This window comes from Anoxybacillus tengchongensis, from assembly GCF_014201585.1.
Classification (GTDB): Bacteria; Bacillota; Bacilli; order Bacillales; family Anoxybacillaceae; genus Anoxybacillus; species Anoxybacillus tengchongensis.
The window spans coordinates 57,672-115,342 of sequence record NZ_JACHES010000003.1 but is presented as its reverse complement, the minus strand read 5'-3'; the positions used below and the strand labels follow the sequence as shown (position 1 = coordinate 115,342).

The following is a 57,671-nucleotide window of genomic DNA, read 5'->3' as shown; positions in this document are numbered from 1 at the left end:
ATCAGGAACAGAGCCGAAAGCGAAATTTTATTTTGGTGTGAAAGGCAAGTCACAACAAGAAAGCGATATGTTATTAATGCAACTTGAACAAGCCGTTATGTCGCTTGTGGAAGATGCTTTATATCAAATGAAGTGATGGGGATCTCTTCCCCATCTATCCCCTTTCATACAACTCAATCGGTAATTGATCGGGATCTTGAAAGAATGTGAACTTTTTCCCTGTTATCGGATCGATGCGAATTGGTTCTACCTCAATATGATGCGCTTGTAAATAAGCGATCGTTTCCTCAATACAATCTACTGCGAATGCTAGATGACGTAAGCCACATGCTTCAGGATAGCTTTGTCTTTTTGGTGGATGTTCGAAAGAAAAAAGTTCTAGTTGTAAATCCCCAATTTGCAAATCTAACTTATATGATCGTTTATCAGCGCGATATTGTTCGTGAATGATTGGTAGTTGTAAAACATGTGTGTAAAAATGTTTGGATCGTTCATAATTCGAACAGATAATTGCTATGTGATGTAGTTGTGTGAACATTTGTCTTCTCCCCCTTGCACGGTAATGATTTGTATTTTACCACAATTTACGGTAAAAATTTGTGACAATGTTGGTCGGATTGTCCGTTATGATAACAGTGTAACAAATAAAGCGCTTACAGAAGGGGGAGAGATGGATGAAATTTGTAGCGATTACGTCTTGTCCAAATGGAATTGCCCATACGTACATGGCAGCAGAGAAGCTAGCGAAAGCAGCTGAACGGATGGGACATGAAATGAAGGTGGAAACTCAGGGATCTATTGGTGTTGAAAATGAATTGACGCCAGAGGATATCGAACATGCAGATGGTGTCATCATTGCGGCGGATAAGCAAGTGGATAAAAGTCGCTTTCGAGGGAAACGGGTGCTTGAAGTGTCGGTTACGGATGGAATTCGTCGTCCGGAAGAGTTGATTGCGCGCTTTGAGCAAAATGAAGTGCCAGTATATGAAGGAGTAGAGAAGCTGAAGAGTGTAGCGGAAGCGAAAAAAGAGCGAAATGAAAAGCAAAACCCTATATATCGAAATTTGATGAATGGTGTTTCATATATGATTCCGTTTGTTGTGATCGGCGGATTGCTTATTGCACTCTCGCTTGCGATTGGTGGGGAGCCAACGGCAAAAGGATTAGTCATTCCCGAAGGTTCGATTTGGAATCGTATTTTAAGTGTGGGTGTCGCTAGCTTTACATTTATGGTACCGATTTTGTCAGGTTTTATTGCGGTTAGTATTGCGGATCGGCCGGGGCTTGCGCCAGGGATGGTTGGCGGTTACATCGCGGCGAACGGTAGTTTTTATGGCAGTGATGCGGGAGCTGGATTTATTGGCGGTATTATTGCAGGATTTTTAGCAGGGTATATCGTAAAAGCTATTAAGCAAATTCGTGTTCCACAAATGATTCAGCCGATTATGCCGATTTTAGTCATTCCTATTGTATCTTCACTGCTTGTAGCGGCTTCATTCATTTTTGTTATTGGTCAACCGATTGCGGGAGTCATGGAAGGATTAACGTCATGGTTAAATAGTATGCAAGGGGCAAGTAAAGTTGTTTTGGCGATGATTTTAGGCGCGATGATTGCCTTTGATATGGGCGGTCCGGTAAATAAAGTAGCATTTTTATTCGGCTCTGCGATGATTGCGGAAGGGCATGCGAATATTATGGGGCCCATTGCGGTAGCCATTTGTATTCCACCACTCGGTTTAGGCTTGGCAACGTTATTAGGCAAAACGAAATATACAGACGAAGAACGCGAGGCAGGAAAAGCGGCGCTTGCCATGGGACTTGTTGGGATTACAGAAGGAGCAATTCCGTTTGCGGCTCGAGATCCGTTGCGGGTTATTCCGAGCATTATGATTGGTTCTATGGTCGGAGCGGTCATTGCGATGTTAAGTAATGTCGCTGATCATGTGCCGCACGGAGGGCCAATTGTTGCTGTGTTTCGTGCGGTAGATAATGTGCCGATGTTTTTCGTTTCAATTGTTATTGGGGTGATCGTGACAGCATTGCTTGTCAATGCGGTGAAAAAGCCAGTGGATGTAGAAAAGTGACAGAGGAAAGGGTGGAATCTTTTTCATGAGGATTCCTCCTTTTATTTATGAATTTTAAGTAACGGTGGTGACAGAGATGATTGCTCGGCATAAAAAAATGATAAAAGCGTTATTAGATGCGAATCATTATGTATCTGTCACTTCACTTGCGGACGATTTGCATTGTTCAGAGAAAACTGTTCGTAACGATTTAAAGGTGTTAGATCAATGGCTTGAGCGGTATCCGACATTAAAAATTGAGCGAAAGCCGAGTGTAGGGGTGCGGTTGAAGGGGGATGACGCAGCGAAAGAGGCGTTGCGTCGTGACCTTGTGCATGCCAGGGATGATGAAGAACGTCAACTTCAGTTGTTGAAAAGGTTGTTGATGGCGGACAAGCCCATTACGATGCAACAGTTGGCGGATCAGTTGTATACGAGCAAGTCTACCATTCAATATGATTTAGAGGACATTGATCATTGGCTACGTCCGTTTCATTTAAAGCTCGTTCGTAAGCCGAATTTAGGATTGAAAATCGAAGGGGAAGAGAAAAATTGGCGAGTGGCTTTATCGAAGCTAATAGAGTCATTAGTCGATCATGCTCACTATATGTTAAATGAACAACAGTTGAAGATGGTCGCTGATGTATTACAACCATATGAAGTGGCTTTCATTGAAAAGGAAGTTCAGGAGATTGAAACGGCGTTGCCGTTTCCGTTAACTGATGAAGCGATAATAAGTTTGACGATTCATATCGCCATTGCGGTAAAGCGCATGAAACAAGGTTACCGCATTCAAATGAATACGACTCAGTTGAATGAATTGAAGCAAAAGAAAGAGTACAAGTTAGCAGAACAGCTAGCACGAAAAATTGAAATGTGGCTAGCCATTAAAATTCCTCCTACAGAAGTAGGGTACATTGCTTTGCATTTGTTAGGTGCACGAGTTCGTTATGATCGCGTACATTTAAACGAAGGGGTAGAGAAGTTTTTTAGTAAAGTCGATGAGGAAGCATTACGAGTAACGCGCTTGCTTGTAGAGCACGTTTCTAATCATATAGATAATCGATTAATTCATGACCAAGAACTATTATTAGGATTGACTATTCATCTCCATTCCACAATGAATCGTTTGCGCAACGGTTTGTCGATTACAAATCCGATGTTGCGCGAAATTAAACGAATGTATCCATATTTATTTGAAATGGTGCTTTCTTTTATAAAGCAAATGGAAATAGAGTTGCAGCTAACTATTCCAGAAGATGAGATTGCGTATATTGTTTTGCACATTCAGGCAGCGTTTGAACGCATACAACATAAGCAACATGGACGCAAGAAAGTGCTTATTGTTTGTACGACTGGCTCTGGAACATCGCGCTTTGTTGAAGCGAAATTTGCGACAGCTTTTCCTGAAGTTGATGTGGTTGGCATTGCTTCCATTTCTAAGTTGCATGAAGTGATTGAAGAAAAAAAGCCAGATCTTTTGATTAGTACAGTACCATTGTCGACTCATGCGATTGTACCAACGATTACAGTAAGTCCATTACTTCGTGAACATGAATTAGAAATGATTAAAGATCGGTTGTTTCATTGGCGAAAACAACAAGCGGAAAGAAAATTGTACAAAGCGATTAAATCATTATTGGATGAACAACTTATTTTTCTTGATCTTCCATTTACAAATCGCGAGCATGTCATTGGTTATTTAGCAGAACAACTGCATGCACATGGATACGTATATGAAGGTTATAAACAAAGTGCCAATGATCGAGAAAGCATATCTTCTACGTATATTGGTAACGAAATGGCCATTCCGCATGGAGAAGTACAGTTTATTCGTAAATCGGTCATTGCGGTTGGGAGATTGCATGCACCGGTTGATTGGGACGGAGATCGAGTGCGGCTCGTTTTTATGATTGCTAATGGAATGCAAGAAAAAGAGCGGATTCAAAAATTATTCCAAGAGTTAGTCGATTTATCAGAAGACGAAGAAACGATAAAACAATTGAAACAAGCGAGGACAGTAAATCAATTTTATCAATGTTTATAAAGGAGTCGAAAACGATGACAATTACACAATTGATGACAAAACAATTAGTAAAGTTACATTTAGAAGGAACAACAAAAGATGAAATTATGGAAGAAATGATTAGGCTAATTGATGAAGCAGGGGGATTAAATGATCGAGAAAAATATAAACAAGCGTTATATGATCGTGAAAGAGGAGGAAGTACCGGAATTGGTTTTGGGATTGCGATTCCTCATGGAAAAAGCGGTGCAGTTAAGCATCCTTGTTTAGCATTTGGCGTGAAGCAAGAGGGAGTAGATTGGGATAGCTTAGATGGCGAAAAAGTGAAGCTTATTTTTATGATTGCTGTGCCTGAACAATATGCAGGAAATGAGCACTTAAAAATTTTGCAGTTGTTAGCGAGGAAACTAGTGGATGATTCGTTTAGAGAACAGCTATTAACTATACGAAAAGAGGAAGATGTTTTACAATTATTTGATACGTTTCAAGCTTAATGTGTGAGGAGGAATCGATGATGAACAACACGCCACTTTTTTTCGCACCAGTATTTCAAGAGCGTATTTGGGGTGGGAATCGCCTCAGAGAGCAGTTTGGTTACGACATCCCTTCGGAACGGACCGGAGAATGTTGGGCGATCTCTGCACACCCAAACGGACAGACGACAGTCATTAACGGACCGTTTCAAGGAAAGATGTTAGGTGAGTTATGGAACGATCATCCAGAACTATTTGGTCATTTTCCAGCGGACCGTTTTCCACTGTTAACGAAAATTTTAGATGCAAATGCCGATTTATCGGTGCAAGTGCATCCAAGTGATGAATATGCTCGTACATATGAACATGGGGAATTAGGAAAAACAGAGTGCTGGTACATTATTGATTGTAAAGAAGGAGCAGAGTTGATATATGGACATCACGCAAAAACAAAAGAAGAATTACGACAAATGATGGAAGAAGGTCAGTGGCACGAGCTGCTTCGAAAAATACCGATTCGTCCTGGAGATTTTTTTTATGTCCCGAGTGGCACGGTACATGCGCTTTGTGAAGGAACGCTTGTTCTTGAAACTCAACAAAGCTCAGACACAACGTATCGCATGTATGACTACGATCGTGTCGATGAGGAAGGGAATAAACGGGAATTACATTTGGATAAAGCGCTCGATGTTGTTACTGTTCCACATGTCGATGTATACTATGAACCACGTGTGATACAAACAACAGGAGCGAAGATTACAACATTTGTTCAAAACGAGTATTTTACTGTACAAAAATGGGATATTGAACACGAATGGGTTGTAGAACAAACGGATCGTTTTTTATTAGTCAGCGTCCTTGAAGGAAAGGGGGATCTTTGTACGGCACAAGAGACATATCCGTTAAAAAAAGGAGACCATTTTCTTATCCCTTACTCGTTTGATTGTTTTACTATACAAGGACAATTGCAATGTATCGTTTCTTCACCACCACGGGAAAATAATGTTTTTTCAATTCATATGACAACGAAAGTCAGGTGAAAAGGAAAATGTATTTAGGAGCAATTGAAGCAGGGGGTACGAAATTTGTTTGTGCGGTTGGTGACGAAGAAGGGAACATTTATGAACGTGTTCAGTTTCCAAATACTGTACCAGAAGAAACAATGCAACGAGTCGTTGACTTTTTTCAAAGTTATCATTTAGAGGCGATTGGAATTGGAACGTTTGGTCCGGTCGATTTGAATAAAAAAAGCCCAACTTATGGCTACATTACAAATACACCCAAACCACATTGGTCTAATTTTAACTTTGTTGGCACGATTCAAAAATATTTTCACGTCCCTATCGGATTTGATACGGATGTAAATGCAGCAACGTTAGGAGAATTATTTTGGGGAAGAGCAAAAGGGAAAAATAGTTGTATTTATATGACGGTGGGTACAGGTATTGGTGTCGGCGCTATCGTCGAGGGACGTCTCGTTCATGGATTACTGCATCCGGAGATGGGGCATATTCTTGTTCGGCGCCATCCAGACGACACGTTTGCTGGTAGCTGTCCGTTTCACGGTGACTGTTTAGAGGGGCTAGCTTCTGGTCCTTCGATCGAAAAAAGATGGGGGAAACGAGGCGCTGACCTTTCTGAACAAAATGAAGTGTGGGAGCTAGAAGCTTTTTATTTAGGGCAAGCGATCGCGCAGTACATTTTAATTTTATCTCCTGAACAAGTGATTATTGGAGGCGGGGTAGCCAAACAATCAACATTGTTACCTCTTATTCACCACCATGTCTTAAATCATTTAAACGGATATGTACAACACGAGGTGATTTTAAAACATATTGATGATTACATCACACGACCTGGCTTAGGGGATAACGCGGGCATATGTGGAGCTTTAGCACTTGCGAAACAGGCGTTGAGGGGATAAATAACAAGCTATTCAAAAGATGTCCTATACAAAGGGCATCTTTTGTTTGAAATATATCTTTATTTAGAGGCATATATTTTTTAAATAAAATAAACTGAATATTAATTATTTTTTATAAATAGTAAAATCATACAAATAAGTATCATATTAAAAAGTAATTTATCCAGAAGGAATAGGGAGAAGAGTTATCTAAATGATAAAAAAATTTTGAAGATAGGATGGTGAAAAAAGTGAAGGCACCTCATTGGACAAGAGAAGAAAATTTGTGCATTTATTACTACCTCGATCGTTTTCCAGAAAAAAGTGATAAAGAAATAGCACAGTTCATTAAAAAACATGAACAGTCTAGCACAATTGCTCGTCGCAGTGAAGATGCTATTTATCAACATGTTGCTCAGTTAAGAAATCGTCAATCGGATTTAAATGTGCCTGATCCTGTGCATAATCCGAATCGTCGTTTTAATCATTATTAAGTACCAAATTGGCGTTCGGGACAAAGGGGATTGGTGAACAGATTTGCCAGTGGAGAGGGGCATGATTATCAGTTGAGGAAATTTGATCTTTGCCCCTCCAAAAAATGAAAATATTAGGAGGGAAAAGCATGCTCGATCGAATCAAAGGCGGATTGTTTGGGGTGGCGGTTGGCGATGCGCTAGGGGCGACGACAGAGTTTATGAGTGCAGAGGAGGTTCGGGAGCGATACGGAAAAGTGACAGATATCATGGGCTGTGGGTATTTTGATTTGTTGCCTGGGGAAGTGACAGATGATACAGCGATGACGATCGCCGTAGCAAAAGGGATTATTCAAAGTCCCGATAACCCGATTCCCGCCATCGGTGAGGAGTTTTTGCGCTGGTATGATACGAAACCGAAGGATGTCGGAACGATTATTCGTACCGTGTTTTCCATATACAATGGTGATTGGTTTGACGCAGCGATAAAAGCTTGCGAGAAACTGAAAGGCCGTTGTGCAGGCAACGGGTCACTCATGCGTTGTTTGCCGATTGCGCTTGCATATGCAGACAAAGAAAAGATGGAAGAAATCACGATATGGCATTCTCGTATGACGCATGCGGATGATAAAGCGACCGAGGCTTGTCTCATTTATAACCGCATCGCGTTTCGTTTGCTTCAAGGGGAGAGTTTATCAGATGCGATTTTTCAAGAAATCGCCCATACTCGCTATGAACCGATGTTGACTGAAGCTCCTTCTTGCTTGCCTGATGGCTATGTCGTACATACGATGAGTTGGGTGCTTCACTGGTTGCTTCGTTGTGAATCGTTTGAAGATGTTGTCATTTCTGCAACGAATATGGGGGAGGATAGCGATACAGTCGCTGCAATTGCAGGTGGATTGAAAGGGTTAGAGGCTGGATATGAACAACTACCGAGACGTTTTGTAGAAAAGATTAGATGTGGAGGGGAGTTGGAGAATTTAGCAACGCAGCTTATGCATGTTCGAAATGAATGAGGCGAAAGCATGATCTCAAAGATGTCGTAAAGGGCATCTTTAATTTTTTAAAAGGGAGTAAGAGGTTAACTAGGTATGATAATACCATCTTTCAAAAAAATATATTTATGTATATAATACTATTAAATATGTAATTATTTTATAAAACATAGTATAAATGGTGGAGTTCACAAGATGGGTAATTTAGAACGGTTTGATCAAACTTCTATGCGACTTCGTTACAATACACTCTTATATGTTCCTGTTTTTTTAGTACCAGCTGTGGTGAATGTGTTGATGTTGATGTGGTTTACACGTTTATTTGCTCCACATATTTATGGAAATTATACGCTCGTTGTAAATACGACAATTATTATCTCCTCCTTGCTTTCGCAATGGATTTCACTATCTGTTCATCGCTTTCGCCCTGAATATAAGAGAGACGGCTTGATTTGGAGGTTAGATAGCCATTTAAGCCGCTTGCTTTGGCTTATGATTGTCGGTGTCATATTGTTTTCTATATGGGGCTATGTTTTTTTAAAGCATGTGATTGGTCCATACAGGATGTACTATTGGTCTGCAGTGTTGAGTATCATTAGTGCAATTGTGTTTACGATATGTGGATCTGTTTACCAAATTGATTTAAAAACAAAGGAATACCGTAACTTGTATGTTTGGCAATCATTTTTAAAGCTTCCGCTTATTTTTGTTTGGTTTATGGTTGCCCCAGTAAACCCAATCGCGTTTATTGTTGTACCCGCAATATTGCAACTTATCTTTTCTATTCCGATGATGAACTATATTAAGTTTATCGAATCGTTTTGCACGATCTTTAAAGATTGGCGCTTGTTTTTTGATTTTGTTCTTGGCTGGGTTCGTTACGGGTTTCCGTTGATCGGTTGGTATATAGGTACAACAGTATTAAACTTGACGGATCGATACATGATGGAATATTTCCGAACATCACGTGAGGTTGGAATTTATTCTGCCAATTTTACGATTGCAGTTCAGTCGCTTGCCCTTGTTTGTAATCCGTTATTTTTTGCCATTCAATCATTAACGATGAATGAAGCTACCCACGTACGTCAGGATGAAATAGAACGTAGAATTCGGGAGTATACACGTTTATACGTGATGATAGTAGTGCCGTTCGGGGGATATTTTTCTGTATTTCGAACAGAAGTGAGTACAATTTTGTTAGGTAAAGAATTTTCGCAAGGTGCTTCAGCTATTCCAATTCTAATTATCGGTTTTTTCTTTTGGAATTTAGCACTATATGGGCAGTTATGTTATCAAATTGTGCAGAAAACAAATGTTATGTTTTATTTTGTCGCTATTGCGGCTTTCGTTAATTTTACTGCAAATGTATATCTCATTCCGACTCTCGGAACCAATGGTGCAGCATTAGCAACAAGTTTTAGTTTTTTGCTTTATGCATGTCTTCTTTATTTTGCTTCTTTTCGTTACATGAGATGGCGAGTCCCGTGGGCTAGCCTATGGAAATGCGGAGGGATAGCTATTGGTTTAGGACTGTTATTAGAAAAATGGAGAATCGTGATTAGTCATACAGCTTCAGGGTTTGTAGGTATGGGAACAGGTATCTTTTATTTCTTTTTTTATATGTTATTTTTATTCGTTTTGAAAGAGTGGCATGTGCCTTCATTTATTAGTGGGCAGCGATTCATTAGCAGAGGGGGTTAAGAGGTGAACCAGTGGTCGATGAAGAGCGGTGCCTTTAGTGCTGTTACCGGCATCGGGATAGGTTTATTAAGTTCTAGCGCTGGAGTTATTCTTGACCTCCGATTTGAATATGTATGGTTGATCCTCATGTTTTTTATTGTTTTTATCAATCTATTCATAAGATATCGTTTAGCATTTATATGGTTTGTTCTTTTTTCATTGTTTGGAATAATGAACCTCCCTATAAAGCCATTCGATGTGTTTTTTGTATGTGTAGCGAGCGTGCTGTTTTTAACAAGAAAAGTAGAAAAAGCTCTATTTCGTTCATCGGTGCTTATTCATGCAAGTATGGGAATGTTTTTATTAATATCATGTATATCTATCATTGGCAGTGACAATGTGAGGGAAGGAGTTCACTACTACGTACATACGCTATTTGTTGTATTTGTTTTTTATACTATTTTATGGTTTGTGCAAAATGAGAACGAATACAAAGGGATTTTATGGGGATACTGCCTGTCTTCGGCTTTATCAGCTATGATCGTTTTAGGTGAGTTGATCGGGGTTTTAAAACAGTTTGGGACATTATTTCAAGGGATTCGAGCAAAAGGATTTTTTCTTGATCCGAATGACTTCTCTCCATTTTTAGTTTTATCTATATTACTTTTATTTGAGTTATATATAAACAGTACTTATACATCTTGGCGTTATTATATATATTTGGTTCTCATTTTTTTACTGATGATCGTTTTGTTGGCAGCGTTATCACGGGCGGCCATTCTTCATTTTATCGTTTCTTTCTTGATTTATCTTTTTTATACATGGAAAGATCAAAGATCGTATCAGGCAATTAGTTTCTTTTTTGGAACGTTAATTTTAATATGGACTCTATTTTTTTACATAAAAAAGGACGATATTATCCAACAATTATCTCTTCGTTTTTATGACAGTAAAGGGATTTTACAAGGGTATGATTTTGACCGGTTTTATTATCAGTTAGAAGGGCTTAGATTAGGCTCTACACATTTATTTGGCATTGGACCAGGGCAGTTTGAACTAATGATGAATTATGCTACTCATAACCTTTACATTCGTGTCATTGCAGAGAATGGCTGGCTAGCTTTTTTATGTTTTGTTTTATTTCTATTATACGTATTGCATCTATTATTGAAACATCGAAAAAAACGTGTGTGGGGGTTTCCTTTATATTTATTTTTTTCAGCGTATGTTGGCATTCTCATAAACAGCTTCTTTATCGACACACTTCATTGGCGCTATTTGTGGTTTCTCATCGGAATGTCAACTGTCCTAGTATTTAAGGTGCAAAATGTGACTGAGAAAGTGAGGGGGAGCGGATGAACGTTCTTGTTACAGGAGGAAGTGGGTTCATTGGATCGCATACTGTTGATGTTTTAATTGCAAGAGGCTATAACGTGATTGTTGTGGATAAAAAAGGAGAAACAGAATTTTTTAATCCAGAAGCTACCTATCTTGTTGGTGATATAACAGATCATATATTTATCGAAAGAGTGTTTCAAACATATTGTCCTCGGGCAGTTGTTCATTTGGCGGCACAAGTAGATGTTCAACAGTCTATGAAAAATCCATTGAACGATATTCAGGCCAATGTATTAGGAACGGTAAATATATTAAAACAGTGTCATCAATATAATACAAAGATAATTTTTGCTTCATCTGCTGCCGTTTATGGCATTCCAAAGCAACTTCCAATTAAGGAGTGTGATACAACGCATCCGATATCTATATACGGGCTATCTAAGTTGACAGCTGAGCATTACATTCAATTATTTCATGACATGTATGGTGTTCGCTTTTGTATTCTTCGGTATGCGAATGTATATGGGCCGAGGCAAGATTACACGGGAGAAGGGGGTGTGGTCTCTATCTTTGCACATATGTTGATCAAAGGATGTAGCCCCATTATTTATGGTGATGGAGAACAAACACGTGATTTTGTATTTGTCACGGATGTTGCAAAGGCAAATGTATATGCGTTGGAGAGAGGAGAAAATGAAATTTTCAATGTATGTACAAACAAGGAAGTGAAAATAAACGATCTTTTAAATCAAATGTCAGACATATTGAATCGAACCGTACACCCAATATACCAGCCGAAAAGAGAGGGAGATATTAGTCGAAGTGTATTGGACAATACGAAAATCAAACAAAAACTAAGATGGGAAGAGGAAGTGCGATTGAGGGAGGGGTTGAAAGAGACAGTCTGTTATTTCTCTATGAAGTATCAACATAAAATTTTGTCTATGTGACGGGGGAATGACTCATTTATGCAACTTCAGGATACGAGTATACATGTATATTTACATGCAAGAAAAAAATATCTTTTTGTTAAGCGCCTATTCGATATTTTCATAAGTATACTTATGCTTTTGATGTTATGGCCTTTGTTTGTAGTCATTGCTTTGGTGGTGCGAATCGATTCACCAGGACCAGTGTTGTATACGCAAGAGAGGATAGGGAAAGATGGGCGCCCGTTTTTAGTGTTTAAATTTCGCACAATGGTACAAGATGCAGAAAAAAATGGTCCTCAGTGGGCAGAAAAGGGGGATCAAAGAATTACACGAATTGGATACTATCTTCGGAAATATAGGTTAGATGAACTTCCTCAACTCTTGAATGTGGTTAAAGGTGAGATGTCATTAATCGGTCCAAGACCCGAGCGTCTCGTATTTATTGAACGGTTTGAAAAGGAGATTCCAACGTTCAGAGAAAGGCTATGTGTTCGTCCAGGGATCACAGGATGGGCACAAGTTCATGGCGGATATGAGCTGACACCTAAGGAAAAGCTAGAACTGGACTTATATTATATACAACATTGTTCTTTTCTTTTAGATTTAAAAATTTTGCTGAAATCTATTCCTGTCGTTATATTTGCAAAGGGATGGAGGTAAAGTGTTGAAAAAAGTTTTATTTTATGAGAGTCGTCCAGAATGGGGAGGAGCTCAAAAATGTGAGTTAGAGCTTTTACTTCATTTAGAGAAGTATGGATTCAAGACTTTTTTTCTTAGTTCGACGGATGGGCCAATGATTGAACGTATAAAAAAGAACGGAAAAAATTTTGTTTTGTTTCCTGTAAGTGAACGAATTAATCGAGTAAGAAAAGAACACGTGGTGTCTGGACGGGTACGTTACTTTTCTTCATTTCTTGCTTTATTGCCTCACTATTGGCATGTGGCAAAATATTTGCTGAAACATTCGATTGATGTTGTGTATACAAGTCAGTTTCGTTCTCAACTTGTTGTTGCTTGGTTGGCAAAAGTGTTAAGGAAAAAGGTTGTTTGGCATATTCATGGGGAAGAATCGTTGCAAAATATGTTGGGGAAACTAGCTGTTTTATTTTCAGATCGAATCATTGTTGTTTCAGATCGAATTTGTAAACATTATCAGGACATGTTTCCGGAGTATCAACATAAATTTCACACCGTGTACAACGGAATTTCCCTTGATGCTGTTAAAGAAAATCAAAAAAAAACGGATATATACAGGCTAGTTATTGTTGGGACTTTAATTGAGGAAAAGCGACAAGACTTAGCCATTAAAGCTTGTGCACAATTAAAGGAGCTTGGATTTCCTATTCGCCTTGACATTGTTGGTGAAAAACCGCCTTGGAAATCAAATGAGTATAAAGATCGACTCAAAAGACTAGTGGAGACATATGAACTCTCGGGGGAAGTTTCTTTCCTTGGATGGATTGAACAGCCACAACAAATCCTCAGCCAAGCGCATATTTTTCTTCTTCCCTCTGACACTGAGGGAATGCCTCTCTCTATCTTGGAGGCTATGTCTATAGGTCTTCCATGTGTAGCTACTGATGTTGGGGGAGTGTCAGAGTTAATTGAACATGGAGAAACAGGTTTTGTGGTAAATAAAGGGGATGACAGGGAACTTGTGCATGCATTACGCGCGCTAATAGAAAATGAACATTTACGTTTGCAAATGGGACAGAAGTCAAAAGAACGCTACGAAAAGCTTTTTACAAAAGAGAAGTTTTTGGAAGGAGTGGCACGTGTTTTACATCGTCTATGAGAATACTATACATTATTACCGGTGGTGATATCGGGGGAGCGCAAAAGCATGTTTTATATTTAGCAGAATGGTTTCAGCAAAGAGGTCATGAAGTTCATGTCATAGTAGGAGAAGAGGGCCCATTTTTAAAAGCGTTGCAGGCAAAGAACATCTCGTGTCATGTCATTTCTATTCCGCGAACAATCCAACCGTTCAGAGATGTAAAAGCTTTATGGGACTTATATTGGTGGATTCGCAACCGTTCGTTTGATGTCGTACATTGCCATAGTTCAAAAGCAGGAATTGTAGGAAGAATTGCAGCATATTTGAACAAAGTTCCTAAAGTAATTTTCACTGCCCATGGCTTTGTATTCACGGATCCAACATTAACTCCATGGAAAAGATGGTTTTATTTGCTACTAGAAAGGTTAGGAGAGCGGGTATCAACGGATATTATTACCGTTTCTTTATTTGACTATATGAAAGCAAAAAGTTATGGATTAAACGAAAAAAAGATGCATATCATTCATAATGGTGTGCCAAACCAATATATTGTATCGCAAGAAGAGTGGATGAATAGGCAGGAACAATTACAGCGATGTGAAAAGAAAATCATTGGTTTTGTTGGGAGATTTGTTTCGGAAAAAAATATAGATATGTTGATTAGGATAGCCGAGTATTGTAGGGAGCAACAATTAACCCATATTGAGTTTTGGCTTATTGGTGATGGAGAATTGCTTCCAAAATATGTTGAGCTTGTTCATCAAAAAGGATTACATCACTTTGTTTATTTTAAGGGAAGTCAAAACAATGTGTTAGGTTGGATAGACCGCATGCATATTTTACTAATTACATCTTATAAAGAAGGATTACCTTACGTATTGCTTGAAGCTTTAGGAAGAGGTGTTCCTGTAGTGAGTACAAATGTCGGAGGAATTAAGGAAGTAATTGGTGAAGACTGGGTAGTTCCTGTTGATGATGATCTTAGTATGCTTAATAAAATGATTCATTTGTTGATGAATGAGGATGAAAGACAAAGACAAGGATTACGAGCTTTACAAATTGTTCAAGGATTTTCTGTACATACAATGGGAGAAAAGACCGAAAAGATATATAGGGATTTTTAAAGAAAAAATAACCATATTATGATTTTATATGTTATAATAGTACTAAATTACTTATCGTCGATTATAAAATATTATTTTTGTTTTTTATTTTTATATTTTCATATAAATCATTTGTTTTTAAGGAGGAATGTAGTTTGGTAAGGTGGATGAAAAGATGGAGAAAACAAATCTCTATTGCTTTAGTTTCTTTTCTTTTATTTACCTATCTCACACCGTTTGTTAGTGCGGAAACATCCGAGACTACGGTGACTAACGTGATGGAAAATGAATCTAGCGTAGATGGTACAGAAAATGGACCTTCTACTCAGCCATCTAATGAAGAAGGGGAAGGCACTATTCCTGAAAGAGCCAATCACTTAGAGGCCGCTCAATCCTCACCTCCATCCGAAGAATCTCCAACAGTGACAGAGGAACAATCGGCGTCATCCCCTGATGTGACAGCACAGGAAAATGATTCATCATCGACAACATCTGAAAAGCAAGGAACTCTTCAGGGTGTTTTGGTAAGGGGGCAAGAAGTTGTAGCAAACACCACATTTAGCTTTCATTCTGTTGATTCTTCTGGTCAGGATGTTATTTGGTATGACGTCACAACAGATGAAAACGGTATGTTTACAGCTGCATTGCCAGATGGAGAATATCAAATTGATGGGGTTTGGATAAGTCCACATTGGTATGTGTTGCAGCAAAAATTTTCGATGGTGAAAGGTGCTTTAGTTGGTGCAAATGAACTTGTGGTAGATGTAACGGTTAAATCATCAGAATCATCTGAAAAATATAACGTACTAGGAACATTAAAAAAAGGTGCTGATGTGCTAAAAGGGATTACCTTTAGCGTTCACACGTTAGATGGTTCCAAATGGTATGACGCAACGACAGATGAAGCAGGTCAATTTGGTTTCAAGCTGCCAGATGGCACGTATCAACTAGACGGCGTATGGGTAGGCAGTGAAAACAAATGGTATGCGTTCGATAACTACCATTTTGCGGTAGAAAACGGCGTATTGAAAGACGTGACTTCACTAATCGTTGACGTGAAAGCAACGAACAATTCACAAGCAGAGAAAAATGTGAAAGGGACGTTGAAAAAAGGAGCGGACGTCCTTCAAGGAATTACATTTAGTATCCATACGTTAGACGGCTCCAAATGGTATGACGCAACGACAGATGAAGCAGGTCAATTTGGTTTCAAGCTGCCAGATGGCACGTATCAACTAGACGGCGTATGGGTAGGCAGTGAAAACAAGTGGTATGCGTTCGATAACTACCATTTTGCGGTAGAAAACGGCGTATTGAAAGACGTGACTTCACTAATCGTTGACGTGAAAGCAACGAACAATTCACAAACGGAGAAAAATGTGAAAGGGACGTTGAAAAAAGGAGCGGACGTCCTTCAAGGAATTACATTTAGTATCCATACGTTAGACGGCTCCAAATGGTATGACGCAACGACAGATGAAGCAGGTCAATTCGGCTTCAATTTGCCAGATGGCACGTATCAACTAGACGGCGTATGGGTAGGCAGTGAAAACAAGTGGTATGCGTTTGATAACTACCATTTTGCGGTAGAAAACGGCGTATTGAAAGACGTGACTTCACTAATCGTTGACGTGAAAGCAACGAACAATTCACAAGCAGAGAAAAATGTGAAAGGGACGTTGAAAAAAGGAGCGGACGTCCTTCAAGGAATTACATTTAGTATCCATACGTTAGACGGTTCCAAATGGTATGACGCAACGACAGATGAAGCAGGTCAATTTGGTTTCAAGCTGCCAGATGGCACGTATCAACTAGACGGCGTATGGGTAGGCAGTGAAAACAAGTGGTATGCGTTCGATAACTACCATTTTGCGGTAGAAAACGGCGTATTGAAAGACGTGACTTCACTAATCGTTGACGTGAAAGCAACGAACAATTCACAAACGGAGAAAAATGTGAAAGGGACGTTGAAAAAAGGAGCGGACGTCCTTCAAGGAATTACATTTAGTATCCATACGTTAGATGGTTCCAAATGGTATGACGCAACGACAGATGAAGCAGGTCAATTCGGCTTCAAGCTGCCAGATGGCACGTATCAGTTAGATGGGGTATGGATCGATAAGGAAAGCAAATGGTACGTACTGGCTCATACGTTTACTGTAGAAAATGGCACATTAAAAGGTGCTAATGAATTGATCATTAATGTCGAGGCAAAGGGACCTGTTACATTCAAAGGGACGTTGCTACACGGCAATACGCCAGTGGAAAACGCGGTGATTTGGCTACAACGCCAAGATGGTAGCGGAGAGTTTGTAGAAACGACAACAGATGAAAATGGTCGCTTCGCATTCCGTTTATCAGACGGGGTGTATTACGTAACAGATGCTTATAGTGAACAGATGGGTGCTGTTTTCTTAAACAAAAAAGTAGAAATTGTAAATGGAAAAATAGTTGCGGGAGGTAAAGAAGTTAACGAACTTCAAATTCAGGTTCCAAGCTATGAACTCAAAACTAAAGTGATTGAGGATGGTGCTGTAGTTAAGCATGCAACGCTGTACTTCCAACCTTCAGGTACAATAGATTTCTATTACTACGTAGAAATTGATGAGAATGGTTCGATCGAGTCTGTTCGTCTTGCTGATGGGGTATATCGCGTTTTTCGACTTACTGTCGGCGATAAAGACATTGACGTCGATGTTCTATTTACTGTGGAAAATGGTCAATTGTTTGTTAAAGGTGTGAAACAAGATGTGTTAAATATCAGCATTTCGAAAACACCTTTTAGGGGTCAGTTATTAGAAGCAAATGGCCCAATTGGGAATACGTTGGTTCATTATCTCCAATATACAAATAAGGGAACACAGTACGATTCATTACGAACAGACGAAAACGGCTACTTCACACGTGATCTAGAAGAGGGGAGCTATCATATTTATGGCGCGTCTATTGATGAAAAATTTGTTTCGTTGAACGTGCCGTTTGAGATTAAGAATGGTAAAACGTTGGTCAATGGTCAACAAGTAGAAACATTAGTTGTCAAAGTTCCTTCTGTCAATTTCAAAGGAACGGTTGTCGAACAAGATCAAACTCCTGTACCATCTGTGAGAGTTGAAATAAATAATAATAGTGGGTGGGGTTATGTTTTTAATGCCGATCAAAAAGGGAGATTTTCATTACGATTACCAGATGGAGATTACAAACTGAGTGAAGTTGATGGCGTTCCACTCAACATTTCGTTTAGCATACGGAATGGTGAAATGTATGTGAACGATAGTAAAAAAACTTCGTTGACGGTAACATTACCACCGATTAGGGTATTTGGAAATATATATGAAACAGGAAATGTTCCGCTTGCAAATGCATGGGTTAGTGTACGTAATGAATCTTATGAATATTGGCATGTACAGACAGACAGAGAAGGGAAATTCCATTTGCGTATTCCTGACGGGAAATTTGTCGTCAACGGTGTGTACGAGAAAAACTTTATCAATATGGCAGTCCCATTTGAAATCAGAGAGGGAATGCTGACTGTTAACGGGGGAACCCAGGAAAAACTTGAGTTAACAGTGCCGCGAGTTAGTGTTATAGGAAATGTTTATATGGCTAATGGTGAACTTGTGAAAAATGCCAACATTACGATTACGCTAGAGGATGAAGATTCATTCTCTTATGGTGCTACCATTGATCAAAATGGACAATTTAGCTTACGTTTACCAGATGGCCAATACAAAGTATCTTCTGTTTATGGAACAAACATAGGTCACTATGGTTTAAATGTGTCGTTTAATGTAATTAATGGAGAATTGTACGTAGGTGATGTTAAAGAAGAACGATTGAGAGTGCAATTGCAACCAATTACATTAAAAGGACAACTATTAAGTAGGGACGCTCAGACAATAAAAGATGCCCATGTGTTGGTAGCAGAGAAGGAATCACAGAAGCAATATGGCGCTTATACAGACGAAAACGGATACTTCCGATTATCGATTCCAGACGGAAGTTATATGGTAGATGCATTATCACTTGGTGGGCAGTTTATCGATCTAAAATCAGAGGGATACACGTTCCAAATCCAAAATGGTCAGCTATACATCAATGGAGAACAAAAAGAGATGTTATACCTTTTTGTGGCACCAATTACGTTAAAGGGGCAATTGTTAGACGCAAATGGTATACCGCAAGATAATGTAACCATTAGCTTTCAACTTTTAGATAGTGATAAAGATTATCCAGCTCAAACGAATGCAAAAGGTGAGTTCGCGGTTCGTTTGCCAGATGGAAATTACAAAGTATCAGGATACTATCTAAGAACAGAACGGAAGTGGGTTAATGATGATATTCGATTTGCTATTGTAGACGGAAAACTATATGTGGATGGTGAGCGACAGTCGAATTTACTAGTAGTGGCATCAAGTTTGACTACAATCAACGGATACGTTGATGGTGGCGGATTAACGGTTGCAAATGCGACTATTTATTATAAAAATAAAGCCACTGATATAGTAGGAGATGTAGTTACTGATAGTAATGGAAACTTCACTTTAAAAGTTTCTGACGGTGATTATGTTATTACTTCTATACATGAGGCAACCGGTGTTGTAAATGTTGATATCAGCTTCAGTGTAAAAAATGGAAATTTATTTATGGGTGAAGAAGAAAAAGAAACTTTAGTAGTTTCCTTACCGAAAGTTTCAGTTTACGGTCGAGTCTTTGATAGCAAAGGATTCGTTGGTAATGTTCATTTTATTGTTTATGGAAAAACAAGCGATTCGAAAAATTATTTCAGTTCTCAACATACAGATGGAGCCGGAAACTTTATACTTCGTATCCCTGATGGGCAGTATGTGATTGGTGAAGTATATTCTGAGGAATGGAGAACTTACCATACGAACGTTAAATTCAGTGTAGTTGATGGACAACTGTATGTATCTGAAGAAAAACAAGAACGTTTGCTTGTTTCTATCCCAGATTTAAGTTTAAAAGGTACATTGTTAGATGGCGACGTACCAGTGGGGGATGTATCTATTCAAATTTACGAGGAGTATACGGATACTTATTCAAGCGTGTCCACAAATAAAAATGGTGAATTTGTTGGTCGTCTAAAAGATGGAAGCTACAAAGCAACTACAGTTTGGTTAAAGAACCAATCAGCTTATTTAGATGTTGCATTTAGCATTGTCGATGGGAAACTATTTGTAAACGGTAAACAGCAGGATTCTCTAATCATCAATCTAACGCCAGTTACTGTGAAGGGAATTTTGAAAGACAATAACGGTAATTTGGCTAATGTCTATATTAATTTGAAAAATACGAAAAACGACAACTATTTCTCAGCAACAACGGACGCCAGCGGCAATTTCTCGTTCCGTTTGCCTGATGGGGAATACTTCCTTGATGGATTATATGTGAAGGGCAAAGGATGGGTTGATTTGAATCGGACGATTGTTGTCAAAAACGGAACAACGGATCCAAGCCCGTTTGTCATTAATGTTGATGATCCAATTCCGGTATATGGAAATGTTCAAGGGACTGTTTTAGATGGCGATAAGCCTTTAGGAAAAGTTAATGTGGAAATTAAAAATGAAGATACAAAAAATTGGATGTCGACGAAAACGAATGATATCGGTCAATTCGGATTGACGCTAGAGGATGGGAATTATCGCATTACACAAGTGTATGGTACGAACTTTCCTTATGTGCAATTAAATCAAACATTTTCTGTGCAAAACGGTCAGTTGTTCGTGAATGGAACGCAAGTCGCTAAGTTGACTGTGCAAATTCCAGCGATGATTGTACTTACTAAGCTAGTAGAGGGAGAAACACCGTTAGCTAACACGACTGTTTACCTCATGAACGTTGCAACAAACGAGATGTTCAACGTTCAAACAAATAGTGCTGGGGAAATAAAAGAACGCTTAGCAGATGGTGATTATTTCATTTCAGAGGCATATACGAGTGATTACAGAACGTTTTCTATTCACCGAATGGTTACCGTGGCTAATGGTCAAACAACATCGAGTGTGATCGATGTAAATAAAGAAATTCCAACTTATGAGGTGAAGGGAGCTCTCTTTGACGAGGGCTCACCTCTCGCCAATGCGACGGTTTATATTCGTTCCGCTCGCGGCTATGACTTTACTAAAGTCCAAACGAATGAGGATGGTCAGTTTTCTGCTTGGCTGAAGGATGGGGTGTACACAATTGATAGCGTGGCTAATAAGGATATCGGCCGAGTTTCTCTCCAACCGTGGAATATGTTGTTTGTGGTATTTAATGGTAAAATGAAGATGAATGGGGAAATTGTACCATCTTTGCAGATTCACTTACCGCCGGTTACGTTTGTCGGAAAACTACAAGACGGCACAAAAGTTTTAGCAAATCAAACGTTTGAAATTAGTTTTTCAACGGTCGGATGGTACTATCTCTCTACAAATGAAAACGGTGAATTTAAGTTGCGCTTGCCAGATGGTCAACATGTCATTTACTCGATATCTATTGAAGGAATCGGGAACGGGATTCCATTAAATCAATCGTTTGAAATTAAAAATGGTGTGGCAGCCCCGAATCCATTGGTAATTGATCTTTCCAAACCTGTCCCTGTGACAGGAACAGTGAAAGGAGTCGTTGTTGACGAGAACGGAAATCCAGTTCGTTTTGCTAGAGTTAAATACCAAAAGGATGGGTATGGATGGAATTCGCTTGCTGCTAATAGCCTTGGGGAATTTGGGCTGTTCCTATCTGATGGGAACTATCAGATTATAGAAATTGAAGGGAAAACGGTTGGGTATACTACAACAAAAGTAAATATTCCGTTCTCTGTCCAAAATGGTGTGCTGATGGTGAACGGGCAAGAAAAAGATAAATTAACAGTCCAACTCCCATCGATTAACGTTTTCGGAGAAGTGAAGGATAATGTAGGTCCAATCAGTAATGCCATGCTAGGTATTCGTGACTTGGTTAATGGGAGCTATTACGATGGAATCACAGACAACGACGGTCAGTTCGGGTTGCGATTGGCGGACAGCCAATATGAGTTAACCATGTTTTCTCAAGGTACACTTACCTCTAACCCAATTTATTATAATTTCGAAGTGAAAAATGGAAAGCTGTTAGTCAATGGGGTAGAGTTAAACCAATTAACTATTTCTCTTCCACCTGTGACGCTGAAAGGGACTGTAGTAGAAGATAATGTACCGATTAAAGAAGCAGGCGTGTTGATTGCCAAAAGAAATTCTACAACACCAATTTTAAATACGATGCAGCTGGCGCTAGACCAAAACGGTGTCTTTTCCGCTCGTTTAGAAGATGGGGAGTACGTCGTTCTCTCTGTGTATCCTTTTGCATATGGAACAGAGATTCCTGTAAGTGTTCCGTTTACAATCGAAGGTGGAGTGCTGAAACAAAACGGAGAAACGAAAGAATCTTTAATCGTGCCTATTCCTTCCAAAGCAACGGTGGAAGGGAAGATTACTAAAAATGGGATACCGATAAAAGATGGAGTACTTCACCTCACAAGTTCATATGGAGGGTTCCATCGATTTTATACTGACGGCAACGGCGAGTTTGCTCTTCGTTTGCCAGATGGGGAGTATTATATTAAATCGATTTGGCTACAGGATCTAGGTGAAGTCATATTGAACCGAAAAATTACTGTAACGAACGGAACGACAGATCCATTACCGTATAACATTGAAATTACCGATCCTTTCCCAATCTTCGGGAACGTGAAAGGTGTTGTGTTAGATGGTGAAAAGTCAGGCATCACTGGTAAAATTTCCATAATAAGCAAGAACACGTATGAGTACTATCAAGTTCCAGTTAATACACTTGGAAAGTTTGGAATTGAGCTGAAAGACGGAACTTATAGTGTGATTAGTTTTTATGATGGCAAAGAGTATCGTTCAATCAACCAAGAATTCCAAGTACAAGACGGAAAAATTGTCGTTGACGGTACGATCCAAGACAAACTTACGCTTTATTTGCAATAAGCAGCTATTAAGTTTTACAGGGGACATTGATGAAATGTCCCCTGTTTATTGCGAATGGCAGTAGATTTGTTTTTTAGACGGGGGGAAAATGGTATGAATAAAAAATTATTAACAGCTATTTTGCTAACAACACTTTTTTTTGGAAATGCATGTAGTCAGACGAAAGAAGTTAACCAAGACACAAAACGAACAGCGCAAGAAAAGCATAATACGCAATCAAAAAAACAATCCGCGGTAGAGGAAGTTACAGCATTAGTGCTTGATCACACAAAAATCGTAAAGATTATTAACATTCGAAAAAACGTCAATCCGAACTACCAAGAACTCGGTCCTTTTTTCGTTGTCACCGGGATTGACAAAAAAGGTCGTAAAAGTGAAGTGTGGATTAATAATGGGAAGATTTATGATGTTCAGTAACGGTGCCAGTGCGTCCGCTTTGGAAAAGAAAAGCGGTCCTCTTTGGCGTGCCGCTCGCCTCCGATGTGCTTATCGATACACTAATAGCGTGCTTGCCACGCCCCAATGTATGTCCAGATTTGTAGAAAGGGAGAGTCATAGGTTGGCTCTCTGTTTTTTACGAATATTGTCGATAAAAATTTAAAGGAAATACTTGCTTGTTTTTTACGACTTCTGGTATATTATATGTAACCGGTTACAGAAAAGAAGGTGAAGAACGAATATGGCTACAATCCGGGATGTTGCCAAGTTGGCAGGGGTATCGGTTGCAACGGTTTCGCGCGTGTTAAACCAAAATGGTTATGTGAATGAAGAAACAGAAAAGCGAGTGCGAAAAGCGATTGAGGAGTTGAATTATAAGCCGAATGAAGTGGCACGGGCGTTGTTTAAAAAAACATCAAAGACGATCGGGTTGATTGTTCCAGATATTTCGAACCCTTTTTTCCCCGAGCTCGTTCGGGCGATTGAAGATGTAATGAACATTTATGACTATACCGTGATACTATGTAACTCGGATGAAAATAGCGAAAAAGAAAGGAAATATATAGATGTATTTAAACAAAAATACGTAGACGGTATGATTTTAACAACAAATCAATTGTCTATGGAAGAAGTGATGGAGCTAGATATTCCTATTGTCGTTCTCGACCGTCCGTCTGATCATTCGTTTCCGTCTGTTATTGCCGATAACTATAACGGTGCTCGCTTGGCGACAAGGCATTTGTACGACATCGGGTGTCGGAAAATTGCTCATATTCAAGGACCAGCACATGTGGTGAACGCGATGCAACGTTTTTACGGATATCGTGATGAAATGAAAAGTTTAGGTCTTTGGGGAGAAGCGCTTGTCATTCAAGGGAATTATCAGTTGAAACAAGCGAAAGAAGCGGTGCTTCAGGCGCTTCAAGCCAATCGCGTCGACGGCATTTTTGCCGGGAACGATGCGATGGCGGTCGGAGCGTTAAAAGCTGTTCAACAATTAGGGCTACGTGTTCCAGAGGATGTTGCGATTATTGGATACGATGGCATTCCGTTAACGGAGATGACGACGCCGGAGCTGTCGACGATTTCCCAACCGATTTATGAAATGGGGGCCATTGCGGCACGGCTCTTAGTGAAAAAAATTGAAGGGCAGCCGATTGATCACTTTCATTACGTATTGCCTGTTAAACTTATTGAGCGAGATTCGACGCGCAGGAGGGGAAAATCGTGAGAAAGCCGAAAATTACGGTCATTGGAAGCATCAATATGGACTTAGTGACGATTGCAACACGCATGCCGATGCAAGGCGAAACGGTATTAGGCGAAACGTTTCGCCTCATCCCAGGGGGGAAAGGGGCGAATCAAGCTGTGGCGGCTGCGCGACTTGGTGCGGACGTTCATCTCATTGGTGCTGTTGGCACCGATTCGTTTGGGACGCTGCTGCTTCAACATTTAGAGAAAGAGGAGATTGTTGTCGACGGTGTGAAACCGGTTACAGATGTCGAAACAGGCGTTGCGACAATTGTCATTTCTGAAGGAGATAACCGTATTATCGTTGTTCCAGGGGCTAATTATACACTATGTCCAGACGATTTAGAGAGATGGGAGGAGAAAATGGCAACAAGCGATATATGTCTTCTTCAGTTAGAAATTCCACTCCCAGTCGTGGAGCGAGCAGTGGCGATTGCGAAACGACACGGTGTTCGCGTCATTTTAAACCCAGCACCGGCACAACCACTTCCAGATACGTTGCTTGACCAAGTCGACTTTTTGACGCCGAATGAACACGAACGAGATATCGTGCTAGCAGGGAGATCGATAAAGAAGTGGACGCAAAAGTTTATTGTGACTGAAGGAAAGCGAGGCGTCTCGTTTCAGCGGCACGGTGAGTGGGTACTTATCCCCGGATTTCACGTGCCTGTTGTCGATACGACAGGGGCAGGGGATACGTTTAATGGAGCGTTTGCCGTAGCGTTAAGTAAAGGTATGGCGTTAGAAGAAGCTTGTCGTTATGCGAATGCGGCAGCGGCACTATCCGTCACAAAGCTTGGGGCGCAAACAGGGATGCCAACAGAGAAAGAACTCGAGTCGTTTCTTGCAGAGAAAGGGTGAAAGAGATGAAAAAACATGGGGTGTTAAATAAAGAATTGAATACCGTATTTGCTTCGTTAGGGCATACGGATATGATCGTGCTTGCTGATTGTGGTTTGCCGATTCCAGAAGGAGTGAAACGCATTGATTTATCGGTCGTCAAAGGATTTCCATCTTTTTTGTCCGTACTCGATCCGATTTTAGAAGAATTACAGATTGAAGCGATTACAATTGCGGAAGAGATACAAGCGCACAATCCAGCGATATATCAGGAGATTCAAAAGCGATTTGCGGACACAACAAAACATGTCGTTTCTCATGAACAGCTAAAAGAAATGATGAAATCAGCAAAAGCAGTCATTCGTACAGGAGAGGCGACTCCTTACGCTAATATGATTCTTCACTCTGGCGTTAATTTTTAAGGGGGAGAGAAGCTTGCCGTTCATTCAAATGAAAGGAATTAAAAAGGCGTTTCATCATCACCTCGTTTTAGATGGAGTCGATTTTGAAGTGTGCGCAGGAGAAGTACATGCGTTAATGGGGGAGAATGGTGCAGGGAAATCGACGTTAATGAAAATATTAACGGGAATGTACGAAAAGGATGCAGGGACGATCATAGTAGATGGGAGAGAAGTTCATTATCGGCATCCGAAAGAGGCAGAGCGGGACGGCATTGTGTTTATTCACCAAGAACTGAGTATCATCCCGACGTTAACGGTAGTGGAAAATATGTTTTTAGGACGCGAGCAGACGATTGGAAAAACCGGATGGATTCGTCAAAAAGAAATGGCAAATGAAGCGAAACGGTATTTGAAAAAACTCGGTATGGATATCGATCCGAATGAGATGGCGGGTCACTTATCCGTCGGAAAACAACAAATTATCGAGATTGCTAGAGCATTATCAACGAATGCCAAGTGCTTAATCATGGATGAGCCGACAGCGGCACTAACCGATCGGGAAATTCAAACGTTGTTTACCGTCATTCGTACGTTAAAACAACAAGGGGTTGCGATTGTTTATATTTCACATCGAATGGAAGAAATTTTTACGATTTGTGATCGCATCTCGGTTTTACGCGACGGTCAGTTTATTGGAACGAGGCAAATACGTGAAACGACATTTGACGAAATTGTTCATATGATGGTCGGCAGACAAATTGGCGAACGCTTTCCGAAACGAAACGTCCGAATTGGCGAAGAACGGCTTCGCGTTGAAGGATTGACGCAAAAAGGGGTATTTCATAACGTTTCATTTACAGTGCGTGCAGGAGAAATTTTAGGGGTTGCTGGGTTGATGGGAGCTGGCCGTACGGAAATCATGGAAGCGATTTTTGGTATTCGAAAAACCGATGCAGGAACGGTTTATTTGAATAAGCAACGAGTAAACATTTCATCACCGCGTAAAGCGGTAGAATACGGAATGGCGTTTATTACCGAAGACCGAAAAGGAAAAGGGCTTATTTTACAAATGAGTGTTCGCGAAAACTTAACGTTGCCGAAATCGGAACAGCTGGCAACGGTCGGGTTCATTGATGACAAAAAAGAAAATGAGCTCGTTCGTTCTTTAATCGAGCGGCTTCATATTAAAGCAGTTTCTGCTGAGATCGAAGTGAAAGCGTTAAGTGGCGGAAACCAACAAAAAGTTGTATTTGGAAAATGGTTGGCAATGAATCCAAGCATACTAATTTTAGATGAACCGACACGCGGGGTAGATGTCGGGGCGAAAAAAGAAATTTATGAGATGATGAATGAGCTAGCTGCGCAAGGAGTTGCGATCATTATGGTATCGTCGGAACTACCCGAAATTCTTGGGATGAGCGATCGCATTATGGTTGTTCATGAAGGAAAAGTAACGGCGATCCTTCAGAACGACAATGTCGATCAAGAAACCATTATGCGCGCAGCGACAGGGGGAGACGTATAATGCAAAAGCCAATCGTGCAAGAGACGACAACTGTTTGGAAGTTAAATATAAAGAAGCTTGGACCGTTAGTGGGCTTGTTTTTGCTTTGTATTGTACTTGCTTTTTTGAGCGATAGTTTTTTTACACTCGATAACTGGCTTAATATTTTGCGACAAGTATCAATTAATGCGCTCATTGCATTCGGGATGACGTTTGTCATTTTGACGGGTGGCATTGATTTATCCGTTGGGTCTGTTCTCGCACTTTCTAGTGCATTGGCAGCTGGATTCATGACGAATGGCACGAGCGGGCTTTTTGCGATGGTGATTGGTATTTTAGCAGGACTCGCTATGGGAGCGCTTAACGGTGTCATTATTACGAAAGGACGCGTCGCCCCATTTATCGCAACATTAGCGACAATGACTATTTTCCGAGGTGCGACGCTTGTATATACCGGGGGACGTCCGATTACAGGTTTTTCGGATGAACTGGCTTTTCAAATGATCGGACGTGGTTATTTTCTCGGAATTCCTGTTCCTGTTGTATTGATGCTTGTTGCTTATGCGTTACTTTATGTTGTGTTAAAGAAAACAACGTTTGGTCGCCATACGTATGCGATCGGTGGAAATGAAGAAGCGACCCGTTTATCAGGTATTCGCGTTGATCGCTTAAAAGTTTGGATTTATTCTTTAACAGGTGGTTTAGCTGCTTTGGCAGGTTTAATTTTAACTTCCCGTCTGAATTCCGCCCAACCCACTGCAGGAATGGCTTATGAGCTTGATGCGATTGCGGCAGTTGTGTTAGGTGGTACAAGTTTATCAGGTGGAAGAGGTTGGATTTTTGGTACGCTAGTCGGTGCGTTAATTATTGGAGTGTTAAATAATGGATTGAATTTATTAAATGTTTCTTCTTTTTATCAACAAGTCATTAAAGGTGTTGTCATTCTTCTTGCGGTGATTTTAGATCGCCGAAAAGAAGTTTGATATAAATTTAAAACGAAGTGGGGGAGAGTAATGAAGAAAATTGTAGGTATGTGGACAGCTATTTTATTTGTCGTATGGGGGCTTGTTGGTTGTTCGCTAGACAGCGGCACTTCAACAAACAGCACGGAGAAAAAGGAAGAAGGAGATGTGAAAATCGGTTTATCGATTTCTACGTTGAACAATCCATTTTTCGTCACGTTGAAGGAAGGGGCAGAAAAAGCAGCGAAAGAAGCAAATGTATCGTTAACAGTTGTTGATGCACAAAACGATCCAGCGAAACAAACGAGCGATATCGAAGATTTAATTCAACAAGGTGTAGATATCATTTTAATTAACCCAACGGATTCTAGCGCTGTTACATCAGCGATTGAGTCAGCGAACGAAGCGAATATCCCGGTCATTACGGTCGACCGAAGTGCAGATGGTGGGGACGTTGTTGCCCATATTGCTTCAGATAACGTTGCAGGGGGAAAAATGGCTGGTGAGTTTATGATTGAAACATTAAAAGATGGTGGAAATATTGTTGAGTTAGAAGGAATTCCAGGTTCATCAGCAGCTCGTGAGCGCGGGGAAGGATTCCATCAAGTGATCGACAAAGCAAGCAACATAAAAGTGGTTGCGAAACAGGCTGCTGATTTTGACCGCGCAAAAGGACTATCAGTCATGGAAAATATTTTGCAAAGCCACAAAGATGTGAAAGCAGTGTTTGCGCATAACGATGAAATGGCATTAGGTGCGTTAGAAGCACTTGAAGCACACGGAATGAAAGACGTCATCGTCGTCGGATTTGACGCAACGGATGACGCAGTAAAAGCTGTACAAGAAGGAAAAATGGCCGCAACCATTGCCCAAAAACCAGAATTGATTGGAGAAAACGCTGTCAAAACGGCATTAAAAGTTGTAAAAGGCGAAACAGTAGAAAAATTTATTCCGGTGCCGTTAGAATTGGTGAAATAATGTGCTCACTTTAATGTCACGCCTTGATATTTGCGGAAACAGAGCAATGTTTCACGCCGATTTTATATGGAGAAATGCATAAAGGGCTGCTTTCTTGCCAAGCAGCCCTAAAAAATGCATTTATTTTAATTTGATCGTCGCCAATCGACTATTTACTTCCTCTATGTCAAAGTGTTCTGGATTAAAATCATCTCCGTACCATTCATCATACCACTCGAGAAACTCCTCCCGTTCTTGTTTTCGTGTATCGTTTTGCATGATGTCGATGACATCTTGGTATCCCCAAACGCCGCCAACATCTTCCGGGGGGCACGCTCGTTTTCCTTTGATGCAAATAGGATGTGTCAACGGTTCCATTCTTTTTTCAATCTTTTCTAATGTAATGATATGATCCCAATTGTCCCCAAAGTCATACGTATATAACACTTTGTCCTTTTCTTCGCTTAAATATGCTTTAATCCGTATTTTTCGAGAATCGAGCATATCTTTCCAAGGGTGTGAAAAATCGTCTAGTGGATGTGGTACATCGATGATCGCATCGCCTGTTTCGAATTGATATAAGTGATAGTTTTTCCAACCCATTGCCTCTTGAATGACGAGATGAAGTTCATCAAATGTAATGTTGCTTGGGACAAGTACACGTCGCCAAATGGGAGGACGAATACCGCGCAAGGCGATTTTTAATTGGTAGACGGTTTGTTTTTTCTGCAACACTTTCTCCTCCTTTTCTTTTACTATAATGATAGACGAGTTTCTATGTTTTTATAAGAGAAATCTTTCATTTTTTTCGATAGCTGTATCGTGCAAACACGCTCACATTTGTGTAAACTGAAAGAAAAAAGCACGGAGGTTGTTATGAACATTGTCGTCGTCGGAACAGGATATGTCGGTTTAGTGACAGGTGTGGCGCTTGCACATATCGGTCATCGGGTCGTATGTGTGGATGTCGATGAAGAGAAAGTAGAGCGGATGAGACGAGGCATCTCGCCGATTTATGAGCCGGGCATTGAGCCGTTAATGAAAGAAAATATGGAAGCGAATCGTTTGTTTTTTACGACAGATGGTGCGCGTGCGTATCGAGAGGCGGATGTCATTTATATTGCGGTCGGCACGCCTGAAAACGAAGATGGTTCGGCAAATTTGACGTATTTGAAACAAGCAGTCCAAGACATTGCTTCATCGGTGACGAAAGATGTGATTGTCGTGACGAAAAGTACGGTGCCGGTCGGAACGAATCACGAAATAAAGCGTATGTTTGAGCAGCTGGCTCCACATGTGCGCATTGAAGTCGTATCCAATCCTGAATTTTTGCGTGAAGGATCGGCGATTTATGATACGTTCCACGGTGACCGCATTGTCATCGGTGCGGATGATGAGCGAGCGGCGGCTGTTGTGGCGGATATTCATCGACCGTTTGGCATTCCGATTTTTCAAACCGACATTCGTAGCGCAGAAATGATTAAATATGCGTCAAACGCCTTTTTAGCGACGAAAATTAGTTTTATTAATGAAATTGCGAACATATGTGAAAAAGTAGGCGCAGACATTGAACAAGTAGCAGCGGGGATGGGGATGGATGAACGCATCGGTGCCTCGTTTTTACGTGCAGGCATTGGTTACGGGGGCTCTTGTTTTCCGAAAGATACGAAAGCGTTGGCGAAAATTGCGGCCAATATTGATCACGATTTCGAATTGTTGAAGGCGGTTATTGAAGTAAACAATAAACAACAACGCAAATTAATTGAAAAAGCGAAAAAAAGATTTGGACATTTAAGAGGAAAAAAAATCGCCCTTCTCGGCTTATCGTTTAAGCCAAATACCGATGATATGCGCGAAGCCGCATCGCTTGTTGTCACACGTGAGCTTGTTGCGGAACAGGCAACTGTTGTTGCTTATGATCCGATCGCGATGAATAAAGCGAAAAGTGTGTTGCCGAAGGAAGTCATATATGCAGACCGAGTAGAACAGGCGCTCGAACGTGCGGATGCGGCGATGATTTTAACGGAATGGGATGAGTTTCGCCAGCTTGACTTATCTGTATATGTCAAGCAAATGAAAACGCCCATCGTTTTTGATGGACGGAATTGTTATGCGCTTCACGATGTAGCGCGCTACCCAATTGAATATTACTCGATCGGACGAAAACCGATAACGAATATAAAATAACTCCATCTTTCCTATATATGTGTGATAAAATTGAAGTGCATGACAAGGAAAGGAGATATTGTATGATTTTAGTCGTTGGTGGAGCGGGATATATCGGTAGCCATGTCGTAAAACAATTAGTCGAAACGAAACCGGTCGTTGTGCTCGATAATTTATCGACAGGGCATCGGTATGCAGTCGATAAACGAGCGGTGTTTGTGCATGGCGATTTAGGCGATCGGGCGACGCTTGTGCGCATGTTTGAAAAATATCCGATCGATGCGGTGATGCATTTTGCGGCGAATAGTTTAGTTGGCGAGTCGGTTGTTGAGCCGATGAAATATTATAAAAATAACGTCGCTGCGACGTTAACGTTGTTAGAAACGATGATGGAATACGGCGTAAAGCGATTTATTTTTTCATCGACAGCTGCTGTGTACGGTATTCCAAACGTTGATCTTATTACGGAAGATTGCCCGACAAACCCAATTAATCCGTACGGTCGCTCGAAATTAATGATCGAGCATATGCTTTCAGACTTTGCCTCGGCGTACGATTTACGTTACGTCGTGTTGCGCTATTTTAATGCGGCCGGTGCGCATGAAAGCGGGGACATTGGGGAAGATCATCATCCGGAAACGCACTTAATTCCGCTCATTTTGCAACATTTGCTCGGATTGCGTGATAAAATTTCGGTGTTTGGCACAGATTACGATACGCCAGATGGCACATGTATTCGCGATTACATTCATGTGACCGATTTAGCGGAGGCGCACATTCTCGCGCTGCACGCCCTTCTTTCGGACGAGAAAAAGACAGCGACATACAATCTTGGCAACGGGCTCGGTTATTCGGTCAAAGAAGTGATCGACATGTGTGAACGCGTCACAGGTAAAAAAGCAACGATCGAATATACAGCGCGCCGCCCGGGAGATCCTGAGCGACTTGTGGCGTCATCGGAAAACATTGCGCGCGAGCTTGGTTGGCAAGCGACACGTTCGCTTGAAGACATTATCGCAAGTGCATGGCGTTGGCATGCATCGAAAAGAGGTTGAATACAGCCTCTTTTTTCGTTTGTTTCCAAATTTGACAACGAATTTAACCCTTCGTTACTCTATTATTAGAACAAACATGGGGGGACAAAGTGATGAACATTAGTCATTTTTCGATTCGGCGACCGGTATTGACGTTTGTTTCGATGATCATCGTCATTCTTTTAGGAGCGGTATCGTTATTCAATATTCCGATGAAACTCATTCCCGATATTCAGCCTCCTGTTGGCGTTGTTGTGGCGACATATCCTGGAACGGGGCCAACAGAAGTGCTTGAAAAAGTGACGAAACCGTTAGAAAGCAGCTTAGCGACGCTACCGGGATTAAAGTCGATGACATCGACATCGCAAGAAGGATCGACGCTTATTTTACTCCAATTCTCATGGGCGACCATCATTGATGATATGCAAAATGACGTCATGCAGCGAATCGACCAAACCCCGTTGCCAGATGATGTACAAAAACCGAGATTTTTAAAGTTTGACCCGTCGCAGTTTCCTGTCATTCAACTGACATTAACGAGTAAAAAAGGAACAGACGAGTTACAAACGTTAGCGGAACAGTTAAAAGCAGAGCTGGCCAAAGCGGAAGGTGTAGCGAGCGTGAACGTATCGGGAACGTTGACAAAACGAGTGCGCGTGCTCGTGGATCAAAATAAACTGCGCACGTATCGGCTTTCCCAACAAGACATCGCGAATTTCATTTCGGCGAATAACGTATCGTTGCCGGGGGAAACCGTTGTCATCGATGAGCGACAACTATCGACGCGCATTTTAAGTACTGTGCAATCAGTCGATGAATTAAAAAAACTCGTGATTACCATTAATCCATTGACAAATGAACGCATTCGTCTCCAAGATGTAGCGAAAGTTGAACTCGTTTCAGACGAACAACAAACGATTACACGAACGAATGAACAGCCGTCTGTCTTAATGAGTGTACTGCAAAAAGCAGATGCCAATACAGCAGAAGTGTCAAAAGCGTTTCAAAAACAGTTAGACAAGTTATTGAAAAAAGAGCAGTTTCAAAACGTCCGTGCGAATATATTATTTGACCAAGGGGAGTTTATTGAACGAACGATTCGCAATATCGCACAGTCGCTCGTGTTAGGCGGGGCGTTTGCGATGGCGGTGCTGTTTATCTTTTTACGGAACATCAAAAGTCCAATCATTATTGGCATCGCCATTCCGTATTCTGTTATTGTGACGTTTGTGTTAATGTATTTTTCCGATTTTACGTTAAACATTATGACGCTCGGTGGACTAGCGCTCGGGATTGGGATGCTTGTCGACAACTCCATTGTCGTTATTGAAAATATTTCCCGCCATTTAGCGATGGGGAAAGAGCCGAAAGAAGCGGCAAAAGATGGGGTAAGCGAAGTTGGAAGCGCCATCGTCGCGTCGACGTTAACAAGCGTTGCCGTGTTCATTCCTGTGTTATTTATTACTGGATTAATCGGTGATTTATTTACCGAATTTGCGATGACGATCGCATTTAGTTTACTTGCTTCATTATTTGTGGCGTTAACGGTCGTACCGATGCTTGCGAGCCGTTGGTTGCGTCCGCGCAGACGTTATCGTGAAGAGACGCGGTTATCTTCTGCCCCGATGCGCGCGCTTGAACGAAGTTTACGTTGGTCATTGCGCCATCGTTTTGTTGTGTTGTTGTTGGCCGTTAGTTTGTTCGGTGTTGGCGTTGTCGGGTTAACACATGTCGGGATGCAGTTTTTGCCGAATACAGATGAAGGATTTTTCTCCATTCGTGTGCAAACAGATGACGGTTATTCTTTACAGGCGACAGAGCGTGTCGTCAAGGCGATTGAACATGAATTAAAACGAGTCGATGATATTGAAACGTACGTGAGCCTCATCGGTTCGACGCAAGAACAGTCGTTTCGTGGAACGACACAAAGTAACGTAGCTGAAATATATGTAAAAATGAAGCCGAAAGATGAGCGCAATCGCTCGGTGTTTGTCGTCGTTGATGAATTAAAATCCCCTGTGCAACAAGCGGTGAAAAAAGTGAACAAAACTGCAGAAGTGTCGTTTAACTTGCAAGCATCGACAGGAAGTGCGCCAAATACGTTAACCTTTAGTGTAAAAGATACGGATGAACAACGGCTCAAACGAGTCGTTCGTCAAATTGAAAAACGATTAAAGTCGTTAAAAGAAGTGAAAGAAGTGACAACAGATTTGTCAGAAACAGTTGATGAAATTCAAGTCAAAATCGATCGGGAAAAAGCGTTGCAACATGGGCTTACACCAGCGCAAGTCGCCGTCGTTGCAGAACAAATGACGCGTGGAATGACAGTGACACGTATGATTGATGCGAGCACAAACGTGTACGATGTGACGGTAGAATACGATCGAAACGTGAAAAATTCCGTTCCTGATTTAAAACAATTGCTCGTGAAAAAACCAGACGGGTCGTTTGTGAAACTTGGCGACATCGCATCTATTTCAATTGGAAAAAGTCGCGTCCAAATTCAACGGGTGAATGAACAAAGCGCCGTTCAGTTTACGGTGAAATATAAAAATTCCGTTACGCTTGGCGATATATCGGCGCTTGTTGATCGCGAAATCGAAAAGCTCGATCTCCCGTCAGAAACGGATATCGTCTTTAGTGGCGATCGGGAGTTGCTTGAGTCGTCCATTGATGATTTAGCATTAGCCTTTGCGTTAGCGGTGACGTTCGTCTATCTTGTCATGGCAGCGCAATTTGAATCGTTTAAACATCCGTTTATTATTATGTTTACAATTCCACTTATGATCATCGGTATTGCAGGTGGATTATGGCTAACACAAACGCCGATGAGCGTCATGGTCATTATCGGTGGCATCGTTCTTGCGGGGATTGTCGTCAACAATGCGATCGTTCTTGTCGATTATATGAATCAATTGCGTGTCCGCGGAGAGCGAGATATTATTGTCACTGCGGTTAAACTTCGTCTTCGTCCGATTTTAATGACGGCGTTGACGACGATTTTAGGTTTATTGCCGCTCGCCTTTGGCGTTGGGGATGGGGCAGAGCTCAATCAACCGATGGCGATTACCGTTATCGGCGGATTAATTAGCAGCACCTTTTTAACGTTGTTCGTTATTCCGATTGTGTATAGCTTTACGTTATCGAGAAAGTTTTATATCCAAAAATAAACAGCCGCTAATGTCGGCTGTTTATTTTTCGTTGTTCTAGCTTTTTCATCATTTGCTCAAGTAGTTTTTCCCATAATGTTTGTTGCTTCGTTCCTTTTTTCTTCGCCATGTGTCACCTCATGAAAGGGTAAATAGTTCGCGCAATTGTTCGTTCGACAGTTCGGTAATCCACGTTTCGCTTTGAATGAGCTGCTCATTGAGCGCTTGTTTTTTCTCAAGCATATCATCAATTTTTTCTTCAATCGTGCCAGTTGTAATGAGTTTATGCACGTGGACGAATTTTGTTTGCCCGATGCGATACGCCCGGTCTGTCGCTTGGTTTTCAACGGCCGGGTTCCACCAACGGTCGAAATGAATGACATGGTTGGCGGCTGTTAAATTGAGCCCTGTTCCACCTGCTTTGAGCGATAAAATGAATATATGAAACTGACCATTTTGAAATTGTTCAATCATGTCATCACGCGTTTGTTTCGGTGTGCTTCCGTTTAAAAAGACGACGTTTTCTTTCAAATGTGTAGAAAGAAGATGTTGCATCATTTCGCCCATTTGGATGTATTGTGTAAAAATTAAACAGCTTTCTCCATTTTCACGAATTTGTTCGACAAGTTCAAGCAACTTTTCGACTTTATGCGATCGTTCAACAATTTGTTTTGGCTGTTTTTCTTTTAAATAAAGGGCAGGATGGTTGCATAGTTGTTTTAAACTATTTAACATTTGTAAAATGATGCCACGACGCGCCAATCCGTCCACTTGTTCAAGCTTTTCAAGTGACTGTTGTACAATTTGTTCATATAATGATGCTTGCTCGACGGTAAGCGGGCAATATTCTTTTTGTTCGAGTTTATCCGGTAAATCGAGCGCAATGCGTTCATCTGTTTTCGTTCGGCGCAGTAAAAACGGGCGAATCAATTTTTGGAGTTTTTCGGTTGCTTGTGCGTCTCCGTTTTTCTCAATTGGCGTTCCGAAGCGGCGTTGAAACTCTGTTTGCGAACCTAAATAGCCCGGGTTTAAAAAGTGAAAAATGCTCCAAAGTTCATTTAGTCGGTTTTCAATTGGCGTTCCGGTGAGCGCAATTTTATGACGTCCTTTTAGTTTACGAATGGCGCGCGCCTGTTTCGTTTGGGCATTTTTAATGTTTTGCGCTTCATCTAAACAAATGACATCCCAAGCGATACTTGAGAGGTCGTCGAAATCTAAATGTGCTAAGCTGTATGATGTAATGACGACATCGGCTTCGTTTACAGCGGCAAAAAACGCTTCTTCTTTTGCCCGCGCTTGTCCGTGATGAACGTAAACACGTAGCGACGGAACGAACTGTTGACATTCTTTTTGCCAGTTGCCGATGACGCTTGTTGGACAAATGAGCAGGGCAGGTTCGTTTCGTTTCTCGTTTTCTTTCACATATGCGAAATACGCAAGCATTTGTACCGTTTTTCCAAGCCCCATATCGTCTGCTAGACAGCCGCCAAAGCCGAGTTGGCGTAAAAAGATGAGCCAATCGACGCCTCGTTGCTGATATGGGCGCAACGTGCCTTGAAACGTTGTTGGAACAATGACCGATGGAATATGGTCGATGTTTTTCATTTTTTTCACAAGCGACGTAAATGAACGGTTTAGTTCAATGTCAATTTGTTCGTCGTCTTCATGTGATTCGTTTGTTTTCTCGGCAAGTGTTTGCATGAGTACGTCCCGAATCGATAAACCTTCTTGTTTGGCTTGTTTCATTAGTTTTTGCACGTGTTGAATGACGGCTGGATCGAGTTGCACCCATTGGTCGCGAATGCGGACAAGACGACGTTTTTGTTCAACAAGCTCCACAAATTGCTGTTCCGTTAGTTCGACTCCGTTTGTAGCGATACGCCAATCGAAATCGACGAGCGCATCAAGTCCGAATACAGATGTTGCAGATGATTTCACACGTGCTTTCACCCGAAGTTTTGTTTGTTTGACGACCTCCCACCATTCCGGAACAATGACGCGCACACCTGCTTCGGTTAGTTCTATTGTCGCTTCCACTAAAAAGCGCCATGCGTCGTCCTCATTTAATTGTGTGCGCAACGCGCCGTTTTCGCTCAGCCATGGGACGATCGTTTGCCATCGTTGTTGTGCTCGTTCGATATGGCTAACGTATGCCTCCCAAGCTTTTGGCATATGCGGATAAACGGTGATGTCGTTTGTTGTTGTGTCGATGAGAACCGTTTCAAGCGACCATGCTCCCCCATCTTCATCTGGTTCATTTAAGCGAATGGCGACGATAAACGGTGGGCGGTTTTTATCCCAACCGATTTCCGTTAACCAATCGTGCTCGTCCATAACTGAAGTAACGTCGCTTGTAACAACGGGATACGTTTCAGCGATTTGTTGCCACGTTTGTTTGAGTTCTACGTCTGATTGAATCCAGTCGTCGATCGCCTCAGAACGCCAGACGGAAATAAACGGATGCTTATCTTCTGTCGTTCCTTTCCATCCGAACCGTCCTTTTTTCCAAGCATCAAAATCAGGCATGAATTGTTTTTGTTCAATGTCTGCTATGATTTGTTTTGCCCATGCTTGAAATTGTTTACTTTGTTCGTCCCATATGATATGAATGAATGTATTGGATGATGGGTAAGCAAAAAACGTTACTGCCTCCCAAGGAGAAAGAAGGATGCCAATATGGTTTCCGATTGTATCGACTGTCGCAAATGTCCCGTAAAACGTTTCTTCATGCCAACAAAAGACGAGCTCTTTCCAATCATTTGGATGTTCATCGTCACTATAAATAAAAAACTGTTTTTGTTCATCGAGCCAACGACTTTTTAGTTCAAGTTGCATCATATGAATTTCCCTTTCCGTAATAAATCTTGAAAGGCACGTAATCGTTTCGTTTGTTCAGCTAATGTTGTAATATATGCTTCCCAGCGAGGCATTTGTTTTAATGCTCGGTAATGGGCGCGCAGTTTTCGTAAATGTTTCATTGCTTGTTCGTATGCGTTGCGATTTTTTTGTTCAATATAATGCATAATTGTTTGGTGATACAAAGGAAGAACGAGCGAACGATCTGCTTGTTCGACTGCTTTTAAATGGAACGGATGAATCATATCGACGTTTGTTTTTTCGAGCATATATAATTCAATAAGTTTTTTCCATTTTTGCTCGTCGAACAAGTAGTCAATGTACGTATAAAAACTATACGGAAGCAACCTTTGAAGAAGCTGTTCATATCTTTCGGTTTGTTCGTTTTTTGTAGCGATACGATATTGGACATAGGCAGATAATACATGCTGAACAAACCACTCACGGTCGGTTATACGAAGCGAATATAAGTATGTTTCCACATTTTGTTCGAGCCGATGAAACCACTCTACTCCACGTTGAATTTGTTTTTTTGCAAATGACATATGCATGAAACGGACGATATGTTCCGTTGCTAAGTATGGAAACGGTTCAATGAGCTGATATGCACGATGATCATTTTCAAGCAAAAACGATACATAAGAAGCTGCGCTGATAAATGGTATTTTTTCTTCTACGGTTTCCTTTTTATTTAACTGTTCAATCGCCCACTTACATTCTTCTTGGCGATATGTTTCGTCGGTCAATACGGTTGTCCACATCATTTCATATACATCTAATATGTGGCTAAAGTAAGTTAATTTGCCTAACAATACGTTTCTTACGTATGGAATGGTAGCGTATAAAAGCTGTTCATGCATTTTTGTACGCGGCTTTTTTGCTAAATTTGTGAGCGCTTGTTGTACGGTTGAAGAAAATTGTTCTACATGTCGCTCTTGCATGATAGCGAAGTAGCCCCATGATTGTTGCGGAATGTGAACTAGTTTAATAAAGGTAAACAAGGCGGCATGGACATAATATAAATGATCTAAAAACGGTGCTTTTGACCTCGGTCGCTCAAAAGTTGGGAAGAATGATTGAACGAGCCTACGCATATGTTCTTCTTCTGTTACATTGTATAGCGGGATGCGACGATATTTCTCTTCAAACGATTGCCACCATGTGTCAATGATATTTTCGTTGTTTGACGTGTTGCTCCCATCTTTCTCGTTTGGCTTCTGTTGATGAACGGTTTGTTGTTTCACTTGTATGTCTTTTTGTTTTTCATTTTGTTTTTTCGCTGGCTCTTTCCATGTTCTAATTAAATTCCCAACTGCATCAATTTGATTGTATGCATATAAAAATAACGCAACATTGTGCGGACATAGACCGACGGCTGTGCAAGTGCATGATGATCCTGCCGCCTGCTTTAACCGAAAAGATGGCTCATATGTATGTCCCTTATCTGTTACTTTCCCTTTTAGCACATTGTCCTCAATTGTCACGTTATACACATGCCCAGTACGGTACAATTGCCATGCTCGTTTAATGATGTCGCTATGTTTTTTGTAAGGCAACAGCTTCATCAAGCGTTCAGCCGCTTTTGTCATCACTTCGGACGATAGCATCGTCTGCAACATATGCAAATTACTCCTTTTCGTTCATTTGTTCTCATTTTAGCATGTTACCCTTTTGTTTACAAATAGAACAAATCAGTCGTATAAAAGGGACGAAAGTAGTAAAATGGTGTGTAGATTTCCATATATAGAAAGGATTTAAATGATGAAAACAAATCGTGTCATATGGTGGGGACTTGTCGTTGTATGGTGTGGGTTGATTTACTATTTTACTGAGTCCCCGTTATTTACAGGAGAGCAAACAGCACAATGGATCCGATATGGGCTTAATTATTTTGGGATTGAAACGAACCGTTCGGTGAGCGATAGTTTGTTTTCATGGAATTTTATTGTTCGGAAATGGGCGCATATGACGGTATTTGGAGCGTTTGCGTTTTTTGCGTGGAAAGCGGCGGGTTCATACCGTGTTGCTTGGTTATTGACGCTTTTTTGTGCCATGTTCGATGAATGGCATCAGTCGTTTCAACCAAAGCGAACGGCGTTATTTTCTGATGTCATTATCGATATGATTGGGGCGACCATTGTGTTATGGATTGTTTGGAAGACGAATAAGCGAGCATAAACGCTCGCTTATTCGTCCGCAGGAAATACAATTCCCGTTTGTTTTCGTGCTTCGTCCATAATTTTCATTGTTGCAAGTGAACGAGCGTGTGAATTGATCGTTGATTGTTTCTCGCCACTTTCAATGAGCGTCATAAACTCGAGCGCTTCGTAATACATCGGCTCGTACGGTTGCGGAACGGTAATATCTTCAATGCGTCCGTCACGGTAATGAATATGTACGCGCGTTGGTGTATGAATCGCATCGATAATGATCGTTCCTTCTTCTCCTTGAATTTCTGCAGGAGCATACGAGTTCGCAATTTTTGAATATGTGACAACCGCATCCATATCTCCGTAATCAAGCATGATGCTTCCTTCCCCATCTACTCCAGACGATAAGCGAACGCTATGCGCTTGAATGGCTTTTGGTTCGCCAAATAGGACGACGAGCGGATATAAGCAATAAACGCCAAGGTCCATCAATGCGCCACTTGAAAAGGCAGGGTTAAAGGCGTTTGTGATTGTTCCTTGCTTAAACGCATCGTAGCGCGAAGAATATTGGCAATAGCTTGCGATGTAGCGACGAATGCGCCCGATTTTTGAAAGATGGTGTTGAATCGCTTGAAAGTTTGGTAAACATGTTGTTTTCATCGCCTCCATTAACACCACACCGTTTTGTTGCGCCGCTTTCATCATCGCTTCCACTTCTTTTATGTTAGAAGCGAGCGGTTTTTCACATATGACGTGTTTGCCGTGATTCATAAGCATGATCGCTTGTTCGGCATGAAAACAGTTTGGACTTGCGATATATACGGCATCGATATGTTCGCTCGCTGCAAGCTCATGTAAGTTTGTAAACGTTTCGGTTGCGCCTGTTTTCTCGGCAAAGGCGTTTGCGGTTTCTTCTTGACGAGAATATACAGCTTGTAAATGAAACAAAGACACTTGTTTTGCGGCGCGAATAAACGCCTCCGTAATCCAATTTGTTCCGATTGTCGCAAAGCGAATCATTCACGTTCTCTCCCTTTTATATATGTCCAACCGTCTTGTTGGTACACTTTCTTTTCTTTCATTAATCGTCCAAGCGCTCGTTTAAATGCGGCTTTGCTCATATGAAAACGAGCTTGAATGTCCTCGGGATCGCTTTTGTCGCTATACGGCATCGCGCCACCTCGGCTTTCAAGATAACGGAAAATGGTTTCCGCATCTGTTTGTAAACTTTCTTGCTTTCGCGGAAGTAACGAAACGTTAATCGTTCCGTCCTCTTTCACAGCAATGACGCGCCCTTCGACAAGTTCGCCAAGGCGCGGCTCACGTCTTCTTTGCGATTCGTGAATAAATCCGACATAGCCAACGTCTGTAATGAGAAACGATCCTGCTTTTATTAAACGATAAATGCGACCGCGCACGTTTGTATTAAACGCAGAAGCGGGGGCAGGAACGCTTATTTGTTTGATCGTTTCCTCATCCGCAAGTTTCGCAAGCAGTCGCCCGCGTTTATCTATTTGAAGCGAACAGTACAATTGATCGCCTTTTTCCGGCCAAAGCGTTGGAAGCGGCGGTAAGTCATCGAGCGATAATAGCACATCTTTTTCAATGCCAATATGAACGAAAACGCCTAATTGTGAAACGACATCAACCACTTCGACCCAACCGTATGACGATGTCGTAATCAGTGGTCGTTTCATCGTTGCTCGCATGCGCCCTTCATGATCGTGATATAAAAATACGCTCACTTCTTCACCGATTTGTAACTCACTTTCGCATTGACTTTCATGAAGCAAGGCGCTTTCTTTTCCATTTGTGACGATGTAACCGAACGGTTTTTGTTCTTTCACTTGCCATGTAACTATTTGTCCAATCATGTATCTCTTCCTTTTTTATCAGTAGTTTATTTTTCATTGTACACGATAAAAATGAAAGAAACAAAGGATGTATCTTCTTTCATTTTGGCGTGTTACAATGGAAGAAAAAGCATGGAGGTGAAAAGGATGAGCAAAGTAGCACGAAATGCGTTATGTCCGTGCGGAAGTGGGAAAAAGTATAAACAATGTTGCGGCAATAATGTTGTGTCCATTCATGAACTTGTCGATCAAGATGTTGTCCAGCATATGCATGATTTCATTCGTTACGCAGCATTTGAACATGAGTCGTTTTTATATCGAACGGTTCAAGAACATATGATTGTTGAACAAACGGATGACGATGAAATATCTGTTTTCCGCTTTTTCATTAGCATGTGGGCCATGTTTTTTAAAAAAGATACAAACGGAATGACCATTTTCGATTATTATTTGCGCACAATTCGTAAACAGGCTGTTCGTCCAACCGTCTATAGCATCATTCAGTCGTGGCGTCAAGCGTTCCCAACGTTTGTTTGCATTGATGAATTGCGCGATTCGTATGTTGTCGTAACAGATTTATTAACTGGGGAAACGAAACATATGAAATTACTTGATATGCCGGATGAGTTCGAGTTGGAAGAAGGACAAGCGTTGGCAGGAATTTTTGTACCACATGGTCAATATATCGCTTGCTTCGGGACATTTTTCCCTCTCCCTGTCGTTTTAACTCATCCGTTGTACGTATACATACAAGATGTTTGGAAAGCATGCGACGAACAGTATGAACAATGGATTGAGACGTATCCAGAAACGTTTCAAAAATCATTACGTTTAACGATGTTTGACGTCGAAAGTTTATCGCCAACACAAGAACAAGTGTTTACATTATTCGAACAAAACTTTCCACAAAAAGATTTGTCCATTTTAGATACCGCTCGCCTCATTTGGGTGGAATATTGTCAGCTCAACAATCCGACGATTCGAAAACCTGAAGTGTATGCGGCGGCACTTCATTACATTATGGCTGATGCGATTTTACATGAATGGATTCCACAAAAACAACTCGCTGAGCAATACGGCATATCAGTTAGTGCACTATCGAAACGAATCGATATGTTTTACGATATATTTGAAGACATTGCTGGGCGAATTGATGAAAGATTAAGCGAACTGTTTGACGACTGGGATGATGACGACGATTGGGACGATGCGGATACGATATTTGAAGTATGCGAAGACTGTGATGAAGAGGGGTAAGGGGAGCTGTTGGCTCCCCTTACAGTTTACTCAACGCTTTTTTTAGCAACGTATTTCTTTGTGCAGATTTTTGTTGTTCATATGTTTCGCGAAATTCTTTTGCATGACTTGGACTAAAGCCATTCTTTTTTAGTTCGTTTTCTAGGGCGCTATAAATGATGTTAAATGCTGCATCTGTTTTCACTTCAAGCTCTTGCGCTGCGGTGTTGTACTTGGTGAAAAAGTAATTAAATGATACCGACTGTCCATTTGCTTTTCTTTCCTTATACTCTCCAATCGCGTGATCGACAAGAGCATCAATTTTTGCATTAGCTTGCTGTTGCAGATGTTCAAACGACGGGCGATATTTTTCTTTAATGCTTGCAACGGTGATCTGTTCGACCGGCTCGTTTGATGTGTTTGTTCCGTCTTGCTCAGTTTTTACAGTTTGTCCAGTTGTGTTATTTTGTTTATTCGTTTCACCTTGATGATTTGTTGCTTTTTCATTGGGTGAAGACGACGGTTCGTTTGTTTTGTTATGCTGTGTCTGAGTGCTACTCGTTTGATTTGTATCGCTTTGTTTTGTTGAAGGTGTTTGTTGGGCGTTCTCTGATTGAGTAGATCCATTGTCATCAGGCAATAAAATCTCGTACTCTTCTTCGACAATTTCAGCTACTTTTTCATCTTCTTTTTTCAAGTCTACTTTTTTATTTGTAAGAAAATAATAATAGCCCCCTGCACCTCCAAGAAGCAAAACAACGATGCTAAATGAGATAATGATCCACTTTTTCACTTGAATGATCTCCTTTCTCTTGTTCCACTACTATGTTTATGATACACGATTTTAATGGAGAATGAACATAGGAGAATGAAATGAAGTGAAAAATGGAAATGCATCTTGATATCGTCATAGAATTGAAGTACTATGAACTTATGGAAATAAAAGAGAGAACACTTGAATTTGTATTTTTTTGTATTTACATATATTCAATTCAAATGAGGTGATGGAATGAAAAAATATCCATGGAGTCAAAAGGCGTTACGTGCGATGATTGCCACAGCGGTTGCTTTCACACCAGCGGTTGCGATCGGGGGACAAGCCACACACGTTGAAGCAGCACAAGATGAGCTAAGTGAGAAAATCACAAGACTTGTTACAATTTACAACAATTTGGACGCAGATGGTGTGGCAGTTTACAATAAGGCCGCAACAGCTTTAAATGGATTAAGTGATAGCGATTGGGAATATGTCGTTGGTTCGACAGTGAAACAAAACATTGATCAAAAAGCAGGTACAGGGAAGTCAGTAGAAATTGCAAAAGCTTTAGCAGCCATTGTGTATAGTGCAAATGGCACGACGTTAGAAAGTCAAATTCGTTCATTTCAAACAAATTATAGCGATGAGTTTGACGTAGTGTTCGGTTCTTCTGTTACTGTCGATAAGTTCATTACATTTTTTACAGAAGCCGAGAAAGCGGTTTGGAGCCATTTAGATGAAGCTATTTCTTTAGCATCGAATCCGACGGAAGAAGCATACAAAAATTTTGTCCGCAAGATCCGCAACGAAGTAGAAACGAAGAACCCGAGTTTAGCGACATTAGATGCTGACTTAAGAAATGGTATGGGCGCAGGGCTAGACGATTTATTTAGTATGAAAACACGATTAGATGAAAAGCTTTCTTTAACATCAGAAGAGAAAACGAGTTTAAAAACGACACTTATTGCGGCAATTGTAAAGACGGGTAACCCTTATTCATCAGGTGGCGGTGGCAGCACAGGTGGTGGTGGCGGTAGCACAGGCGGTGGTCCTGTTGTAACACTTCCACCAACTACAGGGGCAGAGAATGGTAAAGTGAGCGTTGGCCAAGATGCGGTAACGACAAAGGAACAAACAAACGACAAAGGTCAAAAAGAAAAAGTAACAGAAGTGAAAGTAGAGAAAATTGCGGATATTGTTAATCTTGTTTCAGCGCAAAATAAAGAAATCGCGTTAGGCGTTGGTACGCTTGGAGCGAATGAAGTTGCGAAAGCAGAAGTGCCGGCCAAGTTATTTGCGGATGTAGCTGCGAAAGAGACAAAAGCAGTAGTGAATGTTCAAACAGATCGGGCGTCATATAAGTTGCCAGTGGTAGAAATTCAAGCGAAACTTGCTGAAGTTGCACAAAAATTAGGTTCAAGCACAGACAACGTTAAAATTGCAATTGAAATCACAAAAGTAAATCCACCTCAAGGAATATCTGCGGTATCGGATGCGGTGGAGTTTCACATCGTTGCTACAGCGAACGGAAAAAGCGAGGTAATTACACGATTTACACAATATGTGGAACGTGAATTAAAAGGTTCGAAAGTGTTTATTCCACATCGTTCGGTCGCGGTACGGGTTGATGCAAACGGTAAACTTGTATCTGTACCAACCGTATTTAACGGCGATCAAGCAACGGTAAAATCATTAACAAACTCCACGTATGTCGTTGTTGAAAATAATAAAACATTCGCGGATGTAGATGGCGGAAAAACATGGGCGGAAGCGTATATTGAGGCACTTGCATCGAAATACATTATTAAAGGGAAAACGGAACAAACTTTTGCGCCGAAAGAAAATATGACACGTGCGCAATTTGCCGTTTTACTTGTTCGTGCCCTCGGTTTGCCAAGTGAATCATATGATAAACGGTTCAAAGATGTGAAAGGAACAGAATGGTTTAACGAAAATGGCGAGCTTGCTGCTGCAGTGAAATATGGCATTGTTCAAGGAAAAGGAAACGGTCTATTTGCACCAAATGCACCAGTTACTCGTGCAGAAGCGGCAGTCATGTTCAAGAGAGCACTAGAGCTTTCATTCTTGAATTATGATCAAACACAGTTAAATACAGCGAAAAAAGTGACAGACTTTAAAGATGCTGCCCAAATTCAAGCATGGGCGAAAGATGGCGTTGAAAAAATGTACCAAGCTGGTATTTTCACAGGACGGGAGAATAATCGTTTTGTGCCAGGTGGCTACATGACGCGTGCAGAAATCGCAAAGGCGTTAGCGGAATTTTTAACATCTGCCAAATTAATGAATAAAGTACAATAAAAAGGGAGCTGTTGGCTCCCTTTTTATATGAGTTCGATGCCTTCTAAAATCATGCTAGAGAAAAAGCCGCTAATATGATGAAGCGCTTCTAGCACCGCTTTTGGATCAGCGTCAAAAAAGTCTTTCATCATCGGCTGGTTTTGTTCGTGAATGAAGGCGAAAATGAAATCTGTTTTAATTCGATTGCTTAACAATACGGGGCAATAGCTTAGTTCAAGCTTTCGTTTTATATTTCCCTCGTCACCGAAATGTTTGCGATACACCTCACGCAACGTTGGCAATTGTTCTTGAATTTTTTCATGCGCATCTGTTAACCATGCTTGCACGGCTTCAGCAGGTGGAAATTGTTTATTCAGTAAAATGAGTTCAAATATTTTGTTTAGCGCAAAGCTTGACTCTGTCGCAAAAGCGACATTCGTTAGTAGTAATGAAACATATTCTTCCTCCGTTTTCGTTTCTAAGCGCATGTTCATAAAAATTTCTAATATTTCCGAATGTACTTTTGTTTTTGTCCAATCTTTTGTTAATTGTTGAACGAGCGCCATTACAGCTCGATTGACCGTATCGTTTGTCCATTCCATCGCGAATACAATCCTTTCTTTTGCGTATATGATACCATTAGTTTACCAATGTTATGACGAAGAAGAAATAGTCAATGTTATATTCATTGTGATATGGTGGACGAAAGAAATAAATCCAATAAATCGTAATTAAAAATTTTAATAAAAATAATATTGTATTGTTATTCAATGAAAATGTATTCTGAAAGAAAAACACAAAGATAAAAAAGTTCTTGAAGAAAAGGAGGTGAGCGACGAAGATGGAAGCTGGTCGAGTGGAAAGGCATATCATTTATCCTACTCATCCTTATTATCACATGTTCGATGAATATTGCTTCCGCGCAAAGAATTTATACAACTTCGCCAACTATCAAGTAAGACAAACGTTTTTTCAACATGGCGCCTATCTCTCCTATAACAAACTAGACAAGTTGCTTAAAACAAAAGGGATGGATGCAGACTATCGGGCGATGCCACTGGCTCAATGTGCCCAACAAACGTTAAGAATGCTTCATCAAAACTGGAAATCGTTTTTTCAAGCGATGAAAGACTGGGCAAAAAGTAAAGAAAAATATACAGGCAGACCGAAACCGCCAAAATATTTAAGGAAAGATGGACGATATGTGCTTGTGCTAACAAACCAATCGTGTAAAATAGAGGATGGGTTTGTGACATTCCCTCCATGTTTTCAAGGGTTTCGTTTAAAGACAAACATGAAAGGGAAGTTACAACAAGTCCGATTCATCCCCAAACACCACCATATCGTCATCGAAGTCGTTTATAAAATCAGTGTTCCAGCGCAAAAACGGGATAACGGCAGGTATGTAAGTATTGATTTAGGATTAGATAACTTTGCAACCATTGTCAACAATGTAGGCAAACAGCCAATCGCTATCAATGGTAAAGGTCTAAAATCCGTGAATCAATACTGCAACAAGCAAATGAGCCACTATCGCAAAGTGGCGAAACAGATGAATGGACTCGATTGGACAAAGCGAATGAGCAGGATCACAGAAAAACGAAATCGTATTGTTGAAAACTTTATGCACCAAGCAAGTCGCTTTGTCATCAAATATGCGTTGTCTTTGGGCTGCAACACGATCGTTGTTGGGATGAACAAAGATTGGAAACGAGAAGTTAGTCTAGGAAAACAAACAAACCAATCGTTCGTTCACATTCCATACCAAATGTTTCTCCGTCAGTTGCAGTACAAAGGAGAACAACATGGCATTCGTGTCATCGTGACAGAAGAAAGCTATACATCAAAGTGTAGTTTTTTAGACATGGAAGAAATCAAAAAGCAAAAGCAATACAAAGGAAAACGAATCAAGCGTGGACTGTTTCAATCTGAAAAAGGAACGCTCATCCACGCAGATGTGAATGGAGCGTACAACATCATGAGAAAAGTATTCCCAAAGGCATTTGCCAATGGGATAGAGGGTGTGGGGTTACACCCAATCAGAGTACATGTGGCGTAATCTACATGGACTGATAAACAATTTTATTAAAATCTTTCATATGTTTTATGGATTTTAATGAAATGGATAACCTGATTAATAATGTTGTCGAACAATCGAATTAAAGGAGCGTTTTGTATGTCGTTTCAAACGGTTCACATACTTGGAGTTCCGTTTGTACGTGCGACGATGGATGAAGTGGTTTCCGTCATTCACGCGCACGTCAAACAACAAAAGCCGTGCTTTATCGTGACGGCTAATCCTGAAATTGTCATGAAAGCAAATGAAGAACCTACATATATGGAAACGATCCAACAAGCCGATTATGTCGTTGCCGACGGCATCGGGGTTGTGAAGGCGGCTGAATGGCTCGGAACACCGCTGCCAGAGCGTGTCGCTGGTTACGACGTGTTATGTCGTTGTTTACAACTTGCTGATGAGCATCAATATCGCGTATATATGATTGGCGCGAAAGAAGAAGTCGTACAAGCGGCAGCACAACATATTCGCCATCGTTATCCAAATGTTCGTTTAGTCGGAGTACGTAACGGTTACTTTGACTGGAACGACAAGACGATTGTAGAAGAAGTGAAGCAAGCCGCACCGGATTTTGTGTTTGTTGCGCTCGGTATGGGAAAACAAGAACAATGGATCGCTGAACATATGCATACAGTCGGACGCGGCGTCTGGATGGGGGTTGGCGGAAGCTTTGATGTGCTCGCTGGAGTAGTTAAGCGAGCACCTGAATTATGGATTCGCCTAAATCTCGAATGGTTGTATCGCTTAGTAAAGCAACCGACGCGAGCAAAACGAATGTTAGCATTGCCACGCTTTGCGTGGACCATTTTAAAGCAAAAGGTTGTCGGAAAATGAACCAGTCATTTGTAAAAGGAACGATGATTTTAACGATTGGCACGATCATTTCGAAAGTGCTCGGCAGCATTTTTCGCATTCCGCTACAAAATATTGCAGGAGATAAAGTGCTCGGCATTTTTAGTCTCGTTTATCCGCTTTATATGGTCGCGTTAATTTTATCTGTTGCAGGCATTCCGATTGCCGTTTCGAAATTGATTTCTGAAGCTCGTGCGCAACAAAAAGAAGATGAAGTGGCGCGCCTCGTGCAGACGGCAAGCATATTGGCGTTTAGTTTCGGGGTGCTCAGTTTTTCACTTCTTGCAGGTGGTTCGTCGTGGATTGCGAAAGCACTTGGCGGTACGGAAGCGCAATTTGCGATTATCGTCGTAGCGACAACGTTGCTCATCTCGCCATATATGGCGGTATATCGCGGTTTTTTTCAAGGGCTTGAAGATATGAAGCCGACTGCCGCATCCCAAGTGCTCGAACAATTCGTGCGCGTCGCTTTTATTTTACTCGTCGCTTTTTATATGGTACAAGCTGCATATGCCGATGATGTCATCGCCGGAGGGATTATGATCGGCTCGCCGCTTGGGGCACTTGCTAGTCTCATATACTTACGTGCCTTGTATGCTCGCTCTCCTTACCGTCCGAAGCGCGTAAGGCTTTCACGCGTGCAATGGATGCAGACAAGTAAAACGATTTTATCTTTGTCGATTCCGATTGCGTTTGGTGCGCTTGCGATGCCATTTTTAAATTTAGTCGATTCGCTTTCCGTTCCGCTCGCTCTTCGTTGGTATGGAGCAGCCGAGGGCGAAACGAGCTATTTATTCGGACTATATAGCCGCGGGACAGCGCTCGTCCAAATTGCGACGGTGTTTTCATCATCCCTCGTTCTTCCGCTCATTCCGCTTTTAAGTAAGCAATTAGCAAAAGGGGAAACAAGGCAAGCGCAACAAACGATTCAAAAGTCGTTCGAGCTATCGCACTTTTTATCATGGCCAATCGCAGCTAGCTTAGCCGCTCTTGCTGTTCCGTTAAATATCGCTTTATTTACAAATAATGAAGGAAGCGCGACCATGGCAGTCGTGTTGGCAAGCTCGGCATTTACGTCCCTTGCATTGCTTGGAACAGGCATTTTACAAGGGATTGGCGATTCGAAACGCGCTGCAGTCATCATTTTAATCGGCTGTTTCGTAAAATGGGGAACAAACGTCTTGTTTATTTCATGGTACGGATTAATTGGTGCTGGTATTTCGACGCTTGTGACATACGCGTTTATTACATGGATGAATCATGTTGCCATTCGCCGTCGTATGTCGCTTGTCTTTTGGAATCGGAAAGTGTTCGTTTATTTGTTTGCCTCTTTTGTTATGGGGGTAAGTTTATTTTTCATTTCTCCGACGTGGGGAAGAATGGCTTCTCTTGTTTATGCAGCTATCGCAACGATCGGTGGCGGTTTGTTTTATTTTGGAATTGTACTCGCGCTCGGTGGGGTAACGCTTCAAGAGCTTCGCCAATGGTTGAATCAAAAGAAGAAAGGATGAAACGTGTGAAAAAATGGTTGCTGATTATCATCGCCATGTCGCTTATGCTGATCGCCCCTGCACTGAGTAAACGGCATGAAGCAGAGTGGAACAATCGAACGTATGAAATGATCATGCCATACGATGAAATTGAAGTATGGTTGCAAGAAGAAAATGAAACAGATGTATGGAAGCAACTGAAAGAAGCAGGTTTGACAACAGTTAGCGTGGAAGCAGAAACGCTCGATTCACTTGAAAAATCAGGTCATGTCCTGTTGTTAAAGATGGATGAATTTAAACATGCACTCGTCCTATTGAATGAAACAGTCGATCATATTCCATCGCGCGGGCTTGTCGTTTATCCGCTTGATCAGACGTTCCCGATCGTTTCATCGCTACAAGCAACGTTTGGTGACGATGTCAAAGCCGTACAAGTAAATGGAAAAACGTATTATATAATTGAAGGAAATGCGAAAAAAATTGAACGCGTTCCACTCGGATACGATGAAATGAAAATGGCCCGTCTCATTGAACAAGGCTTGATGGTTGTGCTCCGTATTCCAGATGCGCGTGATATGAACGAGGCGAGTGTGCGTGTACTCCAACAAATTGAAACGCTCAAAAATGAACATACATTTAAACTGCTGCCGACGGGAGAAGAAGTGGCTGGGTATCCGACCGATGTCGAAAAATGGGGAAAAAGATGGAAGAAAGCAGGATATGCGTTGTTGTCCACCGAGTTTTATGAAGCAAAAGGATTGACGACATTAGCGAAAGCAATGGATGTAAATGTCGTTCGTTTACATAGCTTGAATTTAGAACAACGAAAACCAAATGAAGCGGTGGATGTCGCTATTCGTGCGATTAAAGAGCGAAACATACGCGCGTTATTCGTTCGTCCGTATACATCCGCAGGAACAGTACAAAATATTGAAAAAACAGTCGCTGTGATGAAACAAATCGTTCAACATATGCCAAGTCATTATACGCTTGGAAAAAGTGAACCGTTTGCGCCAATTGAACGTTCACCGATCGCAACCATTGGCTTTATTGTTGGGGCGACCGCTTTTATTTTTCTCGCTATTCGCTCGTTCGTTTCACCGCTATTGGCATTTGTTGTGTCGGGAGGCGCATTCGTTCTTGGACTTGCTGGCACGGTGTTAGCCATCGATTTGGCATTGAAAGCACTAGCCTTAATTGTAGCGATTGCCACGCCGATTTATGCCGCAAAACCTTCTTCCGTTCGGGAAGGCTGGCGCGGAACGTTTATGGCATACGGTCGCGCCATCGCTATTTCGTTTGTCGGAATCAGTTGGATTGTCACGATGTTGTATGGCAATGAGTATATGGCTTATGTCGGTGAAGGGTTTCGAGGGGTGAAACTCGTTTATGTCGTTCCGCTTGTAGCGATGGTTATGCTCGTTTTACCTTCGATCATTCAAGAGCCGCTTTTTCCGTTTATAAAACGGCTATGGAAACAGCCGATTACGATCGGACATGTCGTTGTTAGTTTCTTTGTTTTTGCTTTGTTAGCGTATTACGTGTTACGTTCTGGCAATACAGGAACAGCGAGTGCACTTGAACTAACAGCGAGACAAAAATTAGAAGAATGGTTATATGTACGCCCACGTACGAAAGAATTTTTGCTCGGTTTTCCAGCGTACATGCTCGCTTTATTTGTCATCAATAAACAAAAAAAATTAGGGTCTATTCTTTTTGTTGTCGGAACAATCGGGTGGTTGTCAATAATAAATACATTTACACATTTGCACATCCCACTTTTTATTTCATTCATTCGCACGATGTATAGTCTTGGGCTTGGGTTATTGATCGGTATCGTGCTTATTTACGCATATGAGTGGGTATGGAAAAAGGTGATACGATGAACATTGTCATTTCTGGATATTACGGTTTTCATAACGTTGGCGATGAAGCGATTTTATATGCCATGATTCAAGCGCTTCGGGCACATGATCCAAACGTGCAAGTGACGGTGCTTTCAAACGATCCGACATTCACAAAACAAACGTATGGGGTTCGTGCGGTCAATCGTTGGCGAATCGGTGATATCATTCAAGCTCTTCGTGAAAGCGATGGTTTAATTAGCGGTGGGGGAAGTTTGCTTCAAGACCAAACGGGATGGCGCAGCATTCCGTACTATACAGGCATTATGCAAATGGCCAAATGGCTCGGCAAACCAGTCATGGTTTACGCGCAAGGCATGGGTCCTGTGTCTAAAAAACAAAATCAATGGCTCATGAAATGGACGCTCAATCAAGTTGATCGCCTAACGGTGCGCGATGAGCCATCTGCCGAGTTATTAAAAACGTTAGGGGTAAAAAAGCCGATTACGGTCGTGCCTGATCCAGTCATGGGACTGAAGCCACCGACATCTCCAACAACATGGTGGAAAGAACAATCGTTTACACGTCCTGTCATTGCTGTTTCGGTGCGCGAGTGGGCGCGCGGTCGTGATTTTGAAAGAAAAATAGCCGTTGCACTTGATCGCTCGGTTCAAGCAGGCTTTGATGTCGTATTTATTCCGATGCATGGGCATCACGATGATGAAACGTCTCGTCGCTTATTAGCCATGATGAAAGAGCATGCCGTCGTTGCACCTTATGATGCCAGCATACAAGAAAAAATGGCGATGATTGCAAGTTCCCGATTGCTTGTCGGCATGCGTTTACATGCGTTAATTTTTGCAGCGGTCGGTCATACACCGTTTGTTGCTTTATCATACGATCCGAAAATTGATGCATTTGCCAATCAAGCCAATCAGCCCGTATTTGCGCATGTCGAAGATGATCGTTGGGATGGAGAAGCGCTATTTTCGTATATTCAGCAATGTATGGCTCAACATGAACAACAAAAAGAAATCTTGATTCGTGCTGTCGCACCGCTCCAACAAACCGCCCAACAAACTGCCGAAGAGGCGCTTGCATTGTTTCGAAATAAAAATTAGGTCTAATGGCCTAATTTTTATTTTTGTTATATAATTTTTATGAATCGTCTGATAAAATAGAAAACAATATGTACATCTTGTTTTCATAAGGAGCGTGGATGGCGCGATGTTTACGTTCGGAAAAAAGCTGCTCAATCGGTTGCCTTTTAGTAAAAAATTCGTGTTGTTAGCAACGATTTTTATGTTTACGTTGTTTGCAGTCAGCGTGTTATACCTTCGACTGTTAATACATAAAGAAACGTTTATTGAAAAAGAACAACAAGGTATCGCATACATCGCTCCGATGATGGATGCGATGTACGGTATACAAAAACATCGGGAATATACAACGACTGTCCTTCTCGGTCATGGGAATGAAGCGAACGTTGCTGAAGCGCAAAAAATGATCAAAAAATCCATGACCATGATGCAAACCGTTCATAAACAACAACAAGCTTCGTTTATTGAAGAAGAACAATGGAAACAGCTTTTACAACAAATGAACGACATACAAGAAAATTGGAAAACGTTCACTGTATCAGAAGCAACGAAACGTCATAATGCGCTCATTTACGACTTGCAAAAAATGTTGCTTCACATTGCCGATCGCTCGAACGTCTCGCTTGATAATGATATGAACAATCATTATTTAGCGCGTCTTGTAGTCGAACAAGTTCCGTTGCTTACGGAAACGATCGGGGGAGCGCAATCGTTTGCGGCAGAGCTAACGTTAAAAAGTGAATTGTATGAAATCGAACGATCGAAAATGACGTATTGGACAAACGTGTTAGAAACAGCGATGCAAACCGTTAGCCGTTCAACAGCGCCACTTTTTGTCGATGATGAACCGCTACGTAAAAAAGTACAACAATACAACGATGTCATTTCGACAGATTTATTAAGCATGGTGAGTTTGTTTCAACGTGAATTTTTACAAACGAATCAAATTTCGTTAACGTCGGTCGAGTTATATGAGAAAACGAACGATGCGTTTGAAAAATTACATGAGCTTTCCCGCTTTTCACTAGATGCGTTCCAAAACCATTTACAACATGAATATGAGGTAATCATGTTTGAAAAATGGGTGACAATTGGTGCCGGTGCGCTTGCGGTGGCGGTCGTCATTTACTTATTTATTGCTTTTTACATGGCGGTACGGGAACAAATTGCAACGATTGAACAAGCGAGCATGCAAGCGGCAAGCGGTGATTTAACGGTGCAAATGTCCGTCATGTCAAACGATGAATTTGCTCGAATTGCTCAGTCATTTCAATCGCTTATTACTTCATTCCGTTCCATGATCGGTGCGAACCAACAATTGACACACGACGTATCTGCATCCGCGCACGAATTAACCGCCATTACAGAAGAAGCGGCGCACGCCATGGAACAAGTGGGAGCGACGATGGAAGAAGTGGCAGCGGGTTCGAGCAAGCAACGCATGTGGGCGCAACAAAACGTCGAAGCTGTTTATACGCTTGTCGATGATACAAACTATATTTTATCTCGCTCACAACAAGCGGCAGAAGCGGCGCGGGCAATGACGAGTGAAGCGGAAAAAGGAACGGCAGCGATGGATAAAATGATCGAACAAATGAAAACGATGAACGATTTCATTACGCAATCAAGCGAATGGATTCAAGCGTTGCATCAACGTTCCGCTCATATCGCTCAAATGGCGACAATGATTACAAATATTGCCGATCAAACAAATTTACTTGCGTTAAATGCAGCGATTGAAGCAGCGCGCGCAGGCGAGCACGGACGTGGATTTGCGGTCGTGGCAGATGAAGTGCGGAAGCTTGCGGAACAATCGTCTTTATCCGCAAAACAAATACGTGAACTATTACAAGAAGTACAAACAGATACATCGCAATCCGTTGAAGCGATGCAACAAGTGCGGCATGAATCGGAAAAAAGCATGACATTAGCGCGTGAAGCAGATCAGACGTTCGACCGCATTCAGCAAACGACAAACGAAGTGATGGTTCAAATGGACGATGTCGCTCAAAAAATTGCGGTCATGACGAGCGCATTTGACGATCTTGCTTTGACGATGAAAGAGACAGAAACGATCGCACAAGAAGCAGAAAGACAAACACAAACGGCAGCCGCCGCACATGAACAGTTGCTTTCTGCTGTGCAAGAGATTGCTGCAAATGTACAAACGTTAAGCGACAAAGCGCAACATTTAGCGGAAAAAGGGAAGCAATTTATCGTTTAATCTCGGAGTTTTCCGAGATTTTTTATTGTTAAAATTATGAAAATTCATTATAATGAAGGCGAACATATATTTGTGAGGGGGAGTTTAGATGGAACGGATGGAAGAATATATTATTATGGAGGAAACGGCTGCCCTTGTGCCAAAATACGATGAATACGGTCGGCTTGGCACGATTGTTTACGAATTGTACAATACGTACAACGTCGAGCGATCACCGAAAGAAATTATGCAACAAAGTTGCCGCTACTACGGAAGTACATATGAAGGAAAAGTACATGCAGCAAAACATATTCTCGGCATTCGGCAAATGGTTCCGATCTCCGTTTGTGAAGCACTTCAGCTCTATTTCTTTCCAACATGTTCTCCTGACAGCGATCGATGCATATGGATTGCACAATCCCACATCAAGACGATACAACGGTATGAAAAAAAGAAAACGAAAGTCATTTTAAAAAATAAACAAGAACTCATTGTTGATATGCAAAAAGGAACGTTGGAAGGAAAAATGTATAAAACGGCGATGCTTATTTTCACATTGCAACAAAGAATGATGAATAACTATGAAAAATAGTGTATAATATTTCGAGAGTAAGAAAGAAAAGAGGACGATTATGCGGACGTTGCGAGGACATCATTTATTATGTGTGCACGGATTTCAAAGGATGGGGTATAGCGAATCGTTCGTGAAAAAGATGACGGAAATCGTTGCGTTTATGCGCGATGATCGTACAGATGGTCCGATTCGCGTTATTGCAGCTCTCGATGAAGCATGTTATGCATGCCCACATCATGGAGTAGACCGCTGCGAAGCGGACGAGGAATCAAATGATCATGTATTAGCGATGGATCACCGTGTACTAAAACATTTACAGCTCGAAGAAAACCGAGTATATATGAAATCCGAGTTAATTGAACGAACGAAGCAAGCGGTTGAACCGGATGACTTAGATGTACTTTGCGCAGGATGTTCGTGGTTATCGTACGGAGTTTGTAAAGAAGGGATACGAAAATTGAAAAATTTTTCTGACAAAAATAACTGAAGATGTGCTATGATAATGAAATAAAAATAGAAAGAAAGGGTTATGGCATATGAAAGTAGCAAAATTCGGGGGAAGTTCTGTCGCCAATGCACAGCAATTTCAAAAAGTAGCCAACATCATCACATCGGATGAAGCGCGCAAATTTGTTGTCGTCTCTGCGCCGGGGAAACGATGTAAAGACGATACAAAAATGACCGATTTATTAATTACATTAGCAAAAAAAGTAATTGAAGATGATTTATATGAAGGGGTGCTTGCTCAAGTGGTCGCACGCTATGATGAAATCGTCACGGATTTACATTTGTCGCGCGACATTTTAGACGTCATTTCGGCAAGCTTGCAACAAATCATTGATACGTATCACGATCAGCCTGAACGTTTACTTGATGCGTTAAAAGCAAGTGGCGAAGATAACAACGCTAAACTGATGGCTCACTA

Annotated in this window: 45 protein-coding genes (2 of these 45 cut by a window edge); 37 read left to right on the top strand and 8 right to left on the bottom strand. The window is 41.2% G+C overall.

What is annotated here, in order from left to right; all coding sequences use genetic code 11:
- On the top strand, nt 1-136 hold the end of the coding sequence (locus HNQ82_RS04410; protein WP_183247498.1) for a phospho-sugar mutase. The gene continues 1,607 nt to the left of window position 1, outside the view; the window shows 136 of its 1,743 coding nt (coding positions 1,608-1,743); the start codon falls outside the window, past its left edge; it ends in the stop codon at nt 134-136.
- An 18-nt stretch (nt 137-154) separates the two neighbouring features.
- Here the strand turns inward: HNQ82_RS04410 and gloA2 are convergent, their stop codons facing one another.
- Entirely contained in the window at nt 155-538 is a 384-nt protein-coding gene (gene gloA2 / locus HNQ82_RS04405; RefSeq protein ID WP_183247496.1) for an SMU1112c/YaeR family gloxylase I-like metalloprotein, read from the bottom strand.
- Nucleotides 539-674: 136 nt separating this feature from the next.
- Between gloA2 and HNQ82_RS04400 the strand changes: the two genes are divergently transcribed.
- From HNQ82_RS04400 to rbsB, 21 genes are all read left to right on the top strand, one after another.
- Nucleotides 675-2,084, top strand: coding sequence for a PTS fructose transporter subunit IIC (locus tag HNQ82_RS04400; RefSeq protein ID WP_183247495.1), 1,410 nt, complete (start codon nt 675-677; stop codon nt 2,082-2,084).
- A 76-nt stretch (nt 2,085-2,160) separates the two neighbouring features.
- Complete coding sequence (locus HNQ82_RS04395; protein ID WP_183247493.1) at nt 2,161-4,110, top strand: BglG family transcription antiterminator; 1,950 nt, start codon at nt 2,161-2,163, stop codon at nt 4,108-4,110.
- A 14-nt stretch (nt 4,111-4,124) separates the two neighbouring features.
- Nucleotides 4,125-4,583 carry a PTS sugar transporter subunit IIA gene (locus HNQ82_RS04390; protein ID WP_183247491.1) on the top strand — a complete coding sequence of 153 codons (459 nt, stop codon included), beginning with the start codon at nt 4,125-4,127 and terminating at the stop codon, nt 4,581-4,583.
- 20 nt (nt 4,584-4,603) lie between these two features.
- Nucleotides 4,604-5,602: a mannose-6-phosphate isomerase, class I gene (gene manA, locus HNQ82_RS04385; protein ID WP_183247790.1), complete on the top strand. Its 999-nt coding sequence runs from the start codon at nt 4,604-4,606 to the stop codon at nt 5,600-5,602.
- Between the two features lie 8 nt (nt 5,603-5,610).
- A complete protein-coding gene (locus HNQ82_RS04380; protein ID WP_183247489.1) occupies nt 5,611-6,486 on the top strand; it encodes an ROK family protein in 876 nt (291 codons plus the stop codon).
- Nucleotides 6,487-6,707: 221 nt separating this feature from the next.
- Entirely contained in the window at nt 6,708-6,959 is a 252-nt protein-coding gene (locus tag HNQ82_RS04375; protein ID WP_183247488.1) for a hypothetical protein, read from the top strand.
- 128 nt (nt 6,960-7,087) lie between these two features.
- Nucleotides 7,088-7,957 carry an ADP-ribosylglycohydrolase family protein gene (locus HNQ82_RS04370; protein ID WP_183247486.1) on the top strand — a complete coding sequence of 290 codons (870 nt, stop codon included), beginning with the start codon at nt 7,088-7,090 and terminating at the stop codon, nt 7,955-7,957.
- A 174-nt stretch (nt 7,958-8,131) separates the two neighbouring features.
- Nucleotides 8,132-9,637 (top strand): lipopolysaccharide biosynthesis protein, encoded by a 1,506-nt coding sequence (locus HNQ82_RS04365; protein WP_183247484.1) that lies wholly within the window; start codon nt 8,132-8,134, stop codon nt 9,635-9,637.
- Between the two features lie 3 nt (nt 9,638-9,640).
- Nucleotides 9,641-10,975 carry an O-antigen ligase family protein gene (locus tag HNQ82_RS04360; RefSeq protein ID WP_183247483.1) on the top strand — a complete coding sequence of 445 codons (1,335 nt, stop codon included), beginning with the start codon at nt 9,641-9,643 and terminating at the stop codon, nt 10,973-10,975.
- A complete protein-coding gene (locus HNQ82_RS04355) occupies nt 10,972-11,904 on the top strand; it encodes an NAD-dependent epimerase/dehydratase family protein (RefSeq protein ID WP_183247481.1) in 933 nt (310 codons plus the stop codon). The genes HNQ82_RS04360 and HNQ82_RS04355 overlap by 4 nt, the downstream gene beginning before the upstream one ends.
- An 18-nt stretch (nt 11,905-11,922) precedes the next feature.
- Nucleotides 11,923-12,546 carry a sugar transferase gene (locus HNQ82_RS04350; RefSeq protein ID WP_183247479.1) on the top strand — a complete coding sequence of 208 codons (624 nt, stop codon included), beginning with the start codon at nt 11,923-11,925 and terminating at the stop codon, nt 12,544-12,546.
- A 4-nt stretch (nt 12,547-12,550) separates the two neighbouring features.
- Complete coding sequence (locus tag HNQ82_RS04345) at nt 12,551-13,681, top strand: glycosyltransferase family 4 protein (protein WP_183247477.1); 1,131 nt, start codon at nt 12,551-12,553, stop codon at nt 13,679-13,681.
- Entirely contained in the window at nt 13,678-14,787 is a 1,110-nt protein-coding gene (locus tag HNQ82_RS04340; RefSeq protein ID WP_183247475.1) for a glycosyltransferase family 4 protein, read from the top strand. Before HNQ82_RS04345 ends, HNQ82_RS04340 begins: the two co-directional genes overlap by 4 nt.
- A gap of 134 nt (nt 14,788-14,921) precedes the next feature.
- Nucleotides 14,922-22,754, top strand: coding sequence for a carboxypeptidase-like regulatory domain-containing protein (locus tag HNQ82_RS04335; protein ID WP_183247473.1), 7,833 nt, complete (start codon nt 14,922-14,924; stop codon nt 22,752-22,754).
- A gap of 93 nt (nt 22,755-22,847) precedes the next feature.
- Nucleotides 22,848-23,171, top strand: a complete 324-nt coding sequence (locus HNQ82_RS04330) for a hypothetical protein (protein ID WP_183247471.1) — start codon at nt 22,848-22,850, stop codon at nt 23,169-23,171.
- Nucleotides 23,172-23,433: 262 nt separating this feature from the next.
- Nucleotides 23,434-24,423, top strand: a complete 990-nt coding sequence (locus HNQ82_RS04325; RefSeq protein ID WP_183247469.1) for a LacI family DNA-binding transcriptional regulator — start codon at nt 23,434-23,436, stop codon at nt 24,421-24,423.
- Nucleotides 24,420-25,304 (top strand): ribokinase, encoded by an 885-nt coding sequence (rbsK, locus tag HNQ82_RS04320; RefSeq protein WP_183247467.1) that lies wholly within the window; start codon nt 24,420-24,422, stop codon nt 25,302-25,304. The genes HNQ82_RS04325 and rbsK overlap by 4 nt, the downstream gene beginning before the upstream one ends.
- 5 nt (nt 25,305-25,309) lie before the next feature.
- A complete protein-coding gene (gene rbsD / locus HNQ82_RS04315) occupies nt 25,310-25,705 on the top strand; it encodes a D-ribose pyranase (RefSeq protein WP_183247464.1) in 396 nt (131 codons plus the stop codon).
- 28 nt (nt 25,706-25,733) lie between these two features.
- A complete protein-coding gene (locus HNQ82_RS04310) occupies nt 25,734-27,209 on the top strand; it encodes a sugar ABC transporter ATP-binding protein (protein WP_183247787.1) in 1,476 nt (491 codons plus the stop codon).
- On the top strand, nt 27,209-28,171 hold the full coding sequence (locus HNQ82_RS04305) for an ABC transporter permease (protein ID WP_183247462.1): 963 nt from the start codon (nt 27,209-27,211) through the stop codon (nt 28,169-28,171). Before HNQ82_RS04310 ends, HNQ82_RS04305 begins: the two co-directional genes overlap by 1 nt.
- A 30-nt stretch (nt 28,172-28,201) precedes the next feature.
- Nucleotides 28,202-29,128: a ribose ABC transporter substrate-binding protein RbsB gene (gene rbsB / locus HNQ82_RS04300; RefSeq protein WP_183247460.1), complete on the top strand. Its 927-nt coding sequence runs from the start codon at nt 28,202-28,204 to the stop codon at nt 29,126-29,128.
- A 120-nt stretch (nt 29,129-29,248) separates the two neighbouring features.
- On the opposite strand, the gene HNQ82_RS04295 is transcribed toward rbsB, so the two are convergent.
- Nucleotides 29,249-29,842, bottom strand: coding sequence for an IS1096 element passenger TnpR family protein (locus tag HNQ82_RS04295; RefSeq protein WP_075039176.1), 594 nt, complete (start codon nt 29,840-29,842; stop codon nt 29,249-29,251).
- Nucleotides 29,843-29,983: 141 nt separating this feature from the next.
- Between HNQ82_RS04295 and HNQ82_RS04290 the strand changes: the two genes are divergently transcribed.
- The 3 genes from HNQ82_RS04290 (at nt 29,984) to HNQ82_RS04280 (ending at nt 35,477) form a co-directional block, all read left to right on the top strand.
- Nucleotides 29,984-31,294 carry a UDP-glucose dehydrogenase family protein gene (locus HNQ82_RS04290; RefSeq protein ID WP_183247458.1) on the top strand — a complete coding sequence of 437 codons (1,311 nt, stop codon included), beginning with the start codon at nt 29,984-29,986 and terminating at the stop codon, nt 31,292-31,294.
- Nucleotides 31,295-31,356: 62 nt separating this feature from the next.
- Nucleotides 31,357-32,328, top strand: a complete 972-nt coding sequence (galE, locus tag HNQ82_RS04285) for a UDP-glucose 4-epimerase GalE (RefSeq protein WP_183247456.1) — start codon at nt 31,357-31,359, stop codon at nt 32,326-32,328.
- Nucleotides 32,329-32,420: 92 nt separating this feature from the next.
- Nucleotides 32,421-35,477 (top strand): efflux RND transporter permease subunit, encoded by a 3,057-nt coding sequence (locus HNQ82_RS04280; RefSeq protein ID WP_183247454.1) that lies wholly within the window; start codon nt 32,421-32,423, stop codon nt 35,475-35,477.
- A gap of 117 nt (nt 35,478-35,594) precedes the next feature.
- Here HNQ82_RS04280 and HNQ82_RS04275 read toward each other — a convergent pair whose 3' ends face one another.
- Both HNQ82_RS04275 and HNQ82_RS04270 read right to left on the bottom strand, forming a co-directional pair.
- Complete coding sequence (locus HNQ82_RS04275) at nt 35,595-38,291, bottom strand: DEAD/DEAH box helicase (RefSeq protein WP_183247785.1); 2,697 nt, start codon at nt 38,289-38,291, stop codon at nt 35,595-35,597.
- Nucleotides 38,291-39,931, bottom strand: coding sequence for an SWIM zinc finger family protein (locus HNQ82_RS04270; protein ID WP_183247452.1), 1,641 nt, complete (start codon nt 39,929-39,931; stop codon nt 38,291-38,293). Before HNQ82_RS04270 ends, HNQ82_RS04275 begins: the two co-directional genes overlap by 1 nt.
- A 139-nt stretch (nt 39,932-40,070) precedes the next feature.
- Between HNQ82_RS04270 and HNQ82_RS04265 the strand changes: the two genes are divergently transcribed.
- On the top strand, nt 40,071-40,490 hold the full coding sequence (locus tag HNQ82_RS04265) for a VanZ family protein (protein WP_183247451.1): 420 nt from the start codon (nt 40,071-40,073) through the stop codon (nt 40,488-40,490).
- 8 nt (nt 40,491-40,498) lie between these two features.
- On the opposite strand, the gene HNQ82_RS04260 is transcribed toward HNQ82_RS04265, so the two are convergent.
- Nucleotides 40,499-41,482 carry a Gfo/Idh/MocA family protein gene (locus tag HNQ82_RS04260; protein WP_183247449.1) on the bottom strand — a complete coding sequence of 328 codons (984 nt, stop codon included), beginning with the start codon at nt 41,480-41,482 and terminating at the stop codon, nt 40,499-40,501.
- On the bottom strand, nt 41,479-42,336 hold the full coding sequence (locus tag HNQ82_RS04255; protein WP_183247447.1) for a CvfB family protein: 858 nt from the start codon (nt 42,334-42,336) through the stop codon (nt 41,479-41,481). The genes HNQ82_RS04260 and HNQ82_RS04255 overlap by 4 nt, the downstream gene beginning before the upstream one ends.
- Nucleotides 42,337-42,462: 126 nt before the next feature.
- Here HNQ82_RS04255 and HNQ82_RS04250 point away from each other — a divergent pair, with 126 nt between their 5' ends.
- Nucleotides 42,463-43,572, top strand: coding sequence for a YecA family protein (locus HNQ82_RS04250; RefSeq protein WP_183247445.1), 1,110 nt, complete (start codon nt 42,463-42,465; stop codon nt 43,570-43,572).
- 19 nt (nt 43,573-43,591) lie between these two features.
- On the opposite strand, the gene HNQ82_RS04245 is transcribed toward HNQ82_RS04250, so the two are convergent.
- On the bottom strand, nt 43,592-44,344 hold the full coding sequence (locus HNQ82_RS04245) for a hypothetical protein (protein ID WP_183247442.1): 753 nt from the start codon (nt 44,342-44,344) through the stop codon (nt 43,592-43,594).
- A gap of 216 nt (nt 44,345-44,560) precedes the next feature.
- On the opposite strand from HNQ82_RS04245, the gene HNQ82_RS04240 reads away from it, so the two are divergent.
- Nucleotides 44,561-46,627, top strand: coding sequence for an S-layer homology domain-containing protein (locus HNQ82_RS04240; protein ID WP_183247441.1), 2,067 nt, complete (start codon nt 44,561-44,563; stop codon nt 46,625-46,627).
- Between the two features lie 23 nt (nt 46,628-46,650).
- Here HNQ82_RS04240 and HNQ82_RS04235 read toward each other — a convergent pair whose 3' ends face one another.
- Nucleotides 46,651-47,208, bottom strand: a complete 558-nt coding sequence (locus tag HNQ82_RS04235) for a hypothetical protein (protein ID WP_032101278.1) — start codon at nt 47,206-47,208, stop codon at nt 46,651-46,653.
- A 239-nt stretch (nt 47,209-47,447) separates the two neighbouring features.
- Between HNQ82_RS04235 and HNQ82_RS04230 the strand changes: the two genes are divergently transcribed.
- The 9 genes from HNQ82_RS04230 to HNQ82_RS04190 all read left to right on the top strand — a co-directional run.
- Complete coding sequence (locus tag HNQ82_RS04230; protein WP_183247439.1) at nt 47,448-48,665, top strand: RNA-guided endonuclease InsQ/TnpB family protein; 1,218 nt, start codon at nt 47,448-47,450, stop codon at nt 48,663-48,665.
- Nucleotides 48,666-48,782: 117 nt separating this feature from the next.
- Nucleotides 48,783-49,517, top strand: coding sequence for a WecB/TagA/CpsF family glycosyltransferase (locus HNQ82_RS04225; protein ID WP_075039190.1), 735 nt, complete (start codon nt 48,783-48,785; stop codon nt 49,515-49,517).
- Complete coding sequence (locus HNQ82_RS04220) at nt 49,514-51,046, top strand: putative polysaccharide biosynthesis protein (protein WP_183247437.1); 1,533 nt, start codon at nt 49,514-49,516, stop codon at nt 51,044-51,046. The genes HNQ82_RS04225 and HNQ82_RS04220 overlap by 4 nt, the downstream gene beginning before the upstream one ends.
- Nucleotides 51,019-52,911, top strand: coding sequence for a DUF5693 family protein (locus HNQ82_RS04215; protein ID WP_183247435.1), 1,893 nt, complete (start codon nt 51,019-51,021; stop codon nt 52,909-52,911). The genes HNQ82_RS04220 and HNQ82_RS04215 overlap by 28 nt, the downstream gene beginning before the upstream one ends.
- Nucleotides 52,908-53,990: a polysaccharide pyruvyl transferase CsaB gene (gene csaB / locus HNQ82_RS04210; protein ID WP_183247433.1), complete on the top strand. Its 1,083-nt coding sequence runs from the start codon at nt 52,908-52,910 to the stop codon at nt 53,988-53,990. The genes HNQ82_RS04215 and csaB overlap by 4 nt, the downstream gene beginning before the upstream one ends.
- Nucleotides 53,991-54,084: 94 nt before the next feature.
- Nucleotides 54,085-56,193, top strand: coding sequence for a methyl-accepting chemotaxis protein (locus tag HNQ82_RS04205; RefSeq protein WP_183247431.1), 2,109 nt, complete (start codon nt 54,085-54,087; stop codon nt 56,191-56,193).
- 88 nt (nt 56,194-56,281) lie between these two features.
- Nucleotides 56,282-56,764 carry a competence protein ComK gene (locus HNQ82_RS04200; RefSeq protein ID WP_183247429.1) on the top strand — a complete coding sequence of 161 codons (483 nt, stop codon included), beginning with the start codon at nt 56,282-56,284 and terminating at the stop codon, nt 56,762-56,764.
- A gap of 40 nt (nt 56,765-56,804) precedes the next feature.
- Nucleotides 56,805-57,233 carry a DUF1284 domain-containing protein gene (locus tag HNQ82_RS04195; protein WP_183247427.1) on the top strand — a complete coding sequence of 143 codons (429 nt, stop codon included), beginning with the start codon at nt 56,805-56,807 and terminating at the stop codon, nt 57,231-57,233.
- 49 nt (nt 57,234-57,282) lie between these two features.
- Nucleotides 57,283-57,671: the beginning of an aspartate kinase gene (locus HNQ82_RS04190; protein WP_183247425.1), read on the top strand. 958 nt of this gene lie beyond the right edge of the window; 389 of the gene's 1,347 nt are visible here — the first part of the coding sequence; its start codon is at nt 57,283-57,285; the stop codon falls past the right edge of the window.

What these genes read in the sequence shown, in the direction of transcription:
- HNQ82_RS04400 (WP_183247495.1), top strand. Translation starts at nt 675, where the DNA reads ATGAAATTTGTAGCGATTACGTCTTGTCCAAATGGAATTGCCCATACG.
- HNQ82_RS04290 (WP_183247458.1), top strand. Translation starts at nt 29,984, where the DNA reads ATGAACATTGTCGTCGTCGGAACAGGATATGTCGGTTTAGTGACAGGT.
- HNQ82_RS04350 (WP_183247479.1), top strand. Translation starts at nt 11,923, where the DNA reads ATGCAACTTCAGGATACGAGTATACATGTATATTTACATGCAAGAAAA.
- HNQ82_RS04195 (WP_183247427.1), top strand. Translation starts at nt 56,805, where the DNA reads ATGCGGACGTTGCGAGGACATCATTTATTATGTGTGCACGGATTTCAA.
- HNQ82_RS04280 (WP_183247454.1), top strand. Translation starts at nt 32,421, where the DNA reads ATGAACATTAGTCATTTTTCGATTCGGCGACCGGTATTGACGTTTGTT.
- HNQ82_RS04240 (WP_183247441.1), top strand. Translation starts at nt 44,561, where the DNA reads ATGAAAAAATATCCATGGAGTCAAAAGGCGTTACGTGCGATGATTGCC.
- HNQ82_RS04235 (WP_032101278.1), bottom strand. Translation starts at nt 47,208, where the DNA reads ATGGAATGGACAAACGATACGGTCAATCGAGCTGTAATGGCGCTCGTT.
- HNQ82_RS04390 (WP_183247491.1), top strand. Translation starts at nt 4,125, where the DNA reads ATGACAATTACACAATTGATGACAAAACAATTAGTAAAGTTACATTTA.
- HNQ82_RS04310 (WP_183247787.1), top strand. Translation starts at nt 25,734, where the DNA reads ATGAAAGGAATTAAAAAGGCGTTTCATCATCACCTCGTTTTAGATGGA.
- HNQ82_RS04380 (WP_183247489.1), top strand. Translation starts at nt 5,611, where the DNA reads ATGTATTTAGGAGCAATTGAAGCAGGGGGTACGAAATTTGTTTGTGCG.
- HNQ82_RS04370 (WP_183247486.1), top strand. Translation starts at nt 7,088, where the DNA reads ATGCTCGATCGAATCAAAGGCGGATTGTTTGGGGTGGCGGTTGGCGAT.
- HNQ82_RS04255 (WP_183247447.1), bottom strand. Translation starts at nt 42,336, where the DNA reads ATGATTGGACAAATAGTTACATGGCAAGTGAAAGAACAAAAACCGTTC.
- HNQ82_RS04355 (WP_183247481.1), top strand. Translation starts at nt 10,972, where the DNA reads ATGAACGTTCTTGTTACAGGAGGAAGTGGGTTCATTGGATCGCATACT.
- HNQ82_RS04365 (WP_183247484.1), top strand. Translation starts at nt 8,132, where the DNA reads ATGGGTAATTTAGAACGGTTTGATCAAACTTCTATGCGACTTCGTTAC.
- gloA2 (WP_183247496.1), bottom strand. Translation starts at nt 538, where the DNA reads ATGTTCACACAACTACATCACATAGCAATTATCTGTTCGAATTATGAA.
- HNQ82_RS04215 (WP_183247435.1), top strand. Translation starts at nt 51,019, where the DNA reads ATGGTTGAATCAAAAGAAGAAAGGATGAAACGTGTGAAAAAATGGTTG.
- HNQ82_RS04275 (WP_183247785.1), bottom strand. Translation starts at nt 38,291, where the DNA reads ATGCAACTTGAACTAAAAAGTCGTTGGCTCGATGAACAAAAACAGTTT.
- HNQ82_RS04225 (WP_075039190.1), top strand. Translation starts at nt 48,783, where the DNA reads ATGTCGTTTCAAACGGTTCACATACTTGGAGTTCCGTTTGTACGTGCG.
- HNQ82_RS04220 (WP_183247437.1), top strand. Translation starts at nt 49,514, where the DNA reads ATGAACCAGTCATTTGTAAAAGGAACGATGATTTTAACGATTGGCACG.
- rbsD (WP_183247464.1), top strand. Translation starts at nt 25,310, where the DNA reads ATGAAAAAACATGGGGTGTTAAATAAAGAATTGAATACCGTATTTGCT.
- HNQ82_RS04340 (WP_183247475.1), top strand. Translation starts at nt 13,678, where the DNA reads ATGAGAATACTATACATTATTACCGGTGGTGATATCGGGGGAGCGCAA.
- galE (WP_183247456.1), top strand. Translation starts at nt 31,357, where the DNA reads ATGATTTTAGTCGTTGGTGGAGCGGGATATATCGGTAGCCATGTCGTA.
- csaB (WP_183247433.1), top strand. Translation starts at nt 52,908, where the DNA reads ATGAACATTGTCATTTCTGGATATTACGGTTTTCATAACGTTGGCGAT.
- manA (WP_183247790.1), top strand. Translation starts at nt 4,604, where the DNA reads ATGAACAACACGCCACTTTTTTTCGCACCAGTATTTCAAGAGCGTATT.
- HNQ82_RS04330 (WP_183247471.1), top strand. Translation starts at nt 22,848, where the DNA reads ATGAATAAAAAATTATTAACAGCTATTTTGCTAACAACACTTTTTTTT.
- HNQ82_RS04305 (WP_183247462.1), top strand. Translation starts at nt 27,209, where the DNA reads ATGCAAAAGCCAATCGTGCAAGAGACGACAACTGTTTGGAAGTTAAAT.
- HNQ82_RS04270 (WP_183247452.1), bottom strand. Translation starts at nt 39,931, where the DNA reads ATGTTGCAGACGATGCTATCGTCCGAAGTGATGACAAAAGCGGCTGAA.
- HNQ82_RS04200 (WP_183247429.1), top strand. Translation starts at nt 56,282, where the DNA reads ATGGAACGGATGGAAGAATATATTATTATGGAGGAAACGGCTGCCCTT.
- rbsB (WP_183247460.1), top strand. Translation starts at nt 28,202, where the DNA reads ATGAAGAAAATTGTAGGTATGTGGACAGCTATTTTATTTGTCGTATGG.
- HNQ82_RS04250 (WP_183247445.1), top strand. Translation starts at nt 42,463, where the DNA reads ATGAGCAAAGTAGCACGAAATGCGTTATGTCCGTGCGGAAGTGGGAAA.
- HNQ82_RS04325 (WP_183247469.1), top strand. Translation starts at nt 23,434, where the DNA reads ATGGCTACAATCCGGGATGTTGCCAAGTTGGCAGGGGTATCGGTTGCA.
- HNQ82_RS04260 (WP_183247449.1), bottom strand. Translation starts at nt 41,482, where the DNA reads ATGATTCGCTTTGCGACAATCGGAACAAATTGGATTACGGAGGCGTTT.
- HNQ82_RS04395 (WP_183247493.1), top strand. Translation starts at nt 2,161, where the DNA reads ATGATTGCTCGGCATAAAAAAATGATAAAAGCGTTATTAGATGCGAAT.
- HNQ82_RS04230 (WP_183247439.1), top strand. Translation starts at nt 47,448, where the DNA reads ATGGAAGCTGGTCGAGTGGAAAGGCATATCATTTATCCTACTCATCCT.
- HNQ82_RS04265 (WP_183247451.1), top strand. Translation starts at nt 40,071, where the DNA reads ATGATGAAAACAAATCGTGTCATATGGTGGGGACTTGTCGTTGTATGG.